Below are 57671 nucleotides of genomic sequence, written 5' to 3'. Positions count from 1 at the left end.
GTTACGTACCGGGCACCCTGTACGGCATAGATGCCTACGTCCATAAGCGGGCCACCGCCGGCCATGCTTTTCTTCAGACGCCACTGATTTGGATCACCACTGTGAAAACCGTCGCTACTCTCAACGAATTTGACGGCGCCAAACACCTTTTCCTGCCCAAGTCGCATCACTTCCTTGGTGAATGGTTCGTAATGCAGCCGGTAGCCAATGGCCAACTGCTTGTTCGCTTTTTTGCATGCATCGATCATATTCTGACACGCTTTAGCCGTAATAGCCATCGGCTTCTCGCAGATGACATGCTTACCTGCCTGAGCTGCCCGGACTACGTACTCCTCGTGCATGGAGTTGGGCAATACGACGTATACTACATCGATATCTTTGTTGTCAGCTATTCGATCGAAGGTTTTATAATCGTAAACGTTCGCTTTCGGAATGTTGTATTTTTTCATCCATTCGTCGGCTTTCGACGGCGTTCCCGTCACGATACCCGCTAACCGGCAATTTTGCGTTTGCTGAAGTGCCGGTGCCAGTAAGTTTGTACTATAGTACCCCAGGCCAACTAAGGCAATTCCCAGCTTACGACCCGGCTGAGTCGAGCTCAACGAATAGAGGCCGCTGGCAGCACTCTGTACAAACTGATCATCGGCATAACCGAGGAGGGGGAGCGACAGAGCCGATGCGCCTGCGCCCAGATTCCGAAGAAAATTTCGTCGGGAATTGAACTGCTGTTTTTTCATAGATTGCCGATAGTTGAACTCAGTTGAGCCTGAACCATAAAAAAAGTACCGAAGCTGGTTTTTCTACCAACTCCGATACCTTGTTTCTTAGCCAAATAAGCCTTTTATACAAGGGCTATCTGAATCTCCGTCACACAAGCCGCCGGATTCGAAAAATTAATAACAGAATAGACCTCACGAACGGAGCCGTTGTTCTGATAACCGTTCTGATAAAGTTGACCAAATAGCGCGTCGTATAAATCGCCAAAGTCGCTCCAGGGACCTGTGTAGGTGTACGATGCGCACCGAAAACCGGGAAATACTTTATACGAAAATTCATCGGATGGAGCGCCGGGCTGGCTGATGGGAAGGATAATCTCCAGCCGAAACTCCGCCGTTTCGTTTCCACTAACCCCAGTATAGACCCACTGAATGGGGCCGGCCACGGTTAGGTTGAGCCGGGCGGCTTCACGATACAGGTTCTCGGCTACACCAGGTGCGTGTTGTCTTACGGTCGAAAGCGTAGCCGTCGTCGTAAAGCAAAGGGCTGAGAGTGGTTGGATTTCTTTTACGGATAAGGCTTTTTCAGGGATCGACAGTTGCGTTGTCATGGGATGTACTGGGTTTGGTGAATGACCACAGCAAAGGTCGGTAGAGGTACTGACAGCGGTATGTCAGCAGGGTTACGTATAAAAAACGAGCCAGCTTTTGGGCTGGCTCGTGAAGTTTAGCTGGATATCGCGCTTAGAAAATGTATTTGTTCTCGGCAATCATGGCGTCGGCAATCTGGCGACGGGCATCTTTCAGGTTCATCGGTTCAATTTTCGTGAATCGTTTCAGCCCCATCAGCATACCCCGTAATTCGTCGCCCTCGGCAAAGGACGTGATCGCAGCGCGACCGGCGTTATTTATTTTCTCGACGGCCTCGTGTAGATAAACCAAGGCCATTTGCTTCTGTAAGGCAACGGCTTCTTCGCCTTTTATGCCAATAAGTTTTTCGACCCGAAGCAGGACCGATTCAGCCGCGTAGATTTCGATGGCCATATCGGCAATATTCATCAGGATTTCCTGTTCGTTCGAAAGAGTCATCATAAACTTTTGAACAGCAGCACCGGATACCATCAATGCAGCTTTCTTCAAGTTTTTCACTACTTTCTTTTCAGCAATGAATATGCCTTCTTCCTCTTCGGAATTGAAATCGGGAATTGACATGATCTCTTTGGCAACGGCCATAGCCGGTGTCATCAGATCCAGTTCACCTTTCATAGCCCGCTTGAGCAGCATATCGACAATGAGCATCCGGTTGATCTCGTTCGTACCTTCGAATATGCGGTTGATGCGTGCATCGCGGTAAGCCCGGTCCATAGGTGCATCGGCCGAATACCCCATACCACCGTATACCTGCACGCCTTCATCGACCACATAGTCCAGCACTTCGGAGCCATGTACCTTCATAATTGCACATTCGATGGCAAACTGTTCGAGTGCTTTCAGCTTCGCTGCCCCGTCTTCCGAACCCTGACTTTTCAGGTCTTCGATCAGGTCGTCGATGTTTTGACCCGCGCGATACGAAGCCGTTTCGGACGTGTACACCTTCAGTGCCATTTCGGCAAGTTTGTGTTTGATCGCTCCGAATTGTGAAATAGCAGTTTTGAACTGTTTTCTCTCGTTGGCGTACCGGATGGCGTTGTTGATCACTTCTTTCGAGCCACCAATGGCGGCAATCCCTAGTTTGATCCGGCCGATGTTGAGGATGTTTACAGCGATTTTAAAGCCATTTCCCCGCTCGGACAGTAGATTTTCAACGGGTATCTTTACGTCGTTGAAGAAAATCTGGCGTGTGTCGGAGCCTTTGATCCCCATTTTATGCTCGGGCTCATTCATCGTGATGCCTGCATAGTCACGCTCCACGATGAAAGCAGAGAGATTTTTATCTGTCTGGCCGTTCTCATCGATTTTTGCGAAAACGATATAAACATCCGCAAAGCCCCCGTTGGTGATCCACATTTTTTGTCCGTTCAGGACATAGTGTTTACCGTCTTCGCTCAGAACGGCTTTGGTTTTGCCCGAATTGGCGTCGGACCCCGAATCTGGCTCTGTCAGACAGTAAGCGGCTTTCCACTCGCCGGTAGCCAGTTTAGGAAGATAGGTTGCTTTCTGAGCCTCATTGCCGTAATAAAGAATTGGCAAGGTGCCGATACCCGTGTGGGCCGATAACGCTACGGAAAACGAATGGCCAGCTCCCGTGGTTTCCGCCACCAGCATGGAAGTGTTGAAGTTAGTGCCGAATCCGCCATACTCTTCTGGTATGGATGTGCCTAGCAGGCCTAACTCGCCCGCTTTATCCATAAGCGACGAAATCAACTCCGGTGATTTTGCATTATCGATTTCGCTGAGCCTGGGCCATATTTCACGCTCCAGAAACTCACGGCAGGTAGCCGCAATCATCTGCTGCTCTTCGGTAAATTCTTCAGGGATAAAGACTTGGGAGGCAGCGGTCTCTTTAATCAGAAATTCGCCACCCTTAATCGAAGCTTTGGGTTCTGTCGCAATCATCTCTCGGAATGTTTGTTATGCTTGCATACTAATTCTATAACAAAGAAACTCATTTCAAAAGTAGTATGCAAGCATACTAATAATTTTTTGCCTACCCGTCGGTATGTGGAAAAGTATAAAGCAAAAACCTCCCGAAAAGTCAGGCCTTTCGGGAGGTTTTGTTCCGGTAGCGTATTACACTGGCTAATTCAGCCGCTCGAAAATACCAGCTACTCCCTGGCCACCACCGACACAGGCAGAAACCATACCGTATTGCTGATCCCGGCGACGCATTTCGCTGAGTAGTTGAACCGACAACCGGGCACCGGTTGAGCCCAGCGCGTGGCCCAGCGCAATGGCGCCACCGTTCGGATTGATCTTAGTCCGGTCGAGGTTAAGTTCCTGCATAACTGCCAGGGCCTGTGCGGCAAACGCTTCGTTAAGTTCGATCTGCTCAATGTCGTCCTGCCTGAGACCTGCCTTTTTCAGCGCTATAGGAATGGCCGCTACCGGACCGATCCCCATGATTTTTGGTTCAACACCCGCCGTTGCGTATGACATCATCCGGGCAACAGGCTGTAGATTCAACTCATTGACCAGTCGTTCCGACATAACTATCACAAAAGCGGCCCCGTCTGAAGTCTGCGACGAATTACCGGCCGTTACCGAACCACCGGCCGCAAAGACAGGTTTCAGTTTAGCCAATCCCTCTGCGTTGGTATCCTTGCGGGGGCCTTCATCCTGAGCAACGGTCCACTCGCGGGTTTTCTTTTTACCGCTCTCGGCATCGAAGTACGTTTCATTGACTTTGATCGGGACGATCTGGTCGGAGAATTTTCCTTCTTTCTGAGCAGCCAATGCTTTCATGTGCGATTCATACGCAAATTCGTCCTGTGCGTCGCGGCTAATCTTAAACTGTTGCGCTACCTGTTCGGCAGTCAGGCCCATGCCGATATAGTAATCCGGGTGCGTTTTTGCGATTTCATAATTAAGCGCTGTTTTCCAGCCCATTACCGGTACCAGCGACATCGATTCCGTACCGCCGGCGATGATGCAGTCGGCCAAGCCTGCGTGGATTTTTGCCGAAGCAATGGCAATAGCTTCCAGCCCCGACCCGCAATACCGGTTGATGGTCATACCAGGCACACTTTGGGGAAGCGATAGCAGAGCGATATAGCGGGCAATCTGCATACCCTGCTCGGCCTCGGGTACAGCGTTTCCAACGATAAGGTCTTCAACCCGGGCTGGGTCGAGGTTGGGTACCTGAGTCAATAAGTGTTTGATTACTTCGGCCGCCATATCGTCCGGGCGGGTAAAGCGGAGCCCCCCGCGTGGTGCTTTACCCACGGCAGTACGATATCCGGCTACAATGTATGCATCCATAAGTAAGTTACTGATTACTGGTTAAGCAGGATTTACCTTATAAACTCTTAAGGGATAAAAATAATCACAAATCGGTATAAATTATTATGCAAGCATACTATTTTGTGAGATAGTCACCTTAGGGAATCGACTGCCGTTTGAAAAAACTCAACGCTTCGAGATAAACATTGATGTCGTTGGGGTAGTCGTGGTGACCACCGATGACCTTCAGGAGCGTAACCTCCGGTTTCCCTTTTTCTTTATAGGTATAGCGTTCGATTGTCTTTTGATCACTTGGGTCTACATCGGGCAGGAGTTGCTTTACCGGCTGTTGGGTGTAACCTGCCAACTCCGCCCAGTAATGAAATGTCCGCTCGGTAGATCGGACCAGCCCTAAACTGATTCCATTCGTTTTTACCTCTCCTCCGCCATATGGGTTGACGGTGTCGCTGGTGCCATTGACAATCAGGACTGGAACGGCAACCCGTTTCTCCAGACAATCCAGGTTATTCGTATCGGGCAAGCTGGCAATAAGGGCCGTGATGGCACGGACTTTCTCTGGCATTGTCAGGGCTAGCTTGTAGGCCATGTGCCCACCTCCCGATGTACCGATGGCAAATAGTTTTCGGGTATTGACCAGGTACTTTCGGTCGAAATAACCGATCATCTCCTCAAAGAAAGCATTCTCATTGATGTTTTCCAGATTCGCGGCTGAATTCGCTGTTTTGCGGCATTCGTTCCAGTACCGTTTGTACCCGTCGGGATAAACCAGGAGCAGGTTTTCTTCGTCGACTTTTTCTTCCAGTTTTGCCGCTCCCTTTCGCATTCCTAACCCATCGCCACCGGACCCGTGCAGAATAAAAATTAACATAGCATTAGGTTTGGGCGATTTGATAAAGTGAAACGTTCGATAATGGCCTTCAATAAGGACCGAATCTGTTTGCACCTGCTTTTGAGCGTACGCCAATTGCAGAGTAAGCATAAAAAAGAATGCTGGAAGGTGAAAAGGGTAACGCATAGAATAATTAGTTAAGCTAATTTGGACTGTGTCACTGTAAAAAAAGCCGCTCAATGAGCGGCTCAAAATGGTAAACGGTAGTATGACTGGACATCTAAGCGATTAAAAGTGACGATCGCCTGCTTCGCGCTTGCCTAACATGACGGCCCCTACCATGGCGATAAGAAATAAGACGGAAGCCAGTTCGAACGGCAGGATATAGTCGCTGTAGAGTAGCCGCCCCAGATTTTCGACTAAGCCTGTTTTAGGATCGAACGGGGTTTGGCTGCTCACCGTAGGCACCTGAGCACTTTTGGCGCGAAAAATAGTGATGAGTAGCACCATCAGAATCCCGCCGACCACTACTGAGATCATCTTGGTCAGGTTTGTTTTCGACTCTTCGTCTTCTTTCCGCAGATTCAGAAACATGATCGTAAACAGAAACAGTACCATAATAGCTCCAGCGTATACGATTATATTGACAGCGGCCAGAAATTGAGCGTTCAATAGAATATAATGCCCTGACAGACAGAAGAACGTAGCAATCAGGGCCAGTACACTATAAATTGGGTTACGAGCCGTTACGACTCCAATAGCGCTAAAAAGCGTAACGACCGTTAGCCCCAGAAACAAGTATCCGGTGGGGGTCAGGGTTTTAAAGAAGTTAAGTGTCTCTGTCATGAGTGATGGTCTTTTGTGGCCACGGCCTATCATTCAATACCTGTTGAATGATAGGCCGTGGCTCTTTACTACGTAGCTGCTCTAGTCAGGCTTGGTTCGGTCGGTGTTGCTTTTACTTCTGCATTGTTGTCACGGACATACCGATCGTCCATTTTCTCGACAAGCCGATCTTTACCGTAAATTATTTCATTACGCTCCTGAAAAACAGGAACCATACGATCGTGGCGTAGGTATACTGCTTGTTTGGGGCAGGCTTCTTCGCACAGGCCACAGAAAATACAGCGCAGCATGTTAATCTCATAGACAGCAGCGTATTTTTCCTCCCGATACAGGTTTTCTTCCCCTTTTTTGCGTTCGGCTGCTACCATTGAAATCGCTTCGGCCGGGCAGGCAACTGCGCATAAACCGCAGGCGGTGCAACGTTCGCGCCCCTGCTCATCACGCTTCAGTACATGTTGCCCCCGATAAATCGGGCCCAGGTACCGCTTTACTTCCGGATATTGAATCGTCGGCTTCTTGCGGAAGAAGTGGCGGATCGTAATTGCCAAACCGCCCACTACGGCTGGCAAATACATCTTTTCCGCCAGCGTCATTTCCTTGTTGCTGACTTGTTTAGATCGGTTTGTTAATTGCATAATAGTTTATAGTTCGTAGTTCATGGGCCGCTATTCAGTAAGAATGTACGCCACAAACCGTCTTACCCTCTCTGTGGCACAATTTCCCGCTTAGGGGTACGGCTCGTCGACATAACCGCCAGAACAATCATGATCACGGCAATCAGCCAGGTTGAGTATTTGAAATTATACAGCAAACCAGCGCCCGTCACAACTACATTCAGAATAGCCAGGGGGATAAATGTTTTCCACCCCAGGTTCATCAACTGGTCGTAACGGAAACGGGGTAGCGTCCAGCGAACCCACATGAAGAAGAAAATAAAAAAGAAAATCTTACCGAAGAAGACAACGACGCCGATGGCCGTTGCCAGGTTGTGTCCTGTAACGGCACCCAACGAATTTTCAAGCGCCCGACCAACCTCATTCATGAACGGGTAGTGATACCCACCAAAATACAGGGCCGAGATAAATGCCGATGACACAAACATATTGATGTATTCGGCGAACAGATAGAAACCCAGCTTCATTGAGCTGTACTCCGTATGATAGCCGCCGACCAGCTCTGTTTCGCACTCGGGCAGATCGAATGGAGTACGGTTGCATTCGGCAAAAGCGCAGGTCAGGAAAATAACGAAGCCTAAAGGCTGAGTGAAAACATTCCACTCGAAAAAGGAGGCTTGTTCGTTGATGATCGCCTGAAGCGATAAGGAGCCAGTCATCATCAGAATGGCGATCAGCGACAGTCCCAGCGCAATTTCATAACTGATATTCTGGGAAGCCGCCCGGATGGCACCCAGCAGCGAGAACTTATTGTTCGATGCCCAGCCACCGACCATGATGCCATAAACTCCCAGTGATACGACCCCAAAAATGTACAAAACTCCGATGTTAATTTCGATCGGCTGTATTGGAATTGTGTAGCTACCAAACTTAATGGTATCTCCAAAGGGAATGACAGCACTCGACATCAGCGCCGTTAGCATAGCCAGACAAGGGCCCAGAATGAACAGCCATTTGCTGGCCTGCGACGGAATGAAATCTTCTTTGAAGAACATTTTTCCCGCATCGGCAATGGGCTGCAGCAAGCCCCAAGGGCCTGCCCGGTTTGGACCAATTCGGTCCTGTAAGAAAGCGGCTACCTTACGCTCAGCGTAGGTAGAATAAGCGGCAATTCCGAGGGTGACCGCGAAAATGACAAGGATAATGAGCCCTTTGACGAGCAATACGGTTAGATCCATGTTTTTGGAAAGCTTCTTTAGTCAGGTTGACCTATCAGTTAAGGCTCGGGTTCGAGGGCGGAAGGCAGCACTTTAGCGAAACGTTCGGGAGGAAGTTGCTTGATTGTTAACTGTGACGTGTCCCGGCCATCATCGATAGGTTTGTATTCCGCTGCTGCCAGCCGTTGGCCAAAGCTTGGTTTTATCGTATCTGCACGATACTTGTTGGCTGAAATTACTGAACTCCGTGAAATCTTCGTAGGCCCTTCGATAACCCAATCGCTGGTTTTCTTTTTGTCGAAGCGGCAGGTATTGCAAATAAATTCTGTTACCTCGCTCCATTCATTTTTACGAGCCGTTACCCGAATGACTTCCTCACCCCGGTACCACAGGGTTACTTTTCCCGAACAAGTTGGGCAATCGCGGTGGGCATCGACTGGCTTGGTAAACCACACGCGGTTTTTGAAGCGGTACGTTTTGTCAGTCAGCGCGCCAACCGGGCAAACATCAATGACATTACCTGAGAAATCATTATCGATTGCTTTTTCAATATACGTGCCGATTTCAGAGGCATCACCCCGGCCCAACACTCCATGAACACGCTTGTTGGTAATCTGATCGGCAGTGTACACACAGCGATAGCACAGAATGCAACGCGTCATGTGCAACTGAATGTAGGGGCCGATATCGTGTTTCTCGAATGTCCGGCGATCCTCTTCATATCGGGTCGTTGCCTTGCCATGGTCAAAGGCGAAATTCTGAAGATCACACTCTCCAGCCTGGTCGCAAACGGGGCAGTCGAGCGGGTGGTTTAGCAACAGAAACTCAACCACACCGTTGCGGGCATCGATAACCTGCTGGCTGGTTTCGTTTTCAACGATCATACCGTCCTGCACGGCTGTCAGACACGAAGCTACCAGCTTGGGCATGGGCCGTGGATCTTTAGCCGAGCCGGCTGCTACCCGCACCAAACAAGCCCGACACTTTCCACCGCTACCTTTCAGTGGTTGGTAATAACACATGGCTGGGGGCGCTACCGACGGCCCAATCTTACGGGCTGCCTGTAGTATAGTTGTCCCTGGCTCAACTTCGACTTCTATTCCGTCAATAGTTACTTTCAGTAATTGCGGCTTTACGTCTTCCATATCTACAATGCGGCCCGAAAGCCGCTAAATTTCATCATTGAATCGCGGCTTTCGGGCCGCGTTACATTATACAAGTGCCATTTCGCCCCGATAAACGGCGCCTGGCTGAGTCGCTTCAGAAGGGTGATCGATGTGCCACTGAAATTCGTCCCGGAAGTGGCGAATGGCACTGGCAACGGGCCAGGCAGCCGCATCACCAAGCGGGCAAATGGTATTCCCTTCGATCTTTTTGGATACGTCGACCAGTAAATCTATATCCTGCTGATGACCGTGGCCGTACTCGATCCGGTGCAGTACTTTTTCCATCCAGCCCGTTCCTTCGCGGCAGGGGCTACACTGACCGCAGGATTCGTGGTGATAGAAACGGGAGAAATTCCAGGTATTCCGCACGATGCAGGAAGTTTCGTCGAAAACGATAAATCCGCCTGATCCAAGCATGGTCCCCGTTGCGAAGCCACCGTCTGACAGTGATTCGTAACTCATCAACCGCTTGTCGCCATTAGCCAGGGTCAATGCCAGATTGGCTGGTAAAATGGGAACCGACGATCCTCCGGCTACGAGCGCCTTGAATTTATGGCCTGGACGGATGCCACCGCACCACTCATCGGCATAAATAAAGTCTTCGACCGGTACGCCAAGCTCGATTTCGTAAACGCCCGGTTTTCTGATGTGGCCCGAAGCCGAAATAAGTTTAGTACCTGTGCTGCGGCCAATCCCGATGGCGGCATATGCGTCGCCCCCGTTATTGATGATCCAGGGCGTGGTAGCAATCGACTCAACGTTGTTGACAACGGTCGGGCATTGATAAAGACCTTTTACCGCTGGGAAAGGGGGTTTATTTCGGGGATTGCCCCGCTTACCCTCCAGCGACTCAAGCAGGGCGGTCTCTTCGCCACAGATGTAAGCTCCGCCACCTGGTTGCACGACCAGTTCCAGGTCGTAGCCACTGCCTAGGATATTCTTACCCAGAAAACCTTTCGCTTTCGCTTCGGCAATCGCTTTTTCGAGGATGTTAATGACGTACATCAACTCACCCCGAACATAGATAAATGACTTGTTGGCGCCCAGCGCAAACGACGAAATAATCATTCCCTCAATCAGCAAGTGAGGAAGATTTTTCATCAGGTAATGATCTTTGAACGTACCAGGCTCCGATTCGTCGGCGTTGCAAACCAGATAGCGGGGAACGCCCTCCGGCTTCGCCAGAAAGCTCCACTTCATGCCCATCGGGAAACCAGCGCCCCCGCGCCCACGAACGCCCGCTTTCTTGACCTCTTCAACAATGGCATCCGGTGTCAGGGTCTTTAACGCCTTTTCAACGGCTGTGTATCCACCTTTTTGCCGATACACATCGAAGGTTTCGATGCCAGACGTATTGATATGTTCCGTTAATATCTTGATAGCCATGAGGGGGTTATTTCGACAATTCGTCAATAATTTCGTCCACGCGCTCGTTGGTCAGGTGCATGTAGTATTTTTCCCGAATCTGAAACACGGGTCCCATACCGCAGGCCGCCAGACATTCTACTTCCTTCAGCGTGAACTGACCATCCACCGTAGTTTGACCGGCATCGATCCCTAAGCGTTGTTTCAAATGGTCGTATACTTCTTCGCCACCCATCAGGCAGCAGGGACCTGTCCGACAGTACTCGATGACGTGCTTGCCGACTGGGTCAAGGTGATACATCGTGTAGAATGATGCTACTTCGTACACCTCGATGGGTTGAATGTCAAGCATCCGGGCTACATAATCCATGCCTTCAGGACTCGTCCATCCTTCCTGTTCCTGTAGTAAGTGTAGTAAGGGTAGTAAGGCCGATTTCTGCCTGCCTTCGGGGTAACGAGCTATAATTTCTTTTGCCTTTGCCAACCGCTCCGGCGTAAATTGTACGGCGGGGTTATTTGTCTCTGTCGTCATTATTCACAGCAGGTATTCATCCTCAAAAACTTAATTCCGCAGGCTCGAAACTTAAGCATCCAGCTCACCCGCAATCACATTCATGCTACTCATGATTACGATGGCGTCGGACAGGGTCAGCCCTTTGCACATTTCCGGATAGGCCTGATAATAAATAAAACACGGACGACGGAAGTGCAATCGATACGGGGTCCGGCCGCCATCGCTGATCAGGTAAAAGCCTAATTCGCCATTGCCACCTTCGACCGCATGGTACACTTCGCCAGCCGGGGCGTCGATCTCACCCATCACAATCTTAAAATGATAGATGAGGGCTTCCATATTTTTATACACTTCCTGTTTCGGAGGCAGGTAGTATTGGGGAGCGTCAGCATAATGCGATCCTTCGGGCAGGTTATCGATAGCCTGCTGAATAATGCGCAGACTCTGCCACATTTCTTCATTCCGGACCATAAACCGGTCATATGTATCACCGCTCTGACCAACGGGAATATCGAATTCAAAATCCTGGTAGGACGAATACGGATTCATTACCCGAACGTCGTAATCGACACCGGCAGCTCGCAGGTTCGGTCCGGTAAAGCCATAGCTCAATGCCCGTTCGGCCGAAATACCACCCACACCAATGACCCGGTCCATGAAAATCCGGTTCCGATTGAACAGGTTCTCAAACTCACGAAGTACCTTGGGGAAACGAACCAGCAACTCCTTAATCTTGCGAATGGCCGTAGGGGAGAGGTCACGCTCCATGCCGCCAATCCGACCCATATTGGTCGTTAAGCGTGCCCCGCAGACTTCTTCGTAAATTTCATAAATATTTTCCCGCTCCTGGTAGATATACAGAAAACCGGTGAAAGCACCCGTATCGACGCCCAGAATCCCGTTGCAGATCAGGTGATCGGCCAGACGAGCCAGCTCCATCATGATCACACGGATATACTGCGCCCGCTTGGGAACCTCGATGCCCAACAACTTTTCGACCGTCATATGCCAGCCCATGTTGTTGATAGGCGACGAACAGTAGTTCATCCGGTCGGTAAGGGTGGTGATCTGGTAAAAAGGGCGCCGTTCGGCAATTTTCTCGAATGCCCGGTGGATGTACCCGATCGTTTGTTCGCCCGACACGATTTTTTCGCCATCCATCTGAAGAATGTTCTGAAAAATACCGTGGGTAGCGGGGTGCGTCGGACCAAGGTTAAGCGTTGTCAATTCGTTGACGTACTGAACGGGACCTTGTTCGGCGGGCAGGTTATTCTTAGCAATATCGAGTTCTTCAGAAACCATGTTTAAAGATCTTTCGGTTTTCAGTCTACGGTTCGTCAGTTGTAGGGTAACTGAAAACTACAAACTGAAAACTCTTTTTATCGTCCAAACAATGCGTCAATCTTATCTTCACGCGTGCCGTCCTCAAGTGGGTACTCTTTACGCATGGGATAGTAATCCATTTCTTCCATATTCAGGATTCGACGTAGATCGGGGTGACCATCGAAGATGATACCGAACAGGTCGAACGTTTCCCGCTCCATCCAGTTGGCGCTTGCAAACAGCGGTGTCATGGTTGGAATGTGCACATCGTCTGCCGTTAGGTACACTTTAAGCCGCAGCCGAAAATTGTTGGTCAGACTGTGAAGATGATAAACGACGCAAAACTCCCGGCCCACCGAGTCGGGATAATGAATCGCCGTAATATCCGTCAAAAAGCCAAACTGATAGCTGGCATGGCTTTTCAGGTACGAAATAAGCGAAACGATCTGATCGGGGCTGGTCGAAAAGGTCAGCAGGTCGTACGGATCATCAAAGTCACTAACAGACTCACCAAACTGATTGATTATGGTCTGTGCAACTTCTTCGTTGGTTAGCATCGTCAATGAATCAATGGATAAATAATGAAGCTGAGCTGCCCGCTTTACGAATGAGTTGAAGATTCAGGAACGAACCTCGTGCACGGTATGCTCACTTACTGAATATTATACGAGTTCAGAAGCTTCTGGTACTCGTCTGTATTGCGCCGACGGAGCGACTCATTTTTTGCCAGTTCCTGCACCTGCATGACGCCTTCCAGAATTTGCTCCGGTCGGGGCGGACAGCCTGGTACATACACGTCTACAGGAATAATTCGGTCGATACCCTGTAAAACACTGTAGGTGTCGAAAATACCACCGCTTGAAGCACAGGCTCCGATGGCTATAACCCACCTGGGTTCGGCCATTTGCAGATAAACCTGTTTGACGATGGGCCCCATCTTTTTGGCGATGGTTCCTGCTACCAGCAACATATCTGCCTGTCGCGGAGAGAAGCTGGGACGCTCCGAACCGAAACGCGCTAAATCGTAGGTAGATGCCATGGTAGACATAAACTCGATGCCACAGCAGGAGGTTGCAAACGGAAGTGGCCAGAGCGAATTTGCCCGGGCCAGTCCAATAATTTTATCGAAAGAAGTAGCTGAAAAGCCCGGCCCATCGTAGCTTGCTGGAACCGCAGAAGCATCGGCCATCTTAATATCTGTTGCCATGAAAAACTCGGTCCGCCGTTGCGGTTGAATTGGTTATTATAACAACGAATAAATGCGCTTTAAAATTCGCGATAAAGGCCTTATTCCCACTTTAAAACGCCTTTGCGAATGATATAATAGAAACCCGCCAGCAGCAGGCCCATAAACAGAACCATTTCAACAAAACCAGTCATTCCCAGTCCTTTGAAATTGACAGCCCAGGGATACAGGAAGATGACCTCTACATCGAAGAGAACGAACAGAATCGCAATCAGAAAATACTTAATGGAAATGGGAGTACGGGCATCACCCTGAACTGGAATCCCGCACTCGAACGGATCGTCCTTTTTCTGACTATGGCGCTTAGGCCCGATAGCGTGGGTAACGAGCATCGTTGTCACAATGAACCCCAGTGCTAGACCAAGTTGAATAAGCACCGGCAGATAATCGGCCGGAACATAAGTTGCATTCATAGAATTAGGTTGAGAATACGAACGCAAAGGTAACGATAAAACCAATGACGAACGCTGGCAATACTAGTTTGCCATACATCAAATATACACTCAAAAATGCAATAGTGAAAACTATCTGGCCTAAAAGGCCACAGCCCCACCAGATGGCGGGGCTGTGGCGTAAATTAACAATCTGTTTTTATCGGTTGATGATAAAACGACGCGAAACATCGTAACCGGCCGATTTGACCCGAACCAGATAAACGCCCTGGGATAGACCCGTCAGATCGATAGCTTTCCGTTCGTTGAAAGAAGATATCTGGCTGGTAAAGAGAAGTTGACCGCTTAGCGAAAACACCGAAACTTCGGCATTACTCAGATCTTCGATCGTTTCGAGGGTTATCCGGCCATCCGACGATGGATTCGGATACACACTCAACCCTCCGTTCGACTGATCGAAGGTGAAACCCTTCGGCGTACTGTAATCCGAATAGCAAGTCAGGCTGTTATTATTCAGTGTGAAAGTCGACCTGGCGCGGGCCGAATAATTGGCCGAGACAATCACCTTTACAACAGCACTGGTTGGAGCAATAGCTTCGCCCCCCCGTCGCCAGTCAAATAGATCCGATTGGCCGCCTGTAGGAGTGGGCAGTACGGCCTGTAAAGTGTAAGCCCCGATCTGTTCGATGCTTGGCGTTGGCAGCTTGGGCCGAACGATCAGGCTGATGGGCGCCGATTGGGCGGATTTACAGCCATAAATATTTTGCGCCTGGAGCGAGTAGTCGCCTGCCTTATTTAATGTGTACGTACGGCTGGCTGTAACGGCCGTGCCGCTGGTCCAGAGCCCTATGCTGTTGGTCGCTACATTAGCGATCAGAGCCAGAGTCGAGTCGGTACATATTTGCTGCTGCCTGTCGGCCACTTTAGCCGCGTCGCGAGCCAGCGAAATGGTTGGCGTTGCGGGTTGAATTGGGCTTTGTACATCAACAGCGGGGGTCAGAAACGTATTGCCTTTCTGATCTTTAACCGTCGCCCGATAAAGACCCGGCTGGGTAACCGTGATGGTCTGCGTAGCCTGGCCAGAATTCCAGGTATAGGATTTGTAAGCAACTGGTAAGCTTAACGTCAGGGTGCTGTTCGACGAACCGCAGGCTACAGTAAGCGATGGAGGAGGCAAGGGTGGTAGCGGCCGGGAGCTGGCAAAGAACACCGCATTGAGCGATTCGTACCAGGCCTGACCCAGATCATTCAGTCCTTTATCGCCCGGATTGTTGGTTGGCCGGTTGCCAAAGTGTACTTCGTCGAAGCGCGGGATTTGGATATTGTCTGTAAAAGGACCGGCAAATACGTTGTTGTTGTATGTATTTATGACATCATTTTGTGCCTGAATGATGTCCTGACTAACTTTTCCTACGTTGTAAGACGATCGGGCCAGCACCCAGGCCGTGTACCGATCGGTGTCGGCCCGGATCTTATTGACAATATACTGCATGGCTTCGGCGTATTCTTTCCTGGTCGAGTTCAGCGGGATATTGTCTGTCTCGCCCTGCTGCCATAAAACAGCCCGCAGACCCTGTAACGAACAATAGTAGCGCAGAGCGATAGCTAAATTGGCATAAGGCATTCCGGGAGGAAAGTTTTCATTAGGCGTGCCAATGGCAAAAATATTCTTGGTGATCTGATTGTTGGAACTCTCTTGCCAGTTTTTGATCGTGGTACCCGCCCAGGCTGTATTGATGAACAGCACCGGAACATTGTATTGCTTCACCAGCAGATCGCCTAATACGCCCCAACACCAGGCGCTCTGACCACGAGGGCCAATCAGGGAGGTCGCACTCAACTGCTGAAACGTCGGCGCTGGTGGATCGTTGAGCGAATTGGCTACGCTATTGTCATACGTTACGCAGTTGACCCGGTCGTCGCCAGCTCCCATAGCCCCGTAATTCTGAAAACCCTGCGCGTTGGATTGACCCGTGATAATGAATACTTCACCGATGCCGACCTTTCGAATGACATCGGTCCCAATGACTTTGCCACCTGCAAAGCTCTGAACTTCCAGCCGGTACCAACCGCCTTTGGCCTTTAGCCCACCCTGAAAAATCCCACCTTGTGGGTTCTTCTGGATGGTGAACCAATCGGTGTTCAATCCCTGGCCATTCTCTTCTGCCTGCACCCTGGCCTGCACACTGTCGGTCGGTTGGTAAATACTGCCCGATACATAAATCGTACTGGTGTTGTCGTTCTCTCGCTGAAATATGGCCCGGCTTTCCGGGTACGTGATTTTAAGTGCCTGAGTAGTCTGAGCTGATATTGTCGAGCTGACAGCCATCAGGCCAAGCATAAACAGGGATAATAAAGAATAGCGGTTTTTCATCTGATATCAATCAATAAGTTGCACGGACCAGTAGTCACCTGGCCTAAGAATCTATCCGCAACCCCTAGCCAAATGGTGGCTTTACCGACAGATTTCGTACAAGTTAGTTTCCCGGTAAAGTGCAATATTAGGGCTAATTTTTTAGATTAAACGGTATATGTGAAATTAATATTACAATCCAAGTATAATTCGCTTGGAAACGTTGAAGTCGGCCGCCTGAACACGCAATAGATACGAACCGGAAGGTAAACCAGACAGCACCAGCCTTTTGCGCTCGTCGAAAAGTGGGACCGCCGTTGAATAAACTAGCTGGCCATAGAGCGTGAATAAAGTTACTGTAGCATTTACCAGATTCTCCTGGGTTTCCAAAACGATGATTTTGTCAGGGTTGGGGTTTGGGTAAATGCTGAGCCCCTGGTTGTTGGGGTCGATGGTAAAGGAAACAGGAGCTGATGGGTGCGAAAAACAGGTTAATACTGGCGAATAAATTACAGACGATCGAGCGGTGTAATTTCCCGTCTGGTTAGCCTTGATAATAGCTGTCTGAGCCGCCAGCGAATCAGTACCCCGGTACCAGCGAAATTCTGTACCGTTTGAAGAACTGACAGCCTCAAGTGTATAGGTACCAATGATATTGACTGTCGGTGGATCAGGCAGGGCTCTTAATTCGACGGCAATATTACCCGCTTGAGCCGAAATACAGCCATTTACGTCACGAACTTTAGCCGAGTAGGTACCAGCTGTACCGGTCGTAATCCGCTGTGTCGAATCGCCCGTACTCCAGAAAACGGTATAAGGACCATCGACCCGTAAGGTAGCCTTCGACTCCTCACAAATGATCCGGTCGGGGCTGGCCAGAATGGTCGGTGTATTAGGTAAGGGATTGACTTTTACTGAAATAACCGTTGAATATGGCGACAAACAACCAATCTGATCACGGGCCTGCGCAGCATAATTACCCGACGAGGTAACCACAATCGCTTTCGCATTCTGACCACTTGACCAGACCACGTCGAGCGGGCTGGCCGCTGTGAGCGTAACCCGATTACCGTCGCAGAAAGTCGTCGACCCGCCAGCCGTAACCGAAGGTGAAGCTGGTAATGGATTGACAGTGATCGTAATAATGTCAGACTGCTCCGACGTACAGCCGAACTGATTACTGGTTCTGACAGCGTAATTTCCTGATGTGTTCAGGGTAATGCTCTGAGTCGCCTGCCCACTGGTCCACTGATAAGCTACATTCTGCGGAGCCGTTAGGGTAATGTTGCGGTCAGCACAGAAGGTAGTAGGCCCGCTTGTGGCGATGACTGGTTTAGCAGGTACCGGATTAGCGGTTACTACAATGGTGTTCGAGCGAGCCGATGTACAGTTGAACTGATCGGTTACTGTTAGAAAATAGCTGCCCGAAGCCCCTACTGTAATCACTTTGTTTTGTTGGCCATCGCTCCAGTTGTAGCGTATATTATCCGCGCTGGTTTGTAAGATGGTATTATCACCCTGGCAGAAGGTAGTCGGTTTGGCGTTGGCGATGGTCGGCGTTTCGGGCAGCGGTTTAATACTGACGTCCACCACATTTGAGGTGAAATCGCAGCCACTTACGTCTCGATAACGAACGTAGTACGCTCCGGCTGTATTCGTTGAAAAAGTCTGATTGTTGCTGACAGTGGCGTTATTCTGCTGATTTACCCAGGTAATAGTTGAGTAATTGGTCACCAGATTCAAGCTGTTGCCTGCACAGACATAAGGAAGTCCGTTGTCGGCTACAGCGGCAACGACGTTCGGTACACTAATCTGAGTAGAAAAAGCTGTGTTGCCTAAGCCGTCTTTAACTTTTGCCCGGTATATGCCCGGGCCTTTGGTTATGGTATTGCCTGATTCGCCCGAATCCCACTGAATGCTGGAATAATTGCCGTTAAGCGTAATTCGAAGATTATTATTACCTCCACAGGCAATCGAAACCGTAGGGGCTGGCGTCGGATCGATAGGAGTGGACGACTGAAAGAATGAATCATTCAGGCTGTTATTCCAGGCGTTGGCAACATCTATAAGGCCATTATAATCAAAATGCAACCCGTCGACGTCGAAGAGGGGAGGGCGTTGGCGGGGAACCTGGATAGCATCCGTGTTGGGACCGGCAAATACATTTCCGGTAGAGCCGATAACAATGTCTTGGGCAGACGTAATAGAAGCATCGACTCCGCCAATAAAATCGCCATATGAAGCGCGGGCTACGACCCACGCCATATTTCTGTTGTAATCTCGGCGAGCCTGGTTGATTACCAACTGTAAATCACTTACGTATTGACTGGTGGGTGTGTTGATGAGATTATCGGCTTCGCCCTGATGCCACAGAACCGCCCGGACTCCCAGCATGTTCGCGTAAAATTGAAGCGCTATTTTCAGGTTGATATATGGCTGACGGGGCGGGTATGGCTGTCCATTGTATACACTGAAAGCCGTTCCTCCGTCGGGTGCGCTCTGCCGCCAGTTCTGAACTGCCGTGCCATCGAAAGCGGCATTGAAAAACATAACGGGTACGTTCAAACGTCTAACCAGTAGATCGCCCAACTGGCCCCAGCACCAACTACCTACTCCACGGGGGGAAATGGTAAAACCGGCGTAATTATCGAGTTGAGAAAAGACAGGTGTTGGTGGATCGTTTGGAAAACCAGTCGGTGGATATTGGTAATTAACGCAGTTAACCCGGTCATTTCCAGGGTTAGGGGCACTTTGATGAATCCCCTGTGCATTGGACTGGCCGGCAATAATGAAGACTTCGCCGATTCCAACACGTTCGATTACAGTTGTGCTGCCAACCTGCTGATCGCCATTCATGCCACGCACTTCGAGGTTGTACCAACCCCCTTGTCCCTGTAGATCGCCTGCGTATACGCCACCGGAGGCATTATCCTGAATCGTACGCCAGTCCGTCGATTGGCCCTGACCATCGCGAGCCTGCAACCGCGCTTCTACACGCGTCAGCGAGGATGTGTAATAGCCGGTGATGCGGATGGTGGCCTGCCCTGCATTATTTCGTTGAAAAACGGCTCGGCTTGTTGGAAAGGATACTTGAATCTGAGCGATTGCCAGGGAAGGAAATAGCAAAAAAAAAGCCATTCTGGCTATCCTATAGATATAGTTCATAGATAATTAAGACGTAGCCCGACGAATACCCTGATCATCACTTATCAATACATATAGTTAAACTGGCTCTGATGTTGTCAGATTTTGCCAGATCATATCTTTTAATTCATTCAATCCCCGTTGACTCACCGAAGAAATAAACGTTACGGGGACTTTCTTAGGTAAATACTCTTTAAGGCTTGTCAACGTGGCATCATCAACAAGATCTATTTTAGTAATCGCCAGCAGCCGGGTTTTATCCATCAGCTCTGGATTGAATTCGCGCAGCTCATTCAAAAGCGTGTTATATTCCCGCCGGATATCTTCCGAGTTAGCCGGAATCAGAAATAGTAGCACTGAGTTGCGTTCGATGTGCCGCAGAAACCGTAGCCCCAATCCTTTGCCCTGAGACGCTCCTTCGATGATACCTGGGATGTCGGCCATCACGAAGGATTTGAAATCTCTATAGGCTACGACCCCAAGATTGGGGACAAGGGTTGTAAAAGGGTAATCAGCAATTTCGGGGCGGGCGGCCGACAGGACCGACAGCAGAGTAGACTTCCCGGCGTTAGGAAATCCAACCAGTCCGACGTCGGCTAGTAATTTCAACTCCAGAACGACCCATTCTTCCAAACCTGGTTCTCCTGACTGGGCGTGATAAGGAGCCTGCTGGGTCGATGATTTGAAATGATCGTTGCCCATTCCCCCCCGCCCGCCCGGAAATAGAACAATCTCCTGTCCGTCTTCGGTTATTTCAGCCAGCTTTTCGCCTGTGTCGGGATTTCGGGCAATGGTGCCAAGTGGCACTTCGAGGATGACGTCTTCACCCTGGGCGCCCGTTCGTCGTCCACCTTCACCAGCTACACCATTACCCGCTTTAACGTGCTTACGGTATTTCAGGTGTAATAAGGTCCATAGCTGCGCATTACCCTGTAGGATAATGTGACCACCGCGCCCGCCATCGCCCCCATCGGGGCCTCCTTTAGGCGTGTGCTTTTCTCGTCGGAAGTGAACGGATCCAGCTCCACCAGCACCTGACCGGCAATTTATTTTAACGTAGTCAATGAAATTTGATGAAGCCATACTAGTTCTACCTCACAACCGATTCTTCTATTTTTTTGCAGATGGCGTCGAAAATATCGTCAATTTCGCCAATACCATCAATAGCCGCGAATTTGCCCTGTGCGCTGTAATAATCAGCGACGGGCATGGTTTCTTTATTATACACACTTACTCGTCTGCGAGCAGTCGCTTCGTCCTGATCATCGGGCCGACCTGATGTTTCCCCCCGCTTCAGTAAACGCCGAATGAGTTCCTCATCATCTACAACCAGCGCTATCATCGTTGTAATAGGCGTCTGATTCTGGCTGAGTAACTGATCCAGAGCTTGTGCCTGTAGAACGGTACGTGGAAAACCATCGAAAATAAAACCGGGTGCTGACGAGTTATCGCGCAACTTGCTTTCGATCATACCAATCACTACCTCATCGGGCACAAGTAATCCCTGATCCATCAACTGTTTAGCTCGTAAACCTAGTTCCGTCCCGGCGGCAATCTGGGATCGTAATAAGTCACCCGTCGATAAATGAACCAAATTGTATTTACGAATCAACTTCTCACTTTGGGTACCTTTTCCAGCGCCTGGTGGGCCAAACAGTACAAGGTTAAGCATACGGTTTTTAGGGAGTAATCTTGTTTAGTCAAAATTTGCGCCTGTAAAGTTAAGATACCCGTTGAAAATAATCGTGCTGACTGTCACGTGTTTTATTATTCGTAAAAACAGAAAAGCGTAGACATGGTGCCTACGCTTTTCATTAATCTGGTTTTAAAGCTATCAACTACTGGCGATTTTCTTTTTGGTAGTAGCCTTAGGAGCGGCTGGTTTGGCTGCCGGCTTTGCTGCTGCCGGGGCAGCTTTAGGGCCTTCCAGTGCTTTTTTAACGCTTTCGTCGTTTGGATCGAGGGCTAGCACCTTATCGAAGTATTCTTTCGCTTTGGTATCATCTTTCTTCAACAGACTAAATCCAGCCAGTGCTTTGTAAGACGTGATCAGATAACGCTTATAATCGGTTTTATCCGAAGAATCTGGCGCCATGGCCTGCTCAATGAATTTCTCATAGAGCGGTGCTGCCAGGCTAGCAGCCTTTTCTTTGTCGTTCGGATAAGCATAATAGTTAGCTCCTGCCCGATAATAGTAAGCCAGCGGATACTTTTTGCCATCTGCTTCAATCTTTTGCGACATGAGTGCAAAAGCTGAATCGGCACGCAGGTAGTACTGTTGTTTGACTTGTTTGATCTGAGCGGTATCCATTGGAGCAGCAGTGCTGTCCCGGCCTACCCGTGGAGCATACTGATAATTAGCCAGACCTAACCACAGGTAGTCATTATTCTGTGGTTTTTTATCGTTAGCAATAGTTTTAACGTAATAGTCGGAGGCTTTATCGTACTTTTTCAAGTCGTAGTAATTCTTGGCAATTTCACGATAGAGGTTCTCAGTCGTGTCCTGCGAAGCAGCCTTTTCTAAGTTAACGATGCTCAGTGAATCTCCCTGTGGTGTCCCTAACTGACCGTAGGCCCGGCCCAGGTATTTATAATCGTCGTAGATCACTTTCTGCGGAGCAGTCGAGATAAAGCGGTTCAACGACTCAACGGCTTCGTTATTTTTACCTAAAGCACTATACGACCAGCCGTACATCCGATCAATAATCGGGTTATTGATTTTTCCTTTCAGCTGGTCCAGATAAGTAATAGCACCCTGATAATCCTGAGCCAGGAATTTATACCGGGCTACGTCAAGCAACAGTTCCGGATCGTTCGTACCACTTTTCTGAATGTATGATTCATAATTCTGAGCGGCACTCTTATAAGCCCGTGAGTTTGCCAGGGCATCGGCGTAAGCCCGATACGTGGGTGCGAATTCTGGATCCGTCTGGATGGCCTGCTTGAAGTAATCCTGCGCTTTCGTGTAGTTTTTACCGCGCAGATACAGTCGTCCAATTTTGTAGTTGGCCTCCGCCAGCTTAGGATCGATCGTCAGGGCGTTTTCGTATTTCGTAATGGCATTACCACCATCATTTTTGAGGAAATACGCATCTCCCATCAGCATTTCAATCTCGGCGTTCTCGTTCTTTTTGTCTTTCTCATCGGCAATTGCCAGAAGACGGAGCGCTTCAGCCGGGTCATTCGTCTGATCCGACAGCGTGTACATTTCGCCAGCGCGAATCAGAACATCCTGGTTTTTGCTTTTTGTTTGCGCTACTGCGTTGTCGATCAATGATTTTGCGGTAGCACGGTCTTTCTTAGCTAAAGCAACACCGGCCAATCCCACGTTATTCAACTGGTTTTTAGCGTCGGCGGCAGCTCCTTTATCGAAAGCTGCTTTTGCTTTATCAAGCTGGCCGCTTCTAAGATAAAGATAGCCCAGGTAAAACTGATTTTCAGCATTGGGCGAACTGGATGCCAGTTGCGTTAGGGTTTTTTCTGCTTTAGGATAACGCTCAGCTTCTATATCTTTTAAAGCTGTCGGCAGATCCTGCGCCAGAACGGGAGCGGCCATAGTCGTTCCGATAAACAGGAGACTCAACAGCGATTTTTTCTGGTTGTTCATCATGTAAATCAAGTTGGAAATGAAACGGGTTAGTTCTATTTAAACAATCTACAAAATTAAAAAATTACGTTTAAACCGAAAAAACTTAGTTATTTAGTCAAGTTTATAACTCGATCATATGGCATTCTCGGCCAAAGGCCCAACTTACGAATGATCAGTGACCCGGCATCCCGGGCTATGTAATTTATAAGCCCACCGCCCAGACCCGGGTGGGTCTCACGGCTTAAGATATAAACCGGCCGTCGCAGAGGATATCGTTGCATGCCTAAATCTTCCTGAAATGGCTGGAAGTAATCATCCCGCGTCGTTGGGTTTGCTTTGTCCGACACGCCCATTACGCGAAGATCGCGGGCTAATTCGACCGACAGGGGTTCGTCGCTATCGCTGATCCAGTTAACGCCGATAAACCCAAGTGCCGACGGATTCTTACGAACAAAATCAATTACCTCCCGATTCGAGTGCGTCGTGAAGATGCGTAGTTTGCTTACGTCCTTCACATTAAATTTATTTAATACAAACTCTAAATTACTCGAATTGTTATTGTCGAATACTAAAGTTATGGGGGCTGATTGATTGCCTCCGGTCAACTGCGACCATTGCTTTGTTTGCCCGGTAAATACCCGACGTAGTTCCTGCATAGTAATCAGGCTATCGGTATTTGCTTTGTTGATAATAAGCGCTACCCCGTCGGTCGCAATCTTCTCCGTGGCTCCTTTTATTTTTCGCTGGTTCAACACCGCCCGCTCATTCGGTTTCAACGCACGAGTCGTGAAAACCAGGCGAGCGCTGTCGTGCAGCATCATATTAATGGCTTCCTGCTCAGGTTTGTACACAATCTTAAAGTGAGCATTCGGATAAATGCCGGAATAAGCTGACGTCAATTGCATAACCAGCGGAGTGAATGACTCATCGGCAGCAATAACGATGTCGCCACGGGACGGATTGTCCAGAGGTTTATCGCCACTACATCCTACTATGCAGGTCAATAACGCTGAAGCTGTTAATAATCGATTAATCATTTTCCTGGAAACGTTGGTAGGCGCGATAGGCCCGGAAAAGTCCGTAGATCAGCAGCAAAGCACCCATGCTGTAGCGCAGTGGCCCAGGCTCGGGTAACATGCCAAAAGACTGAGAGGAGGCAATCAGTGCGATGCCTCCTCCCATGTATGCCAGCGAAGCCAGTACTGAAATATACAGTGTTAGCTGCGCCGGACCTTGATTTTGTCTGCGCATTGAAAAAAATTACTCCAGCGTAAAGTTAATCGGCAGGTTGTATTTGACACGAACCGGACGACCAGATTGCTTACCAGGACGCCATTTTGGCATGCTTTTTACAACGCGCTGCGCTTCTTCATCGGTGCCAAATCCAAGTCCTTTCAAAACAGAAACATCTTGAATACTGCCATCCGTATTGACAACGAAACTAACGAACACCCGTCCTGACACGTTAGCGCGCTGAGCAGCTGCCGGATACCGTAAGTTTTTCTGCAGAAACTGTCCAAGTGCTGCCATACCACCCGGAAATTCGGGTTGCTGTTCAACAACTGTGAAGACTTCTTCTTCTTTCGGAGCCGCTTCGACGGCCACCTCTACTTTGGTTGGAGCAGCCGTTGCTTCAGGAGCGGCAATCACTTCTTCGGCGTTCGGGTCACCTTCCTGCGTTTTTTCAGCAGCAACGGCTTCTTTCAGCTCTTCAACGGCTGGCGGTGGCGTTTCTTCCGGAACTTCCTCATCCGGTTTTACTTCCGGCGGCAGGAATTTTACGGTATTCACTTTCGGCACTTCCACCGGTGGCGGTGGTGGTGGCGGTGGTTCATTTGGGTCGATAGGGGGAGGTGGAAGCTTCATCAAGTCTACCTCTACCATCGCCTGTTCTTCTTGCTCCGGAGTTAAAGCTGTAATGATGGTCGGCGCAAGTACTCCTAATGTAAACAGAATACCCCCGATAATCAGCGCGCGGGTTACTGTTTTAGGGTACGTTTTTCGCAGATCATACGCACCATACGCTTGGTTCCGGTTGGCAAACACGATATCATCGAGTGTTGCCTTGGAGTCTAATTCTGCCATGGTGTTATGCGTCAAATTTGGCTTTATCTTTTAGAAGCTTCTTTTCGTCCGGGGTCAACTGATCCACCAGGGCGTACCGTTTGGTTTTGGTTATGGCCATCTCATCCAGTACATCGACCATATTTTTGTAGGTCGACTGTTTTGTGGGCTTGATAACGACCACAAACTTATCAGCAGCTACTTTACGAGCGTTTTGCTGAATGGCCTGACGGAATTCGTATCCATATCCAACGCTCTTTACTTCGGGGTCTTCATTGGCGGCTTTACCAAAAATATAGTAGGCCTTGTTATCTTTTCCCAGAAAGATCGTCATTACGTTGGAAGCCTTGATTGGTTCCGTTTCTTCTTTTTGTGTTTTATCTGGCACGTTGAGCGTCATCGAAGATGGCTTGCTCAGGGTGGTGGCCAAAATGAAAAAGGTAATCAGGAGAAATCCCAGGTCGACCATCGGTGTCATATCCACACGGGTCGACGCTTTCTTGGACCGTACCTTACCACCATCATGTTTACCACCACCACCGCCAGTGTTAATTTCTGCCATGTTTTTCTTAACAGATTAGCTAGGTGAAAATCAAACGTTATACGATCGCCCAGGCATTAATCAGCTTTCCAACCAGCCGGCGGGGCTTCGGTGCCCGTAATCAGGTTGAATTTGTTGATGTTTTGTGCCTGCAGCGTAGCTAATACATTTTTGAATTCGGGGAATTTGGCGAGGTTATCACCTTTCAGCGCAATCCGAAGTTTGTTATTAGCCTTACGAGAATTGAATACCCAGTCTTTCAGCTCGTTCGTTGGACCGGCACCGGTTGTGTCGGTTGGAATCCCCGGTTGTTTTATCTTTGCCTGTTGTTCTTTAGGCAGACTCAAAAACGACTTCAACTGAGCGATTGGCAGACCGAAGTTCGACATCAGAGCGAATTCTTTCTTCTCTTTGTCGGTAAACGTAATGCCTTTCGCGGCTGCGATGTTGTCCAGCGTAGCAATACGTGTCTGCTGGTTATCAGTACCAAAATAGACCTTCCCATCGCGGCCAAGACCAATGGTCATGATGTCGCTATCAGGAACCTTAATGCCAGATATAGATGACGGGGTTTCGATGGCGGCAGCATCCTGAGACCGGAACTGAGCGGTCAGGATGAAGAACGTCAGCAAAAGGAATGCTACGTCGCACATCGCCGTCATATCCACCGTCGAACTGGCGCGTTTTATTTTAACTGCTGGCATGAGTTAGTTTGTTTCGTCCTGCCCGGCTTAGCCGGGCAGGGGAGTTAATTACATCAACTAGCACCGAACGGCTTAGTAGTGAGCCGCAAAGTTTTGCTGAATGCTCAGACCGATTTCGTCGATGTTGTACGTCAGTACGTCGATACGGCTGGTGAAGTAGCTATACATGATCGTTGCGATAGCGGCCGTACCGATGCCAAGCGCCGTGTTTACAAGGGCCTCCGAGATACCCGTCGACAGAGCGCCTGTGTCAGGCTGACCCGTAGCACCCATAGCTGCGAACGCGCGGATCATACCAAGTACTGTTCCGAGCAGGGCGATCAGCGTCGAAACCGAAGCCAGCGTAGCGATGATCGTCAGGTTCTTTTCGAGCATCGGCAGTTCGAGCGTGGTTGCTTCTTCAACTTCTTTCTGCAAGGCTACCAGTTTTTGTTCTTTGTCTAACTGCGTATCCGTTGCCAGTTGCTGATATTTAAGCAGGGCAGTTTTTACGACGTTACCGATCGAACCTTTCTGCCGATCGCACTCCTGAATAGCAGCAGCTACTTCATTCCGATCGAGCTGGCTTTTGATTTTCCGAACGAAGTCGTCGATCGAACCCGAACCGTTTGCGCGGCCGATGGTGATAAACCGCTCAATGGAGAATACCAATACGGTCAGGAAACAGGTAAACAGAATGGGTACGATAAATCCTCCCTTGTAAACGGTACCGAAGTAGTCGCCGGGCAGTGGTTCTTTTGTGTTATCGCCTTCCTGAAAGTGGCTGCCATCACCGAAAACGAACATATAAGTCAGGATACCGATAACCAGCAGTACGGGTATAACTAATGCTGGGTTCAGACCGCCTGACTTCTTCTTTGGCGCTGGTGCTTTGGCAGGTGCTGGAGAGGGAGTTTGTGTTTTCATTGTAACTGGACTGTAGGGTTAAAATTTAAAAGTTGGTTTGCCCGGTAAAAAAAGTGAAAAATTTAGACTCTTTCGGTTTGTGCACCCAAAAATTTAACGGAAATGCATTCAAGCCTCCACAAAAATATGGTTTTCTGATTAAAACCATACAATTCTACTTGTCAAATGTTTCACCTTTATTGCAATCCAGTAATAAATAGTTGGATATATCTACTTTCACCCAAAAGAAAATCTGCAAATGGAATCCTAGCTAAGCTGAGTCTATCTTGTCTAAAACAAAAGTCAATAGAAACTTCGGCAGAACAAATCAGATACCTTTTTGCAGTGATGTTCGATAAACCCCTATTTCTCAATACAACACTGGTAAGCTCTCCGAATCGCTTCAATCGGTAACTACGCTACGTGAAAACGGGAGGTGCGTTGATCATAAAATAATTGTTAAGATTACTGAGAACACCTTTTTGAAGGCCCTTTTATCTGTAGATGCCGAATGGAATGGGATTCCATAAGAGGCTGTAAAAAATTCCTGGCAGACGACCGAAAAAAGCGGAGCGGGGTTCTTTGGAGAAATGAAAATAGGTTGAAATAAAAAGAGATGCAGAATATGTTCTGCATCTCTTTTTATTTCAACTGTCGGGAAGGCGGGATTCGAACCCACGACCTCTTGCACCCCATGCAAGCACGCTACCGGACTGCGCTACATCCCGAATGGGAATGCAAAAGTAATGGATTATGACCAATGTACAATGAACAAGAGCATAATTTCTGCCTTACTGTTCATTGTACATTAGTCGATCCCGTTTAATTCTTACTGCTTCCCTGAGCGGCTGGGGGCTGATTTGCCCGTCGTTGCTGTTGCATAGGGTTTGGTCCCTGCGGGCCAAACCGTTGCTGTTGCTTAAACAACTGGAAACGCGTAGGCTGAGCTACTCGTGGGAAAGAGTTGTTCTCCGCATCGATGTCGGCAATCTCCTGATAAGGGTCGAGAGTCCACTGCTTCACTTTTTTGGGCGTAGCAATTACTTTCTTGATCGATACATCGTTGAACCGCCATATTTCGGCGGGGAATCGGGCAACCGAATCGGTGCCGTCTTCAAACTCCATCCGAACGATGACCGGCATGGGTATACCCCCTTTATTTTTCAGCGACAGGGTGTAAAAATTAGTACCACCGTAGGTTTCGAGCGTTTTCCGTTCGTCGGCGCTTAGAGTTGCCAGGTAATCCTGGTATTTCTTTTTGTCGGCTTCTGTTACCGCATACGGGTCATAACTGTTGTAAAAATCTTTCATGGTCGAGTCTTTCGCAACCACCGTCTCGGCCTGCGTTGCTGCATCGCGTTGCTTGCTGATGGTACCCGCCCGTCGTTTGGCGTCGGCACGAGCGGCTGCTTTGCTAACCTCAGGGTTGCCCGAATCGACCTGATACCAGTCGACTTCTACTAAGTCCTGATCGACAGGTTCGACGCCATAGAACCAGCCTTTCCAGAACCAGTCCAGGTCTACCCCCGAGGCATCTTCCAGCGTGTGGAAGAAATCAGCCGGCTCGGGGCTTTTGAAGGCCCACCGGCGGGCATATTCCTTGAAGGCATAGTCGAACAGATCCCGGCCCATGACCGTCTCGCGCAGGATGTTGAGCGCCGTGGCCGGTTTGGCGTAGGCGTTCGGGCCAAGACTAATGACATTGTCGGAAGACGTCATGATGGGTGACAGAACCGACTTATCTGACTTCATGTAATCCACGATGTATTGAGGCTCACCGCGACGGCTGGGGAAATTGTAGTCCCATTCTTTCTCAGCCAGATATTGGCAGAATGTATTCAGGCCTTCGTCCATCCAGGTCCACTGCCGTTCGTCGGAATTGACGATCATGGGGAAGAAATTATGGCCTACCTCGTGGATAATGACCCCGATCATGCCTGCTTTGGTCTGATCAGAATATGTACCATCTGGCTCCGGCCGACCACCGTTGAAGCTGATCATGGGGTATTCCATACCGCCCCCCGCCGTAGCATGACACGAAATAGCAACCGGATAAGGGTACTTGATCGTCCGATTGCCGTAAGAGCGAAGGGTATGTTCGACAACGCGGGTCGAATACTGGCCCCACAGGGGGTTGCCCTCTTTCGAGTAGAACGACATACTCCAGATTTTATGCCCATCACCGTACACATCGGTTTGCATAGCATCCCAGATAAATTTACGGCTGCTGGTGAACGCAAAGTCACGTACATTCTGCGCGTTGAAAATCCAGGTTTTTTTCCCAGCGGCTGCACCGGGCTTGGCCTTCTCAGCCGCTTCGGCTTCGGCTTGCGTAACAATAACAACAGGCGTTTTTGACGTAGCCGCCTGGGCCAGCCGTTTCTGCTGCGTAGCGCTCAATACCTGCTTATAGTTCTGACACTCGCCCGTTGCACCGACTACGTGATCGCTCGGAGCCGTGATCGCAACCTTGTAATTGCCGAAAATGAGCGTAAACTCGCCCTGGCCCAAAAACTGCTTGTTTTGCCAGCCATTTACGTCGTTATAGGCACACAACCGCGGAAACCAGTGCGCAATGAAGTAATTATAATTCCCATCTTTCGCAAAGAACTCCATGCCACTCCGGCCGTAATATTCGGTGATGAAGTAATTCCAGTCTACATGGAAAGAATAACTGGCGCCGGGTTTCAGCGGGGCAGGCAGGTCAATCCGCATCATGGTCTGGTTGATCGCGTACTTGAGCGGATTGCCCGACTTAGCGTCTTTAACCGCGGTGATTTTATACCCGTATTTATCCGTCGCCTGCTGGCTGCTCCGTTCGCGCACCGATGTCAGGTTCTGCAACTGCGCGAAACTCATGCCGCTTTCGTTGACACCACCCGTTCGGGTAACGCTGCCTATCGATCCTTTGGCGAACAGGTTCTGATCGAGCTGAAGCCAGATAAAGGGCAGTTCGTCGGTTGAATTATTATGGTACGTTACCGTCTCGGAACCGATAATTTTCTGATTCGCATCGTCCAATTCTACCTTGATGTCGTAGTCGGCGCGGTTCTGGAAATAATCCTTTCCGGGCGCACCGGCGGCCGTTCGAAAGGTGTTGGGCGTGGGCAGCATCGGACCCAGCTGTTCAAAGCGCGTATTGGCGTTCTGCGTCGGAGCCGTTGGTGCCTGAGCCTGTAAAGCGGCTGACCACAGGGTTAGACTGGCCAGTAATACTACTTTTCTCATAGTCTGTTGTAAGTTAATAAAGCTTGTTAATTACGACCGGTACCCTGTCTGGCCGGTGATAGCTGGCGTTGTTGCTGCATAGGGTTTGGTGCCTGATATCCGGATCGCTGCTGTTTGAACAGCTGGAACCGGGTCGGTTTAGCCACCGGCGGAAATGAATTGTCTTCCGTATTGATATCCGCAATCTCCTGATAAGGGTCGAGAGTCCACTGCTTCACTTTTTTGGGCGTAGCAATTACTTTCTTGATCGATACATCGTTGAACCGCCATATTTCGGCGGGGAATCGGGCAACCGAATCGGTGCCGTCTTCAAACTCCATCCGAACGATGACCGGCATGGGTATACCCCCTTTATTTTTCAGCGACAGGGTGTAAAAATTAGTGCCTGCCTCAGCCAGCAGCCGTTCTTCAGCCGTTAGGGAAGCCAGATAATCCTGGTATTTTTTGCGGTCTTCGGCTGTAACAGCGTAAGGGTCGTATCGATTATAAAAATCGCGCATAGTGCTATCCTGAGCCACTACGGTTTCATCTTTACTCAGGGCATCGCGCTGTTTACTGATCGTATTCAGTTTGCGCTGGGCAGCCGCCCGGGCTTCCGCTTTACTGGCCTCCGGGTTCTGAGAGCTGGCCTGAAACCAGTCTACCTTAACCAGTGATTGATCCACGGGTTGAACGCCATAGAACCAGCCTTTCCAGAACCAGTCCAGGTCTACCCCCGAGGCATCTTCCAGCGTGCGGAAGAAATCAGCCGGCTCGGGGCTTTTGAAAGCCCACCGGCGGGCATATTCCTTGAAGGCATAGTCGAACAGATCCCGACCCATGACCGTCTCGCGCAGGATGTTGAGCGCCGTGGCCGGTTTGGTATAGGCGTTCGGACCGAAAGTATTGCCGGGAATATTATCCGAGCTGCTCATGATTGGCACCTGCTGGGTCGAATCGAGCTGCATGTAGGGTACGATGTATTGCGGATCGATGCCGTGCGCCGGAAAATCGGCATCCCATTCCAGACAGGCCAACCCTTCGAGGAAGCTGTTCAGACCCTCGTCCATCCACGACCACTGACGCTCATCGGAATTGACGATCATGGGGAAGAAATTATGGCCTACCTCGTGGATGACCACTGAAATCAGGAAGTTCTTGGTGCCAACTGAGTAAGTGCCGTCTGCTTCAGGGCGAGCCCCGTTGAAGCTGATCATCGGATACTCCATACCGCCTACTGGTCCGTGAACCGAGTAAGCCACCGGATATGGATAGCCAAACGTCCGGCGGGAATAAGAGCGAAGCGTATGCGCCACGAGCCGGGTCGAATACTGGCCCCACAGCGGATTGGCTTCTTTCGGGTAAAGCGACATGGCCCAGACCCGCTTGCCTTCTACGCTCGGCTGGAGCGCATCCCAGATAAATTTGCGGCTGCTGGCAAAAGAAAAGTCGCGTACATTATCAGCCTTGTAGATCCAGGTTTTTGTACCCGTCGGTTTGCCTTTCTCCGCAGCTTCGGCTTCCGCCTGAGTAACAATCACGACAGGGTTTTCGCCCGGTTTGTCGCCTTTGTTTTTGGCTTCGTTCCAGCGCTTCTGCTGCGCTGCGGATAAGACCTGGGTCGGGTTTTGTAATTCGCCGGTTGCACCAACGATGTGATCGTTCGGTACGGTCAGGGCCACGTTATAATTGCCGAAAATAAGCGTAAACTCGCCCCGGCCCATAAACTGCTTATTCTGCCAGCCCGTTACGTCATTGTAGGAGCATAAACGCGGAAACCACTGGGCGATCTCATAAATATAGTTGCCGTCTTTCGGGAAAAATTCATAACCACCTCTGGCTCCGACGCTTTTTACGTCGACAATATTGAAATTCCAGTCGATAGAAAACGTAACCGACTTCCCAGGCGCAACGGGCTGTGGCAAATCGATCCGCATCATGGTCTGGTTGATGGTATACTTGATTGGCTTGCCCGCCTGATCGCGCACAGACGTTATTTTATGCCCGTAATCTTTGCTGGCCAACGCTGTGCCCGCATCGAGTTGCCGGAAGGAAACGTTTTCTGGGTTAATACTGCCCGTTTGAGAGGTTCGGCCATTGACATCGGGTCGGAACAGATTCTGATCCAGCTGGAGCCATAGGTAAGGCAGTACGTCCGACGAACGATTATGGTACGTAATGGTTTCGGAGCCGGTTATTTTTTGCTTCGTGTCGTCGAGCGTGGCTTTGATGGTATAGTCGGCGCGGTTCTGGAAATAATCCTTTCCGGGCGCACCGGCGGCTGTGCGGAAGGTTGTCGGAGCCGGCAGCATGGGCCCTAACTGCTCAAAACGGGTGTTTGCCCGCTGCGTCGAAGGAGCCGGCGCTTGAGCGACCACTAACTCTGCCGAGATTGCTAAACTTACGCCCAGCAAAATTATCTTTTGCATGTGTTCGGTTATAGTTGTTGATAAGCGGGGTAAAATTACAAAAAAGGCCTTGTAAGTTTTCTATCGAAAAGCGAATAAAGGTTTTCCGGCCTACAGGTTACCTAATTTAGTAGCTCACTCAGATACTCGTTACTGATGATGAGCGATAAAGCCATACCTGCAACGATGCCCGATACGATAAGCGTCCAGCGAAGACGGCTGCTGCGCACCAGATCCAAAGCGACGTACGTTAATCCGAGTACCAGGCTGACAATAACCAGCTGACCCAGTTCCAGTCCGAGATTAAACGCCAGTAGTGGCTTCAGAATAGAAGCTTCGCGACCCAGCAGACTCCGTAAATAATTGGAAAATCCCATTCCGTGGATCAGACCAAACGACAATGCCAGGCCATAGCGCGCGGTCTGGTTAGTGAACCGGGTCTGTTGAATACGGCGTGAGCCAGGTTCCTGAAAGAAGAAATTGACAACTGCCGTGATCAGAATGGTGACCGGAATCAGGAGTTCGATTAAGGCTGTTTTGTAATGAATTAACTGCAGGGTTGCTAGCGCCAGAGTAATAGAGTGGCCAATGGTAAAGGCAGTTACCAGAATCAGCACCTGCCGCCATTGATGAAGGGTGTATACCGCACAAAGCGCTATAACGAACAGGATATGGTCGTAACCGCCGGGATCAGTAATATGGTCGAAGCCCAGCCGCAGGTAAATCAAAAATTCTTCCATACGCTATTCTTTGAACCAGTCGGCATACATCACATAATTAGCCGCCGTTCGCCTGAAGGTTTCAGCTTGCTCGGGCGAAACAGCTTTCAGGAAGCGGGCCGGATTACCTGCGTATATGGAACCGGCTGGCACAAGAGTATGCTGGGTCACGATGGCTCCAGCGGCAATGACACTACCCTCGCCGATAACCGCTCCGTCCATAACGATGGCGCCCATGCCAATCAGCACATTATCTTCCAGCGTGCAGCCATGCACGATGGCGTTGTGCGCAATGGAAACGTAATTACCGATGGTAGTTTTATATCGTTGATAAGTACAATGAATGATGGCACCATCCTGAATGTTAGTACCGTCGCCGACACTAATCGAGTTGACGTCGCCCCGGACCACGGCGTTGAACCAGACCGTACAGTCACGTCCCATCGTTACGTCGCCAATTATCGTCGCTGTATCCGCAAACCAGCAGTTTGCGCCGAATTGGGGATGAATACCCCGAACAGGTTTAAGTAGTGCCATAGCACAAATATAGGCTGATCGTCCCGTCTATAGCTATAAATAGAAAACAGAAGGACCGATTCGGCGAATCGGTCCTTCTGTTTTATGATAGAGTACTCCGTACCTTATTTCTTATCGATTTTATCGGCCGCTTTGTCAAGCGCATCACCGATATCATCGACGACTTTATTTGCCTGCTTTTTCACTTTATCGAAGTCGTCTTCGGAAGTGCGCTGAACCTTGATGTACGAATCCGATAACTGATTCCGCTTGTCTTCCAGATCCTTGATTCGATCTTCGCGTTTTTTGCGGTCCCTCCGGCTTTCGTTTTTTACTTCGGCCTTGGCATCATCGAGTTGTTTATCGATTTTGTCCATCTGGTCTCCCAAACGGTCTGTCAGGTCGCGCCGGTCTCGATCGAAAGAGCTTTTATTGTCCCGGTCGTTATCCCGGTTGCTCCGCCGGTCATCCCGATTGTCGGAGTTGTTATTCCGGCTGTCGGAGTTGTCGTTCCGGTTATCGCGGTAATCATCGTTTCGCCGATTGTCGCGGTTATCCGAAGAATTATTGTTGCGGTCGCGGTCGTCAGAGCGGCTGTTATCCCGGTCGTTGTTGTTTCGGTTGAACAGGGAATTGCCCCGGTCCCGATCGTCATTCTGCCGGTCGTTCCGGTTATCGTAGCTGTCCCGGCTATTCCGGTTGTCGTACCGGTCGTTGTACGAATTCCGGTTATCGCGGTTATCGTTTCCCCGATCGTTGTACGAGTTCCGGTTATTCGAGGATCGGTCGTCGGAGCGGTCGTTGTATGAATTCCGATTATTCGAATAGCGGTCATCGTTTCGATCCCGATCATTATCGCGGTTGTCGTACCGATCGTTGTATGAATTCCGGTTGTTATACCGATCATTATCCGACCGATTGTTGTAGGAGTCGCGATTATTGTTCCGATCGTCGTTGCGGTCGTTATAAGAATCACGCCGGTCGTTATAGCGGTCATTAGTCGAGTAGCGGCCGTCGTTATCCCGATCGCTGTTGCGCCGGTCGTTATAACCCTGATTGTCGTCGTACCGATCATTATACCGGCTGCCATACGAATCGCTGCCCGACATGCGACCAGGCCGGTCGTTGTTATCCCGATCGGTTGAAGATCGGTAAGCACTACTATATGGATTCCGATAGGTACTGTATGAGTTGTTATACGAATCGTCGTCCCGTGAACTGTTCCGGCTCATTCGCCGGTCGTCGCGGTCTCTCCGACTGAAAATAGTAGTTCCTCTATCGTTATTGTAATCCCGATCGCGTGAATTCCGATCATCGCGATCATCGCGCCCGGAGCCCGACCGATCGTCGCGCTGTACCATGTCCTGCCGGCTGTTCTGCGAATCACCGTACAGCCATTTTTCAGTAGCTGCGCAGGATGATAAACCAACGGTAGCTGCTAGAAAAGCCCCAACTACCCAAATTTTCCTTTTCATAGCGTTGCGTCATTTTATACTAGTGAGATTGATACGTCAAAAAGCATACCACCGTATGTTTTAGCTAGTATAACCAATGGGCAAAGCAAATGTTGGAATTGTTTTCTACAAATAGCGTAGAATGGTATACACGTCGTAAGTAAACGCCATCTTATTTTACTGTCACAAACGTAGCTCCATGATAGCTGCGATAATCACCGTTATACATGGCATCGGCCGATACTGGCCCCACCGCAAACCGTCCCTTCGACACCGCCCTGGCCAGGTAATAAAATGTTTGTTCGGTGCCCGTAACCGTTGTGTAAAAATTCAGCCGATCGTCGCGCAGATCAAACTGATCGGGAATAGACGCATTTTTTATCCAGGGCATGTCACGTGGTTCGGTTAAGCGTGGATTTTCTACTTCGAGCCCGGCGGGCAGCAAATCGGTTAGAACGACGTTCTCGACACGAAGGCCATTGGTGCTGGAAAGCGTCAGTTTTACTACGACCAGATCGTTCTGCCGAATTTCGTTCATCGGCCGACCGTCGCGGTTTAGATAGACTCGACGGACGCGCAACCCCTGATCTTCCTGCATAATTTTCCCGGAAGCCGGTACGCCCTCACTCTGAGCAAAATAATACACATTGCCGGTTCCCTGGGTCTGTATAGTCAGCGGTAGCCCGGTCGGAACTCGTTTCAGAGTCAGCAGCGCATTGGTTAGGGTTCCCAGGGGTTTGTTACCAGCCGACAGGGTTGCCGTAGCGGTACTGTTGACTGCCTGACGAGCTAGTTTGCCAAGTGCCAGAAAGGCAAAGGCGGCTTCCTGAGTATTTAAGTAGCTGGTTTGTTTCAGGGCCCCTGATAACTGTCGGGCCAGGGTCGGGATCTGAAGATTATTACGGTCAGTCTCTACCAGCGCATCGAGAACAAGGGCCAGATTGCGGATGGGCGAAGCGTAGCTACCGCCCGTCTGTCGTCCGGTTATCGTGTCGGTAAAGCGCTTAGGTAACAGGGCCGTCGAGCTGCGAGTGTCGCCGACCCGGAAGAAAGCCGACGCCAGCAGATACCGGCTATCGGGTGTCAGCAGGCCGACATTCTGTTTGTAATAATTCATGGCCGATCGATTTGGTTTACCGGCTACCGCCAGAACATAAAGACTGTAGAGAGCGGTTCGGCTGGCTAGTTTATGAACCGTCTGGCCACCTGCTTCATCGACCATAACGGTATTTTCCAGCGCCGGATTATTTGTCGATGTAGTCAGAAAATCAATGGCTGAACTTAGTACCGACGGACGTACTTCGTAACCTGCTTCCTGTGCTTCGGTTAGAAAATGAACGGCATATGCACTGGCCCATTCATCGACGGGTATAGCACCTGTACGCGCCGTTACGATCCCCGGCCACATGGTAAAACCGCCGTTGGGCGTCTGCTGGCCTTCCACCTTTTGAATGGCCTGTCTGACATTCGTGGTTGGGTTGAGGTCGCTGTCGCCCGCCCGAACGAAATACGTATTGGTGGCCAATTGTTTAGTCAGATCGGCAAAATAGAGTTGCGGGAAGGCTTTGGAAATCGTCTGTTCGATACAACCGTGCGGATAACCCAGCAAAAAAGACAGCTCACGTCCGTATTGAGCAACTGGCGACCGGCTCAGAGTAATGCTCGCCCGGGCGGTTCCTGGCAGGAAATTGCCGACTAGCTGTAACCGCTGCGACTGCCCACTCGCAACGACGCCCGAAAGCGTGGTTTTTTGTAGTGAAACCGCCGGACGGACCGTCACATCCGTTTTTTCGGTAAAGGTTTCGTTCAGTCCTTTCACCGTTACCATGATCGTGCCTGCACCAATGGCCTGTTTAGCCGTAAGATGAAAAACGGCGCGACTTTCCCGGCCGGGAAGTAGAGTAAGCTTCTGGCTACTTACACTATCGGCAGTCAGGGGGCCACTCAGCGTCAATTGAGCCGTAACCGCTGCCGTTTGTTTGGTGGTATTGCTCAGATTGACGGGTAGATCGAGCTGATCGCCGGGGCTTAAAAACCGGGGGACGCCGGTGCTGATAACAATTGGATCGGCTACCTTCATGTTGCTGTTGGCCGACCCAAACGCATTGTCCTTATAAGCAACAGCCATGACGCGCAGATTGCCCGAGAACTGGGGGATATCTACCGAAAACTCCGCTTCACCGTCTGAGTCTGTGTTGAGAATACCGCTCCAGAGCGCCACCAGTCGGACACGGCCATTACTTAGCGGATTGACCCGCCGTTCCAGATCATATCCGTCTCCGCCTGTGCTCGACCCTGACTTGAGCGATAATTCCGGATAGAGGAGGGCATACAGATCGTGGCTACCTACTTCGAGCGCCCGTTTCTGGTAGAAAAAACCATGTGGGTCGGGAGTTTTGAAGTTTTTGAGTTGCAGAATACCTTCGTCTACCACCGCTACGGTCACCTGAACGTTGCCTGCGGTTTTTACCCGGATCGTCTGCCGTGTTTTCGAGCGCGACTGTGTAACCGCCCTTATGGCAACCGGGAGTTTTGTATCGACATCCTGCACGGTTATCGGCGCAAAACCGTGCGCAACCGTTAAGGGAAGATTGGAGGGCCCCGAGCCCTGTTCCTTGACGGGCCGAATAAGCGTTGCGGTTATGTACACATTCGGCAGATGCGATTTGCCGACCGAAAAGCTCCATTCTGCCGACTTATTGTTGGTTGTCAGCCAGTGATGTTCGAGAACCCGGTTTCGCTCGACGGTCACCAGCAGTTTACCGTCGAACGGTGCCTTGATGAGTACGCTGGCTTTATCGCCAGTCTGATACGAAGGTTTGTCGAAGGTCATCAGGACCTGCCCTTCCTGACTAACCTCGAACGATGATGCCGATGTGCTGCCATACCCATACGCATAAAAGCCGGTAGCCAAATAGCCACCTGCGCCCGGTCGGCGAACCCGGATTTCGTACTCGCCCGAAACCGCCGGAACGTATCGAAAGCCTGCCTTCCCGCCCTTGAACAATAAAGTGTTCGTATAAACGGGTTTTTCTTGTCGGCGGGTCATATATTTTATCTGGCCGGGGCCGCTGCCTTCATGCTGCTTTTCGATAACGGTCTGATAATCGTAACGAACAACCTCAATCTGTGCGGAAGCCGACGGGCGTAAGGTGCCTGCAACATCCAGCGCCACCAGATCGGCAGCTACCGGTGCGTTCGTGGCCACATAGCGGTCGGGAAGCCGTATGCCGAAGAAAGTATCCTGAGTCAGGATATCGAAACGCCGGAGCCGATTGACCGGACGACCATTTTCGTCGAAGACGGTTACGAAAAGTTTGCCTTCCAGCAGTCCAATATCCTGATAAAGAGCCGGAATCAGGAAACGTTCTGTAGCTTGTCCGTTGGCGTTGGTGCGGCCCTGGCGAAGTTCTTTCGGGAAAACGTCGGTCCGGTTGCCGGGTTCAGTGGTTGGCGAACCGGCTCTTGCTGATTCGCTGGGAATGGAGAAATCATATTCGCCAAAACCTGCCGGAGCGAAAACTTTTCGTTTTAGCTGAAACTCCATTTCGTAGGCTCGGTCGGAAGCGGGCGGTCCGAACAGATTCGTAGCGGTTGCTGAAAGCGTAATCGTCTGGCCGGCTCTGTAGCTTGTCCTGTCCGTCAGCACATCCACCTTGATTCGGTCGGGAATAAATTCTTCGACGCTAATGGTCTGTGAGGTCAGCAGCACATTGTTGGCATTGAGCACTTCGACAGTATAGCTGCCAGTTACGGAAGCTGGATTCAAGGGCACATCGGTCGTCACGGCGCCCTGCGTATTAGTCGTTTTACGAAAGGATTGTAACTCGCGGCCATTAGGCATGAGTACCCGGATCAGGATAGGAATTTCGCCCACGCTCTGCCAGGTCTGCGAGCGAACAATAGTATTGAAATGAATCGTCTCGCCAGGTCGGTAAATATCACGGTCGCCGTATACGAAGGCATCGAAACCCGATTCGTTGTCGCGTTTGCCCTCGACGGCATAGCGTGAGGTTTCGACCTGAGTGTCGGGCAAAAACAGAAAGTTAAAATCATCGTCGGTCCGGGCTGTCAGTAAAGCGATCCGGAAGCCGGGGGCCTTTTGGCTTACTTTGTCGAATTTTGCAAAACCGCTCCCGTCGGTTTGCAGCGTGAAGACTGTCTGGTTATTGCTGCTGACGAGCGATATCTCGACGCCCTGCAGTGGTTCGGCCGTGTGTATCGAATTGGCCCAAATCAGTACTTCGTCGTTTGTCTGACGAGCTATCAAGCCAATATCGGACAGGGAAACCAGTTGATTGGCCTGAAGATAGGCTTCGTCTTTTGAGTCGACCGAGATCAGATACACCCCCCGGAGCGGGTGTTCCCGAAACGCACTCTGCTGATCGGGTAGGGCCAGATTCAGAGCCGATACGCCCCGTACTTTTGGCAGGTCAGCTGTTTCCACCGTTTTGTCGACCAGCACATCGCTTAGATTCCCCGCTTCATCCTGATCGTAGTTGAACAAACCTGATGGCCCCCACTCACCGGTCGCGTTTTCTTTATATTCTTCGTACCGGTTAGATCGTAGGTAATTCAGAATATTGTTCTCATACACGCGGGCAATTTTGACCTGCACCCTGGGAATGTTAACGATCGAAAGTCCAATATTTCGTTCGCCTTTCGAAGATAGGTAAAGTGCTTTTTTAGTGGCAAACTGAATGCTGGCGGGCATTTTTCCGAAGAATAGATCTCGCCTTACGGGCTCTTCCAGATGCGCCCCCAATACGCCTTTGAGCTGATCGGTCAGTGTCAGCACGTAGGTGTCCGTTTCGGTAAAATTGCCCCGGATGATGAAGCCGTTTTCGGTTAGCTCTGCCGTAGTTTCGAGCTGGGGCTGGATCGTATAATACTGACTCAGCGTACCGGGCTGCAACTCCTGGGTGGTAATGATCCGTACGATGCCCTGCGGTCCGTTAGTCGCGCTGTTCTCGAAGCGCGTTTGTACATCGGCCACGTTGACGGTGAAGCGGGAGGGTAAAGCACTGGTTGTTTCGATAACCTCCTTACTGGTGTACGGGGTACTAGGTACTTTGATGCCTTTGTCGACCTTAACGAGCAGAGGTTGCTCATTTCGGGCACCCGGTGCATCAGGAAGCGTCAGAGTAACCGCAGTCTGACCATCGCCCTGCGTGGCTTGTGCCGTCAGGGGTTTATCTTCGGTCGAGACGGTCAGTTTGGCGGCTACCTCTGCCGATGAAACCGGATAGTTGAAATGGAGCCTGGTTTTCGCGACGGCCTGTCCGGTTTCGCGCGAGCGGGTCCACCAGTTTTCGGTGCTGGTCAGTTGCAGATAAGGCGTATGGAAAGCGATCTCGTCGCCCGAAATGCGCAGGTCTTTCTGGTCTGACCGTTTTAATAAATCGCCGGTCAATTCAGCCCTATAGTCAGTAGCAGGTTCGAACGCACGGCTGGGTGAAAAAACCAGTTCGTTGGGAGCCGTCCATCTGAATTTTCCCCGGACAGCTGGTTTAAACCGGATATACTGCGTTGAATCCCAGTTATTCAACTGATTGGTTGGCCCCAGGTTTTTGTTGAACGTAAATGTCAGGTTCTGCGTCTGCTGCACTTCATCGTCGAAATTGCGGCCTACAACCGATACTTCATTGAACGTCAGGCGGGAACATTGAAACAGCAATAAAGCGAGTAAGGACGAGAGTAGAAGCGCGCGTGTTCGCATAGTGAGAGAAGGTAGGAAACCGAACGAATACGGAAAACCCACTCAAAGTTGTTGAGTGGGTCTGGATTTAAAATGCACGAGTTACTGAACGGTTGTCATTGCACCGGAGTGAGCTGAACATTGACAATTTTCCACGAGCCCGACTGTTTGGCACAGACGACCGAAAACGTGACGGTGGCGTCGAACGCCTGCCCCTGAACCTGGCCTTTGGTTTTCAGATTGCCGGTCATGACTGCTGCATCGGCATTGTACTGCCGGGTTTCCGTATTCGAAACAGTCGACGCATCGACCACGACATACCCACCGCTGATGCCCTGCACGAGCATATCGCCACCAACGGAATGCCCATCGTAGTTCGTCATGGTAAAGTCGCTGGCCAGCAGCTTGCTCATGGTGTTGCTGTCTTCATCGAGCAATGATTTAAAGAACGCGTTGCCCAGGCTGGTAGGGTTTTGCGCTGGCTCAGCAGCCTGTTGCGCAAATGAAGTGGTTGCGCATAAACAGGCGATAAAGAATACTAGGATTTTCATGGAAAATACTGGATTTTATTCGGGAAAAATATAAACAATAAATGAATAAACAAATGTACAGGCGTTTATTCGGATCTGATAATGACATATATATCCCGGCTTCGTCCTTTGTCGTCGGCACAGGAAATTTTCAATCTACCCAATTGAGGTTTAAAAAATAAGGCTTCGTTTGGCTTCGCCCGGCGATATAGTTTGTCGTTCAGATACCAGAATACAGTCTGTACATCATTCGGGGCCTGACAGGCTAACTGCAGTTCAGCGGGTTTTTGGGAGTTGATGAAATAGTCACTCCCGTTGTTCAGGCTGGTAATCAACGGGCCACTTTGACCTGAACCTAACTCGCCGAACACACGTTCGCAGGCCGGATTATGAGGAGGTACGACTTCAAACGGAATGTGTCGGCTTTGGTAAAACGAGACGAGTTCGGGCGACAGATTCGGGTAAGTTTGTCGAACGGCTCCTGAATCGGGGAGACAGTAGGTACAATAGGAAAGGGTTCTGGCGGCATTCGTAAAAACTGTTTTTCGATGCTGGCACCGGTGGTAGCGCGAAACGCCCATGATGCAATAGTCCGTCACCGGATTTGTGCAAAATTCACCCGGAACATCCCCCGTTTCGGGACAGATCAGCCGCATCGACAGCCTGGTAGCCGCTCTGGGCGGTTTGAACCAGGCCGTAGGCGAATTGTAATCCAGCACGTTGAAAAGCTGAAAAAGCAAGGGGGTGGCAGTGTTGGCTCCGCTTAGTTCGGCCACTCCGACACCCGAAAAGTTACCGACCCACACTCCGATCGTGTACCGTTGATTATAACCGATGCTCCAGGCGTCGCGTCGGCCATACGAAGTGCCGGTTTTCCAGGCAATACGGGGCAAGTGATAGCTGTTGTCGAAATTAGTTGGAAGATCGGGGCGGGTAATCTGCGTGAGGGTATGCGTAACCAGATAAGCCGCTTCGGGCGAGAGTAGACCGACACTGGTTCGTTGGACTGGCTGATTCGCTGGACGAACAAAACGAAGCGGCTCAAATTGGCCGGCGTTTGCCAGACCAGTATACAGCCGGGTCATTTCTTCCAGGGTAACCCCGCAGCCACCCAGAATCATCGAAAGGCCAAGCTCTTTGGCCTGCTTTTTAATGGCCAAAAATCCCGCTTTCTGTAGCGTAGAGACAAGCGAGGACGTACCCAGCTCGTTCAGTAAAGCCACCGCTGGAATATTCAGCGAGTTTGCCAAGGCGAATTCGGTCGTGACAGGGCCATTGAACCGGCGGTCGTAGTTCTCCGGCTCGTAACCACTGAAATTAGTGGGCACATCGTTAAGCTTGCTTTTGGGAGTGACAAGTCCGGCGTCGAAAGCCAGTCCATACAGGATAGGTTTGAGCGCGCTGCCCGGCGACCGGACCGCACGAACACCGTCGACCTGTCCGCCATCGAGCGTATTAGCAAAATCAGCCGAACCAACGTAAGCTACTACCTCGTGCGACCGATTATCGACTACCAGAATCGCTGTGTTCTGAATGTTAAAAGCCCGGATGCGGTTGGCATAGCGTTGCACCAGCTGCTCGGCCGTTGCCTGCAAAACTGAATTGATCGTTGAATGTACAATCGGCTGAGTCGGCTGTTCGGTCCGCAGCCGAAGCGACACATGCGGAGCTTGCCGTGGGGCTGCGCGTCGGTAAGCAATCAGGGGTTCGTTCAGGGCATCTGCAATGACGGCGTCATCAAATAAGCGACGCGCACGGAAGCGGTTGAGCCAGCGGTTCCGCTCCTGCACGATATGAGCGTTAGTTACTCCCAACCGTAAACTCGACGGTCGGTTTGGAATAATGGCGAGGGTAGTCAGTTCGGCCAGGCTCAATAGAGCAGGTGGCTTTCCAAAATACAGCAATGAGGCCGATTTCAAGCCTTCGACGTTGCCGCCGTATGGAATCAGATTCAGGTACAGTTGCAGAATCTCGTCTTTGGAATAATGAAGTTCCAGCTGAACTGCCCGGACCAGCTCGATCAGTTTATTGCCGTAAGTGCGCCGGCGGGGTTCGAGCAGGCGAATCGTCTGCATGGTGATCGTCGAAGCGCCTGATGTCCGCCGACCCGTCAGCAGGTTCCGGCCAACCGCCCGCAACATGGCTACGGGATTGAAACCAGGGTGATACCGAAAGTATTTGTCTTCTTTGAAAAGGATGGCATCGCGCAGCGTAGGCGTAATTTCGGATAGCTCGGCATACATGCGCCACTTGTCATCGCGACTCAGAAAGGCGTGCAGTATAGAGCCGTCGCGGGCGGTAATCAGGGTCGAATAAGGAACATACGTGTTAACGGGAAAGAAAAAATCGACGCAAAAAAAAATCAATACCGTCGCCACCAGCGTTTTCATCAGACGCCGTTGCCAGATTCGTTTGGCAATGCCGCGGGCATTTATCAATATTGACCTAAACATCGCTGTTCGTTTTGTGACTTCTGCCGCTGACAAGCGGTCAGAAAACCAGCAAAGCCCCTTAATCAACTAAACCAGACCGACCGGATTCCCGGTGCAAGTTAAGCAATGACCATTCAATTTTTCGGTGCAGCCCGCACGGTAACGGGCAGTAAACACCTGCTTACGACAGCCAAAGGCACACAAATTCTGCTCGACTGCGGCTTATTTCAGGGAATCAATACTGACGAGCTGAACGAGCAGTTTGGATTTGATCCGGCTCAGGTCGATTACATGGTTCTTTCTCACGCGCACATCGACCATACTGGCTTAATTCCCAAGTTGGTACGGCAGGGTTTTGCCGGTCCGATCTACACAACCTCGGCTACGATCGACCTGTGCGAAATTATGCTGATGGATAGTGCCCGGATTCAGGAGCGTGACCTGGAACGGGTCAACGAACGGCGTAAGCGCCGGAACCAGCCTGAGCTGGAAGCGCTCTACGACGAAGACGATGTCCGGCAGGCACTATCGCAGATGCATCCCGTTGACTACAACCGCCCCTTTGTGATTTGCGACGAGGTGACGGGTCTATTGACCGATGCGGGGCACCTGCTTGGCAGCGCGTCCGTCAGCCTGACCATCCGTGAGAACGATCAGGAAAAGCACCTGTTTTTCAGTGGCGATATTGGTCGGCCGGACGACAAGATTCTGCGTTCGCCCGAGCCGTTTCCCCAGGCCGATTATATCATCTGCGAATCGACCTACGGCGACCGGCTGCATGAGGCTGAACCCGATATGAAGGCTCACTTATTGCGGATCGTTCAGCGAACCTGCATCGAACAGCAGGGCAAGCTCATCATTCCCGCTTTTGCCGTCGACCGCACGCAGGAGTTGATTTACGCCCTCGATCAGCTCTCGAGTGAAGGTCGCCTGCCCCGCCTGTCAGTGTATATCGACAGTCCAATGTCGGTCAAAGCTACCGACGTGATGCGCAAACACGAGGAAGATTTCAATCCGGATATTCTGGCGTACGTCAAAAAAGACGGCGATGCCTTCGATTTCCCGAATCTGCATTATGTGTCGGACGTCGAGGAATCGAAAGCGATTAACAGCCTCAAAGAGCCCTGTATCATTATTGCGCCATCGGGTATGGCCGAAGCGGGGCGGATCAAGCACCATATCAAAAATAATATTACCAAAGACAACACCACTATTTTGCTGGTTGGATATGCCTCGCCGAACAGTCTGGGTGGGGCTTTGAAGCGGGGGGATAGAGAGGTGACCATTTTTGGCGAACGATACCCTGTACTGGCAAAAGTAGAGATCATGGATTCTTTCTCGGCCCACGGCGATTACCGAGAGATGCTACAATTTTTAAGTTGCCAGAATGCCGCTCAGGTTAAAACGATATTTCTGGTTCATGGCGAATACGATAAGCAACTGATTTGGAAAACGCATTTGCAAAATGCTGGTTTTCAGCATATCGAGATACCGGAAATGCGCCAGCAAGTAACCTTGCCCTGAGTTCTGTTAGGCCACTCCAGAAAAGACGAGCCATAAAAAAAGCCCCGGTCTGTCGACTGGGGCTTTCCATAAATGAGTATCTTTAGGTAAACCGTAACCTGGGTACCCGTGTAAAACAGCGGTTTAACACAACACGATATACTTTGCCAAATTGAGCATAACACCAGCGCTTAAGCTGTTTAATTTCTTTCGGGATGAGTATTTTGATGGCCTTCGCCAGTTCTTTTTCGAACAAAGCCTTATCAAAACTCACCTTCTGAAGGATGGTCTTGATATACTCGAGCATAGAGAGCATAGTACGTCATTTTTTTGGTTAAAGAAGCTTATGGATATCGAAAGAGGTTGACTGGTTCGTTCTATACCCGTAACGTCATTAACCTGATTTTTGTTGTCCAAAATTAGTAATGTTTCTTGAAGTATTCCGCAAATTTCTTGTATTATATTTTTATTACGCAATTGCTGGCCTTGCGCAAGGAGTTGATAATGTGCCTACTATTGAATTAGGCCAAACTGATTTTCCGATTGAACGGCCTTTTACCATTTCGGTTATCATTCCGAACACCGAAACCAGGCCGGTTATAAGTTTTCCGGATATCGCCGGGTTCACAAAAAAAGGTATAACGACTAGTGTGACCCCGGCCGAAATAGGCGAAAAAACCGTCGTCAATCAGGTTACAACGCAAAGCTATCAGGCCCTGAGCGCAGGTCGTTTTCGATTACCGCCGTTTAGCCTGACCATCAATGGCGAAGCTGTCCGCTCCGAAGGGGCTATCCTGATTGTCCGGGCGGCCAATGCGCCTGGTTCTACCGAATCGGCTGGCGCTACTCAGTATAAAGTCGACATTGCTCCCGAAGGCGCTGCTTTTCTATCGCTCCGGGCATCGAAAACGAGTATTTATGCGGGCGAAAGCGTAGCTCTGACACTGTCGTTTTTTGTAGCCGACAATTATCCTTACGAGCTTAGTTTCACGGCGCTCGATAAGCAGTTACAGACTATACTGAAAAAAATACGTCCGGTCAATTCTTGGGAAGAAAGCCTGAACATCAATGAATTGAAGCCCATTCCTGTACTGGTCCGCAACAAAAAATTTCGGGAATTTCGCCTGTATCAGTCTGTTTTCTTTCCGTTGTCGAACCAACCCCTGCGGTTGCCGGCCGTAAGCCTGCAACTGACCCGTCCGAGGCCTAAAATTGGTCCGCCATTGGCGCAGGCCGAAACGGTTTTATTTACAAGCAAGCCCGTTGTGGTGGCTGTCAGGGCTTTGCCCGCTCATCCATTGCGGGGGCGCGTACCGGTCGGGGTCTTTCGGTTGGAGGAGAATTTGGATCGACAGCGGGTCAACGCCGGACAGAGCGTACGGTACACCCTGACGTTTGCGGGAGAGGGCAACATTGCCACCCTGCCAGCGCCCGCCGTGCTCAACGAACGGACCGATATGGATATATTCCCGCCTGAAGAGCGCCATCTGCTGACTCATGCTGGTAATCAGGTGGTTGGGCGTAAATCCTTTACTTATTTTATCGTTCCGCATCAGAACGGGTTGGTACCGATGACCGACCGGTTTCTCTGGATATACTTTAATCCGCAGACTGTACGATACGATACCTTACGGCCTCGACTGGCTCTTCAGGTGGGTGGCCGGAAGCTAATGACCGTCAACAATGCGTCGGCTGTGGCTGGTATCAATAATGCCACTGAAGATGTCGCTTCGGCGGCTTCGGTGGGTAAGTCACTTTATACTGGTATCGAAGCGATGGACAGCACACGGCAATCGATCAGTTTCTCAACGCTTATTCGATCCATTGCCAATGTGTTGATCGTGATCATGCTGCTGGGTATGCTTTTCGTATTCCTCAAACGATGAACGCTGATTTAATGCGTACGGCGTAATCAATAAAACACGAAATTTGCCCTCATGAGCAGTACCTACGGAACAATATTTAAAATCTCTACTTTCGGCGAATCACACGGACCCGCCATTGGGGTAGTCATTGATGGTTGCCCGGCCGGGCTTTCGTTCGATACCAGTTTTATCCAGCATGAACTGGATCGGCGCAAACCCGGTCAGTCCCGGATTACGACCCAACGGCGCGAAGCCGATGAGTTCGAAGTGCTGTCGGGCGTGTTTGAAGGCTACACCCAGGGTACACCCATTGCCTTACTGATCCGCAATACCGATCAGCGCAGCAAAGATTACGGCCACATTGCCGAGCAGTTCCGGCCGTCTCATGCCGATTACACTTACCAGGCCAAATACGGCTCCCGCGATTACCGGGGTGGTGGTCGGTCGTCGGCTCGCGAAACAGCAGCTCGCGTCGCAGCAGGTGCCGTTGCCAAGCTCCTGTTGAGCCAGCAGGGCGTAACTATTCAGGCGTACGTCTCGCAGGTCGGTAAGCTCCGGCTCGACAAGCCATACCAGGAACTAAATCTGGCGCTGGCCGAAGAGAATGCCGTTCGGTGCCCCGATCCGGAAACGGCGGAGCGGATGTTTCAGTACATCGATGACACCCGCAAACGGGGCGATTCGATTGGTGGTATTGTCGACTGCGTCGTATCGGGTGTGCCGGCCGGATGGGGCGAACCTGTTTTCGATAAACTGCACGCCGAAATCGGCAAAGCGATGCTGAGTATCAACGCCGTAAAAGGGTTTGAATACGGTAGTGGCTTTGCCGGTGCGGAGTTATACGGCTCGCAGCACAACGACGAATTTTATACCGACGCCGAAGGACGAGTGCGGACAAAAACAAATCAGTCCGGAGGAATTCAGGGTGGAATCAGCAATGGCGAGGATATTTATTTTCGTACGGCATTCAAACCTGTAGCGACCATTATGCAGGATCAGGACAGCGTCGATATCCACGGTCAATCCGTGACGGTTTCGGGCAAAGGTCGCCATGATCCATGTGTCGTACCGCGGGCTGTTCCCATTGTCGAAGCGATGGCCGCCCTGGTACTGGCGGATATGTATTTACGAAATAAAGTGGCGCAGGTAGAAAAGAAGGCAGTGGGCGTGCTGTGAAAAACTAGTGTACGGCGCTATTCGCCAGCTGATTTTCAATTTGTTATTATAAAATTCTTTAGCGAAACTGTTTTACTTTTATTACCAGCGACTTTGTCATGCTCAGGAACGAAGCATGACAAAGACATTCATTTTGACGTTGCGTCTGACTGATTAAAACAGCTTCAATCTTTAAGTTGACTATACAAATTGTTTATGGCCGTTTGTGGACTCGCAAACGGCTTTTTTTCGCGCTGATTGGCTTGCTGCTCAGTGTAGGCACCCAGGCACAGAGTCGCTTCAGCTTTCAGCGGGGGTTGATGGGAACCCAATTCAATGTTATTCTCTATGCATCGGATAGTCTGATTGCCCAGCAGGCCTATCGGGCAGTTTCTGCCCGGATGGACACCCTGAATCAGGTTATGAGCGATTACCTGGATGGCTCGGAAATCAACCGTTTGTCGGCAACAGCCGGGTCAGGTCGGTGGGTATCGGTATCTGCTGACTTATTCAACGTGTTACGAAAAGCCCGGCGCATTGCCCAACTCTCAAACGGCCGCTTCGACCCGACCCTTGGCGCCTTATCGCTTTTATGGCGGAGGGCGGTTCGGCGGCAGCAGTTTCCAACGGCCAGCGAGCGCCATAAAGCCCGGCAAACGGTCGGCTATCGCTGGATGGAACTGGACAGCACCAACCGCTCGGTGCGACTGCTTCGGACTGGTACTCGGCTTGATGTCGGCGGAATTGGCCAGGGATTTGCCATCGACGAAGCGCGTCAGGTACTGACTCGTTTGGGTATCCGCTCGGCCCTGGTCGACATTGGTGGCGATATACTCGTCAGCGGAGCACCCCCCGGTAGAGCCGGTTGGCGAGTACAGGTAGGTACCGAAAAACAGGGCGATACGACAACGGTACTACTGGCTAATGCGGCCATCACAACTTCAGGCGATACCTACCGGTTTCTGGTACATAACGGTCGACGTTATTCGCACATTATGAATCCACGCTCCGGACTGGGATTACGGCATTTCGTTCAGACGACGGTGCTGGCACCCGAGGGTTATCATGCCGATGCATTGACGAAAGTTTTCAGTATAGCCGGTATTCGTAAAAGCCGTAGGTTACTGCGTCGTTGGCCTGCCGTGAAGGTACGGATCGTTGAACAAAAAAAAGGCCGACTGCGTACATGGCAGTCGGCTCCTTTTTAATAGCGGTATGAATTTCCAGATTGTGTAGCGAGTTATACCGCAATGGTTTTACCCGGTACGGCAATCTGATACCAGCCGTCTTTGTCGGGAAGGCTTTTCGGCATCGCGTCCCAGGCCAGCGTAGTCGGGAAAAGATCGATCTGCGAATTCAGCGCTTCATCCCATTTCACCACTTTACCCGAGTAGGTCGCCATACGGCCCATAAGGGCTGTCATGGTGCTTTTCGCTACTCGTTCGGCATCGGCAAATTTGTATTGTCCTTTGGCGATGGCGTCGAACAATTCGTCGTGTTCGATCTGGTAAGGATTCCCATCGGCTTTGGCGTCGTACGTAAAAATAGGCTGGCCTTTGTAGGATTGCAGGGCGCTGGTTCGCTTTTCCATACCTTCGACCTTACCCTTCGTACCGAGGAACATCTCATCGACCCGGCTGTACGTCCCCTCATAATGGCGGCACTGACTGTTGATGGTTGTGCCATCGGCATAGACGAAATCGACGATGTGGTGATCGAAAATTTCGCCGTAATCCTTACCCGTCCGAACCTGCCGACCACCGGTTCCCTGGCAGGAGACCGGATAACTATCTTTTACCCAGTTCGCTACGTCGATGTTGTGAACGTGCTGCTCATTGATATGATCGCCACAGAGCCAGTTGAAGTAATACCAGTTTCGCATCTGGTAATCCATTTCGGACTGGTTCGGTTGCCGTGGTTTCTGCCAGACACCTCCACTCACCCAATACACCTGGCCACCGATTATATCGCCGAGCGCACCGTCATGAATCCGCTTAATCATCTCCCGGTAGCTGGGCTGATACCGACGCTGCAAACCAACGACTACATTCAGTTTTTTCCGCTTGGCTTCTTCGGCCGCTGCCAGTACCCGACGTACACCCGGTGCATCGGTAGCTACGGGTTTTTCCATAAATACCTGCTTCCCCTGCCGCACGGCTTCTTCGAAATGACTGGGTCGGAAGCCAGGAGGAGTTGCCAAAATCACTACGTCGGCCAGCGCCATGGCCTGTTTGTAAGCATCGAAGCCCACAAATTTATGATCTTCGGGGACATCTACTTTAGGGGTGCCATCAGCCGCTTTGAGACCACGTTCGGTCAGGGCTTTGTAGGCGTTGTCCAGTCGGTCACGGAAGGCATCGGCCATCGCTACGATTTTAACGTTCTGCTTGGTATTGAGCGCCTGTTGGGCTGCTCCTGTACCCCGCCCACCGCAACCGATTAGCGCTACCTTGATGGTATCGTTTACCGAGAAGTGATACCCCTTGGAGGCCTGTGCCGCAAACGGCAGGCTACTGAGTATGGCTCCCCCAGTGAGCAGGCCGGATGTTTTCAGAAAATCCCGGCGATCCTGAGTCGATTCGTTCGTCATATATCCAAATAATTTCGGTTGAGAAAGTTGTCTGATACAGAAGTATGTACACGAGCAAATTTACTATAAGCCGACGGGAAATGTGTGCGTGTAGGAAGATCGCCGTCGGAACGCTAGTTTGTTGATTAGAAGAAAATATTGACTAAAAATAAGATTTCTCCGTATGTTTAGCCCATTAGCCAGTAAGCGATTTCTTCATAGTATCAAACCCATCCGTTTATGAGAAAACTATACCTGTACTCAGCATTCCTACTGAGTCTTTTCTGTTTATTAACCAGCGCCGTATCCGCGCAGACGCGCGTAGCCGGGAGAGTGACCGACGAAGCAAAAAAAGAAAACCTGGCCGGGATCAGTATAGCTGTAAAGGGAAAAGTGATTGGCACCATCACTGACCAACGCGGTAACTTCGCTTTAACGACCACGACCCCTACGCCCTTTACCATTGCCGTATCGGGTGTCGGTTTTCAAACGCAGTCGTTCGTTATCGACGGCAACCGGACAGATTTGAACGTGAGTTTGAAAGAACAGCCGATACTCGGTCAGGAGGTCGTCGTAGCGGCATCGCGGGTAGAGGAAAGCGTCATGCAATCCCCCGTATCCATTGAAAAAATGGATATTCGTGCGATTCAGAATACGCCGGCACCGAGTTTTTATGATGCGCTCCGGAACCTGAAAGGTGTGGAAATGTCGACGCAGAGTGTCACGTTCAGCAACTTCAATACCAGAGGGTTTTCCGGGAATGGCAATACGCGGGTCGTACAAATGATGGATGGGATGGACAATCAGGCACCTGGCCTGAATTTCTCCGTAGCGAATATTGTCGGAATGTCGGAACTGGATGTCGAAAGCGTTGAACTCCTACCCGGAGCCGCTTCGGCCCTATATGGTCCCAACGCGATCAACGGCCTGTTACTGACTACCAGTAAAAGTCCATTTTTGTACCAGGGGTTAAGCGCGAATGTAAAAGTTGGGCTGATGAATGCCAGCAACCGGACCAAACGATACAGCGAGGAAAAGCTTGGTGCTACCCCTTATACGGACGTATCCATACGCTACGCGAAAGCGTTCAACAACAAAGTTGCGTTCAAGGTCAATGTCGGTTATTTGGCCGCTCAGGACTGGCAGGCTACCGACTACCGGGATCAGAGCCTAGTCAATGGGGCTGGCTTATCGGGAACACGAGCTACTAACCGGGGATATGACGGCATCAATATTTACGGTGATACGGATCCGGGATTCACCCAATACCAGATACTTCGAAGCGCGCTCGCACAAGCTACCCCTGGTTCGGGGTCACCGCTGCTGCCCCTCAACCAGGGAATCATGCAGCTAGCCAACCAGTTCGGACCCGTGGCAGGCCTGACCCCTGCACAGGCCTATGATCGGGTATTGACAGATCTGTATTCGGGGCCGCTGAACTTCAATTATACCCGCACGGGCTACCGCGAACGGGATTTGGTCGATTATTCTGCCAAAAGCCTGAAACTTAACGGGTCATTGCACTACCGGATCGGCGAAAAGGCCGAAGCTATCTTGCAGGCTAACTGGGGTACGGGTACCACCGTTTATACAGGAGCAGATCGTTACTACCTGAATCGGTTCAACGTCGGGCAGTATAAAGCGGAAGTGCGTGGGTCTAACTTCTTCGTGCGGGCGTATACCACCCAGGAGCGGTCGGGAGATGCCTATGCGGTCGGGATTGCTGGTCTGGGTATGAATAATACGTGGGTCGTGAATCAGACCGCCAATGGTCCCGTCGTCAATACAGCACCCACGGCGGCCTATTTCGGAGGTGTAGCGGGTAACTATGCGGGGATAAGCTTTCCGGCATTTGCTGCGGACTTACAGACTCGGCTGGCTACGGGGATCAACCCACTGCTTGCTTACCAGGGTGCCGTGCTGGCCAGTCAGGCCAATGCGAACACATACTTCAATCAGGTCCTGCAACTGCCTGGCGTTGGCAATGGACAGGTTTATAAGCCCGGCACACCGGAGTTTGAAGCAAAGCTGAAAGAGGTTACCAGCAAAGCAATTCCAGGAGATGCCAATGGGGTAGGGGCTAAATTCCAGGACCGAACGAATCTGTACCACCTCGAGGCTATGTATAATTTCAACAAGCTTGTCGATCCTAAGACAGTTGAGCTGATCGTCGGTGGGAACTACCGGATTTATGAATTAAACTCGGACGGAACTATCTTTTACAATAACAACGGAAAAGAACCGACGATTAAAGAATATGGCGTTTATGCCCAGCTGCAAAAAAGCATTGCGGACAAACTTCGGTTGACCGGCGCTTTACGGTACGACAAAAACGAGAATTTTAAGGGACAATTCAACCCCCGTCTGTCGGCTGTTTACAGCGTAAATCGGAACAACAACATCCGGGCTTCCTTCCAGACAGGGTTTAGAATCCCAACCACACAGGATCAGTACATCGACCTGTTGACTCCGCAGGCTCGGCTGATCGGGGCTCTGCCACCTTTGCTGCAAAAATATAATCTAACCTCAGCCAACACATATACATACGAGTCCATTCTGGCAGGGCAGCCCAAACCGTATGATTTTCCTACCTTCAAGCCTGAACGCGTTTCGACGATCGAGTTTGGTTACAAAGGCCTGATCAACAGCCGGCTACTGATAGACGCTTACTATTACAATAGTACGTACCACGATTTTATTGGATCGGTTACCCTGATTCAGCCGACGGGAGCAACCACACGTAACGTTTATTCTATCTCTAAAAATTATACCAGCCCAATCAAAACGCAGGGATTTGGTATAGGCGTTGATTACTCCTTACCCGGTAATTTTCAGGTAGGAGGTAATGTATCCAACAACACCTTGAACACGGGTGGAGTGGGTCTGTTTAGTGGCGAAATGAACAAGAACACGCTGGAGGACGGCTTCCAGGTTAAATACAACACGCCTAAATACCGGTATAACATCAGCCTCGGTAATCGAAATATTCGGGGTAGTGGGTTCGGCTTCAATATCGTTTACCGCTATCAGGACGCTTTCGAGTGGCAGTCGTCCTTAGGAAACCCCAACATCAACATTAGTTCCGATATAAATAACCGGCCTATCATTCCGGCTTTCGGCACCCTTGATGCCCAGGTCAACAAGCGTATCTCTTCGATTCACTCGATCATCAAGATTGGGGGGAATAATATTCTGCAAAAAGAGTACACAACAGGTTGGGGAAATCCGACCGTCGGGTCTATGTACTACGTCAGTCTTACCTTCGACCAGTTGATGAATTAACGATCGGTGCCTATCCGTAAAAAGCCCGGCCTTCGTAGCTGAAAGCCGGGCTTTTTGTTATGATACGCCTTTTACTGATCGAACTTTTACCACGTTTCTAAGCTTTCAGGAATAATTAGTTTCTGCTTTGCCCGGTTTCTGTTATCCTCTACTGTATTGAGTAACGCTACACCTTCCGATCAACTTCCTGAAACCTCATCAACTGCCCTGCCCCGGCAGTTGACGCTGCTGCAAGGCACGGCGCTAAACATGATCGACATGGTCGGGATCGGTCCGTTTGTTGTGTTGCCATTAGTCATCAAAACCCTTGGCGGACCGCAGTTTCTGTGGGCGTGGGTGCTGGGAGCGGTTGTTTCGCTGGTCGACGCGTTTGTGTGGGCTGAGTTGGGGGCCGCTTTTCCGCGGGCCGGCGGCAGTTATAACTTCCTCAAAATTTCCTACGGGGAGCAGCGATGGGGCAAACTGTTGTCTTTTCTCTATGTCTGGCAAACGCTGATTCAGGCACCTCTGGTTATGGCGTCGGGCGCCATCGGCTTCGCTCAATATGCTTCGTACCTGATGCCGCTGGAAGAGTGGCAACGCAAGATCGTTTCGGGAGTTGTGGTGCTGATTATCATTGCGTTACTGTACCGAAAAATTGATTCGGTCGGTAAAATAGGTCTGGTCATGTGGGGAGCGGTGCTGCTTACACTCGGCTGGATTATTGTCGGCGGCTTAAGCAACGCCCGGATTCCGTTGTCGGACACGCTACAATCGGTTGGGTCGGTGAGTGGCGGACTGATCGCTGCGGGCCTGGGGCAGGCTTCTGTCAAAACCATTTACTGCTACCTGGGCTACTACAACGTTTGCCATTTAGGCAGCGAAATTCAGCAGCCTACGCGGAATATTCCCCTGAGTATGTTTATCTCGATTGTGGGTATTGCCCTCCTGTATCTATTGATGAACATTAGCGTGGTGAGTGTAGTACCCTGGCAAATTGCCCAGAATAGTGATTTCATCGTCAGCACCTTTGTCGAAATCCTTTATGGGCCCCAGGCTGCCCGTCTGGCAACGGTACTTGTATTGTTGGTGGCTTTTTCGTCATTATTTGCCGTACTGCTGGGGTACTCACGGGTACCCTATGCTGCTGCCGTCGACGGACAGTTTTTTCAAATCTTCGCCCGATTGCATCCGACGCGGCAGTTTCCGTACGTTTCGCTGTTGTTTTTAGGCGGACTCGGTTTTGTCTTTAGCCTGCTGTTCCGGCTGGGCGACGTCATTACAGCTATTCTGGCAATGCGAATTATGATCCAGTTCGTTGGCCAGGCCGTGGGTTTGCTGTTGTTACACCGTCGGCGGGCCGCGGCTGAGTTTCCGTTCCGAATGCCTCTGTATCCGTTACCCGTAGTGCTGGCCATCGGGGTCTGGGTATTTATTTTTTTCTCGACCGGTTTAGGGTTCATGCTGTCCGGGCTGGCCGTAACGGTTCTGGGCGTTATTGCTTTCCTGACGTCGGCCGGGGTTCGAAAGCAATGGCCCTTCGCCAAAGCGGAACCTGCAACCGACTATCGGTAAGGTACTTCCGACGGGTTCACTATCTTATCCGAAAATCAATCCAGGCGATATCGTCTTCACCGTTGAAATTATTGGCCATTGGCGTTAGGCTTCCCGGTACAGAATCCGCGTCTGGTGTGTCCGTTGCCCATATCTGAGCCGAATTATTCACCGCAGTCGACGACCCAATAGTTGCCGTAAAAACCCACTGCGTAACGGTATTGACGGCCAAAGCGGCAATCGTTCCTTCGATGAGTGTATAAGCACTGTTATTGCTGATGACATTCAGGCCAAGTGGTAAGGACTGTAGTGCCATACCGCGCAGCGTATCCCGAACGATGACATTAGTGGCTGGCACACCTCCCATATTGCTAACGCTGAGCGTAAACGTTACGGGCTGTCCCATCGTTGGTACGCGCTGATTGGCCATGATTGCCACCGACAAATCGGCTTTAGTGGGATCAGGCAGTGGCTGGTTGGAGATAACGGCTGGCATTGGCATCTGGTTAGGATTAGGCGAAGCATAAATGGCATTGCTTCCGGCCATTGTTCGCATGGATACCGCTGCTGCATCGTCCTGCCCATCGCCGGTACCCGAGCCGGGTTGCGAGTCAGGATCGGTCTGATCGCTACTACTAATCTGAGCAGCATTGACATACATACCGGCTAAAGAAGGCTGAAGCTGATACGTAAAAGTCCTGCTCTGACCGACCGCTAACGAAAAGCTGCTACCCCCCGTAACTAGTGCGCCAGCGGCCGATACATCCGTTCCGCCACTGACAAACAGCAAGCCTTCCGGTAACCGATTCTGCCATTGAATACCCGTAGCATTATCTGGTCCGTCATTCCGTACTATCAGTGAATAGCTTACCGGCTGATTGACACCCAATATGATCCTGTTTTGCCGCAGATCTAAGTTCAGATCGGCCATCGGCTGAGCAGTGCTACCCTGCTGTACGACAGTCAGCACATAATCTTCCGTCTCGCCGTAGTTGTAGGTGCCGCATGGGTCGGTAGGAATCGTAGCGTAGGCGATTGTAACCCGAATCGGTAACGCTCCGACAGACAGACTGGCAGGCAGACTGATCGTTCCTGAAAACTGGCCGGTAACCGTTGTTGGCGTCTGGAACAGCTGTTCGCCCTGGCCGGAGTCGAATATACCGTTTCGATCCAGATCGGCCCATACCGTTACCCCTTCCGGAAAAGTTGGATTAAGTAGCGTACCCGATATCGAATAGGACATACCGGCTCGTACCGATGTTGTTGTGGTCGTAAAGCTGCTATAACTGCCTGGCATACACATCGTATTCTGACTTAGCATCACTCCGTTCACTGCTACACTCGATATGCCGTCTGTTTCGGAGCATTGGGTCAAATACGTTGGGTGGCATG

Annotated in this window: 43 protein-coding genes and 1 tRNA gene (2 of these 44 running past the window's edge); 6 read left to right on the top strand and 38 right to left on the bottom strand. The window is 50.5% G+C overall.

Going from position 1 to position 57671, the window contains the following annotated elements; all coding sequences use genetic code 11:
• The 35 genes from ACYVC2_RS02745 to pbpC all read right to left on the bottom strand — a co-directional run.
• Positions 1-737, bottom strand: partial view of a Gfo/Idh/MocA family protein gene (locus ACYVC2_RS02745; protein ID WP_461100745.1) — the 5' portion only. The gene continues 421 nt to the left of window position 1, outside the view; 737 of the gene's 1158 nt are visible here — the first part of the coding sequence; it begins with the start codon at positions 735-737; its stop codon lies off the left edge, out of view.
• A gap of 104 nt (positions 738-841) precedes the next feature.
• On the bottom strand, positions 842-1327 hold the full coding sequence (locus ACYVC2_RS02740) for a GyrI-like domain-containing protein (RefSeq protein ID WP_461100744.1): 486 nt from the start codon (positions 1325-1327) through the stop codon (positions 842-844).
• Positions 1328-1460: 133 nt separating this feature from the next.
• The gene (locus ACYVC2_RS02735) at positions 1461-3272 is read right to left on the bottom strand and encodes an acyl-CoA dehydrogenase family protein (RefSeq protein ID WP_461100743.1); all 1812 of its coding nucleotides are present in this window, start codon (positions 3270-3272) and stop codon (positions 1461-1463) included.
• Positions 3273-3455: 183 nt separating this feature from the next.
• Positions 3456-4634, bottom strand: a complete 1179-nt coding sequence (locus tag ACYVC2_RS02730; RefSeq protein WP_461100742.1) for an acetyl-CoA C-acyltransferase — start codon at positions 4632-4634, stop codon at positions 3456-3458.
• Positions 4635-4752: 118 nt separating this feature from the next.
• Entirely contained in the window at positions 4753-5595 is an 843-nt protein-coding gene (locus ACYVC2_RS02725; protein ID WP_461100741.1) for a CE1 family esterase, read from the bottom strand.
• Positions 5596-5733: 138 nt separating this feature from the next.
• The gene (locus tag ACYVC2_RS02720) at positions 5734-6291 is read right to left on the bottom strand and encodes an NADH-quinone oxidoreductase subunit J family protein (RefSeq protein ID WP_461100740.1); all 558 of its coding nucleotides are present in this window, start codon (positions 6289-6291) and stop codon (positions 5734-5736) included.
• Positions 6292-6359: 68 nt separating this feature from the next.
• Entirely contained in the window at positions 6360-6926 is a 567-nt protein-coding gene (locus ACYVC2_RS02715; protein ID WP_461100739.1) for a NuoI/complex I 23 kDa subunit family protein, read from the bottom strand.
• Between the two features lie 62 nt (positions 6927-6988).
• Positions 6989-8143 (bottom strand): NADH-quinone oxidoreductase subunit NuoH, encoded by a 1155-nt coding sequence (gene nuoH, locus ACYVC2_RS02710; RefSeq protein ID WP_461100738.1) that lies wholly within the window; start codon positions 8141-8143, stop codon positions 6989-6991.
• Positions 8144-8181: 38 nt separating this feature from the next.
• The gene (locus ACYVC2_RS02705; RefSeq protein WP_461100737.1) at positions 8182-9267 is read right to left on the bottom strand and encodes an NADH-quinone oxidoreductase subunit G; all 1086 of its coding nucleotides are present in this window, start codon (positions 9265-9267) and stop codon (positions 8182-8184) included.
• Between the two features lie 66 nt (positions 9268-9333).
• A complete protein-coding gene (gene nuoF, locus ACYVC2_RS02700; protein WP_461100736.1) occupies positions 9334-10674 on the bottom strand; it encodes an NADH-quinone oxidoreductase subunit NuoF in 1341 nt (446 codons plus the stop codon).
• A gap of 7 nt (positions 10675-10681) precedes the next feature.
• Complete coding sequence (locus tag ACYVC2_RS02695) at positions 10682-11185, bottom strand: NADH-quinone oxidoreductase subunit NuoE family protein (RefSeq protein ID WP_461100735.1); 504 nt, start codon at positions 11183-11185, stop codon at positions 10682-10684.
• Between the two features lie 51 nt (positions 11186-11236).
• Positions 11237-12469, bottom strand: coding sequence for an NADH dehydrogenase (quinone) subunit D (gene nuoD / locus ACYVC2_RS02690; RefSeq protein WP_461100734.1), 1233 nt, complete (start codon positions 12467-12469; stop codon positions 11237-11239).
• A gap of 77 nt (positions 12470-12546) precedes the next feature.
• A complete protein-coding gene (locus ACYVC2_RS02685) occupies positions 12547-13047 on the bottom strand; it encodes an NADH-quinone oxidoreductase subunit C (protein ID WP_461100733.1) in 501 nt (166 codons plus the stop codon).
• A 95-nt stretch (positions 13048-13142) separates the two neighbouring features.
• Entirely contained in the window at positions 13143-13697 is a 555-nt protein-coding gene (locus ACYVC2_RS02680; RefSeq protein WP_461100732.1) for an NADH-quinone oxidoreductase subunit B, read from the bottom strand.
• Positions 13698-13777: 80 nt separating this feature from the next.
• Positions 13778-14149 carry an NADH-quinone oxidoreductase subunit A gene (locus ACYVC2_RS02675; RefSeq protein WP_461100731.1) on the bottom strand — a complete coding sequence of 124 codons (372 nt, stop codon included), beginning with the start codon at positions 14147-14149 and terminating at the stop codon, positions 13778-13780.
• 178 nt (positions 14150-14327) lie between these two features.
• Positions 14328-16502 carry a T9SS type A sorting domain-containing protein gene (locus ACYVC2_RS02670; protein ID WP_461100730.1) on the bottom strand — a complete coding sequence of 725 codons (2175 nt, stop codon included), beginning with the start codon at positions 16500-16502 and terminating at the stop codon, positions 14328-14330.
• Between the two features lie 171 nt (positions 16503-16673).
• Complete coding sequence (locus tag ACYVC2_RS02665; protein ID WP_461100729.1) at positions 16674-19619, bottom strand: T9SS type A sorting domain-containing protein; 2946 nt, start codon at positions 19617-19619, stop codon at positions 16674-16676.
• 84 nt (positions 19620-19703) lie between these two features.
• On the bottom strand, positions 19704-20708 hold the full coding sequence (gene obgE / locus ACYVC2_RS02660) for a GTPase ObgE (protein ID WP_461100728.1): 1005 nt from the start codon (positions 20706-20708) through the stop codon (positions 19704-19706).
• A gap of 7 nt (positions 20709-20715) precedes the next feature.
• Positions 20716-21297, bottom strand: a complete 582-nt coding sequence (locus ACYVC2_RS02655; protein ID WP_461100727.1) for an adenylate kinase — start codon at positions 21295-21297, stop codon at positions 20716-20718.
• A gap of 162 nt (positions 21298-21459) precedes the next feature.
• A complete protein-coding gene (locus ACYVC2_RS02650; protein WP_461100726.1) occupies positions 21460-23235 on the bottom strand; it encodes a tetratricopeptide repeat protein in 1776 nt (591 codons plus the stop codon).
• Between the two features lie 86 nt (positions 23236-23321).
• On the bottom strand, positions 23322-24251 hold the full coding sequence (locus ACYVC2_RS02645) for a PstS family phosphate ABC transporter substrate-binding protein (RefSeq protein ID WP_461100725.1): 930 nt from the start codon (positions 24249-24251) through the stop codon (positions 23322-23324).
• Positions 24244-24465, bottom strand: coding sequence for a hypothetical protein (locus ACYVC2_RS02640; protein WP_461100724.1), 222 nt, complete (start codon positions 24463-24465; stop codon positions 24244-24246). The genes ACYVC2_RS02645 and ACYVC2_RS02640 overlap by 8 nt, the downstream gene beginning before the upstream one ends.
• Positions 24466-24474: 9 nt before the next feature.
• Positions 24475-25299 carry an energy transducer TonB gene (locus ACYVC2_RS02635; protein ID WP_461100723.1) on the bottom strand — a complete coding sequence of 275 codons (825 nt, stop codon included), beginning with the start codon at positions 25297-25299 and terminating at the stop codon, positions 24475-24477.
• Positions 25300-25303: 4 nt separating this feature from the next.
• Entirely contained in the window at positions 25304-25840 is a 537-nt protein-coding gene (locus ACYVC2_RS02630; protein WP_461100722.1) for an ExbD/TolR family protein, read from the bottom strand.
• Positions 25841-25896: 56 nt separating this feature from the next.
• Positions 25897-26523 (bottom strand): ExbD/TolR family protein, encoded by a 627-nt coding sequence (locus ACYVC2_RS02625; protein WP_461100721.1) that lies wholly within the window; start codon positions 26521-26523, stop codon positions 25897-25899.
• A gap of 72 nt (positions 26524-26595) precedes the next feature.
• The gene (locus ACYVC2_RS02620; protein WP_461100720.1) at positions 26596-27429 is read right to left on the bottom strand and encodes a MotA/TolQ/ExbB proton channel family protein; all 834 of its coding nucleotides are present in this window, start codon (positions 27427-27429) and stop codon (positions 26596-26598) included.
• A gap of 633 nt (positions 27430-28062) precedes the next feature.
• Positions 28063-28136: transfer RNA gene (locus tag ACYVC2_RS02615), tRNA-Pro, on the bottom strand.
• A gap of 94 nt (positions 28137-28230) precedes the next feature.
• On the bottom strand, positions 28231-30636 hold the full coding sequence (locus ACYVC2_RS02610; protein ID WP_461100719.1) for a M1 family metallopeptidase: 2406 nt from the start codon (positions 30634-30636) through the stop codon (positions 28231-28233).
• Between the two features lie 26 nt (positions 30637-30662).
• Positions 30663-33044: a M1 family metallopeptidase gene (locus tag ACYVC2_RS02605; protein WP_461100718.1), complete on the bottom strand. Its 2382-nt coding sequence runs from the start codon at positions 33042-33044 to the stop codon at positions 30663-30665.
• 101 nt (positions 33045-33145) lie between these two features.
• A complete protein-coding gene (locus ACYVC2_RS02600; RefSeq protein ID WP_461100717.1) occupies positions 33146-33763 on the bottom strand; it encodes a HupE/UreJ family protein in 618 nt (205 codons plus the stop codon).
• Between the two features lie 3 nt (positions 33764-33766).
• A complete protein-coding gene (locus tag ACYVC2_RS02595; RefSeq protein WP_461100716.1) occupies positions 33767-34279 on the bottom strand; it encodes a gamma carbonic anhydrase family protein in 513 nt (170 codons plus the stop codon).
• 104 nt (positions 34280-34383) lie between these two features.
• A complete protein-coding gene (locus tag ACYVC2_RS02590) occupies positions 34384-35733 on the bottom strand; it encodes a sll1863 family stress response protein (RefSeq protein WP_461100715.1) in 1350 nt (449 codons plus the stop codon).
• A gap of 151 nt (positions 35734-35884) precedes the next feature.
• Entirely contained in the window at positions 35885-41431 is a 5547-nt protein-coding gene (locus tag ACYVC2_RS02585; RefSeq protein WP_461100714.1) for an alpha-2-macroglobulin family protein, read from the bottom strand.
• A gap of 95 nt (positions 41432-41526) precedes the next feature.
• Entirely contained in the window at positions 41527-41961 is a 435-nt protein-coding gene (locus ACYVC2_RS02580) for a nuclear transport factor 2 family protein (protein ID WP_461100713.1), read from the bottom strand.
• A 65-nt stretch (positions 41962-42026) separates the two neighbouring features.
• Positions 42027-44330: a penicillin-binding protein 1C gene (gene pbpC / locus ACYVC2_RS02575; protein ID WP_461100887.1), complete on the bottom strand. Its 2304-nt coding sequence runs from the start codon at positions 44328-44330 to the stop codon at positions 42027-42029.
• A 168-nt stretch (positions 44331-44498) separates the two neighbouring features.
• Here pbpC and ACYVC2_RS02570 point away from each other — a divergent pair, with 168 nt between their 5' ends.
• Complete coding sequence (locus ACYVC2_RS02570; RefSeq protein ID WP_461100712.1) at positions 44499-45896, top strand: MBL fold metallo-hydrolase RNA specificity domain-containing protein; 1398 nt, start codon at positions 44499-44501, stop codon at positions 45894-45896.
• 82 nt (positions 45897-45978) lie between these two features.
• On the opposite strand, the gene ACYVC2_RS02565 is transcribed toward ACYVC2_RS02570, so the two are convergent.
• Complete coding sequence (locus ACYVC2_RS02565) at positions 45979-46191, bottom strand: hypothetical protein (RefSeq protein ID WP_461100711.1); 213 nt, start codon at positions 46189-46191, stop codon at positions 45979-45981.
• 334 nt (positions 46192-46525) lie between these two features.
• Between ACYVC2_RS02565 and ACYVC2_RS02560 the strand changes: the two genes are divergently transcribed.
• The 3 genes from ACYVC2_RS02560 (at position 46526) to ACYVC2_RS02550 (ending at position 50103) form a co-directional block, all read left to right on the top strand.
• Positions 46526-47761, top strand: coding sequence for a BatD family protein (locus ACYVC2_RS02560; protein ID WP_461100710.1), 1236 nt, complete (start codon positions 46526-46528; stop codon positions 47759-47761).
• A gap of 51 nt (positions 47762-47812) precedes the next feature.
• A complete protein-coding gene (gene aroC, locus ACYVC2_RS02555; protein ID WP_461100709.1) occupies positions 47813-48916 on the top strand; it encodes a chorismate synthase in 1104 nt (367 codons plus the stop codon).
• A gap of 176 nt (positions 48917-49092) precedes the next feature.
• A complete protein-coding gene (locus tag ACYVC2_RS02550) occupies positions 49093-50103 on the top strand; it encodes an FAD:protein FMN transferase (protein ID WP_461100708.1) in 1011 nt (336 codons plus the stop codon).
• Between the two features lie 32 nt (positions 50104-50135).
• Here ACYVC2_RS02550 and ACYVC2_RS02545 read toward each other — a convergent pair whose 3' ends face one another.
• Complete coding sequence (locus tag ACYVC2_RS02545; RefSeq protein WP_461100707.1) at positions 50136-51485, bottom strand: Gfo/Idh/MocA family protein; 1350 nt, start codon at positions 51483-51485, stop codon at positions 50136-50138.
• A gap of 219 nt (positions 51486-51704) precedes the next feature.
• On the opposite strand from ACYVC2_RS02545, the gene ACYVC2_RS02540 reads away from it, so the two are divergent.
• Together ACYVC2_RS02540 and ACYVC2_RS02535 are read left to right on the top strand one after the other, a co-directional pair.
• On the top strand, positions 51705-54746 hold the full coding sequence (locus tag ACYVC2_RS02540; protein ID WP_461100706.1) for a TonB-dependent receptor: 3042 nt from the start codon (positions 51705-51707) through the stop codon (positions 54744-54746).
• Positions 54747-54902: 156 nt separating this feature from the next.
• Complete coding sequence (locus ACYVC2_RS02535; protein ID WP_461100705.1) at positions 54903-56300, top strand: APC family permease; 1398 nt, start codon at positions 54903-54905, stop codon at positions 56298-56300.
• A gap of 19 nt (positions 56301-56319) precedes the next feature.
• Here ACYVC2_RS02535 and ACYVC2_RS02530 read toward each other — a convergent pair whose 3' ends face one another.
• Positions 56320-57671, bottom strand: partial view of a GEVED domain-containing protein gene (locus ACYVC2_RS02530; protein WP_461100704.1) — the 3' portion only. 1231 nt of this gene lie beyond the right edge of the window; only the last 1352 of its 2583 coding nucleotides appear in the window; the start codon falls outside the window, past its right edge; it ends in the stop codon at positions 56320-56322.

It is taken from the genome of Spirosoma koreense (genome assembly GCF_054777875.1).
Note: the sequence above shows the minus strand (reverse complement) of the source record. Positions and strands in the feature narration are given on the sequence as shown.

What these genes read in the sequence shown, in the direction of transcription:
- ACYVC2_RS02740 (WP_461100744.1), bottom strand. Translation starts at nt 1,327, where the DNA reads ATGACAACGCAACTGTCGATCCCTGAAAAAGCCTTATCCGTAAAAGAA.
- ACYVC2_RS02735 (WP_461100743.1), bottom strand. Translation starts at nt 3,272, where the DNA reads ATGATTGCGACAGAACCCAAAGCTTCGATTAAGGGTGGCGAATTTCTG.
- ACYVC2_RS02730 (WP_461100742.1), bottom strand. Translation starts at nt 4,634, where the DNA reads ATGGATGCATACATTGTAGCCGGATATCGTACTGCCGTGGGTAAAGCA.
- ACYVC2_RS02725 (WP_461100741.1), bottom strand. Translation starts at nt 5,595, where the DNA reads ATGCTTACTCTGCAATTGGCGTACGCTCAAAAGCAGGTGCAAACAGAT.
- ACYVC2_RS02720 (WP_461100740.1), bottom strand. Translation starts at nt 6,291, where the DNA reads ATGACAGAGACACTTAACTTCTTTAAAACCCTGACCCCCACCGGATAC.
- ACYVC2_RS02715 (WP_461100739.1), bottom strand. Translation starts at nt 6,926, where the DNA reads ATGCAATTAACAAACCGATCTAAACAAGTCAGCAACAAGGAAATGACG.
- nuoH (WP_461100738.1), bottom strand. Translation starts at nt 8,143, where the DNA reads ATGGATCTAACCGTATTGCTCGTCAAAGGGCTCATTATCCTTGTCATT.
- ACYVC2_RS02705 (WP_461100737.1), bottom strand. Translation starts at nt 9,267, where the DNA reads ATGGAAGACGTAAAGCCGCAATTACTGAAAGTAACTATTGACGGAATA.
- nuoF (WP_461100736.1), bottom strand. Translation starts at nt 10,674, where the DNA reads ATGGCTATCAAGATATTAACGGAACATATCAATACGTCTGGCATCGAA.
- ACYVC2_RS02695 (WP_461100735.1), bottom strand. Translation starts at nt 11,185, where the DNA reads ATGACGACAGAGACAAATAACCCCGCCGTACAATTTACGCCGGAGCGG.
- nuoD (WP_461100734.1), bottom strand. Translation starts at nt 12,469, where the DNA reads ATGGTTTCTGAAGAACTCGATATTGCTAAGAATAACCTGCCCGCCGAA.
- ACYVC2_RS02685 (WP_461100733.1), bottom strand. Translation starts at nt 13,047, where the DNA reads ATGCTAACCAACGAAGAAGTTGCACAGACCATAATCAATCAGTTTGGT.
- ACYVC2_RS02680 (WP_461100732.1), bottom strand. Translation starts at nt 13,697, where the DNA reads ATGGCAACAGATATTAAGATGGCCGATGCTTCTGCGGTTCCAGCAAGC.
- ACYVC2_RS02675 (WP_461100731.1), bottom strand. Translation starts at nt 14,149, where the DNA reads ATGAATGCAACTTATGTTCCGGCCGATTATCTGCCGGTGCTTATTCAA.
- ACYVC2_RS02670 (WP_461100730.1), bottom strand. Translation starts at nt 16,502, where the DNA reads ATGAAAAACCGCTATTCTTTATTATCCCTGTTTATGCTTGGCCTGATG.
- ACYVC2_RS02665 (WP_461100729.1), bottom strand. Translation starts at nt 19,619, where the DNA reads ATGGCTTTTTTTTTGCTATTTCCTTCCCTGGCAATCGCTCAGATTCAA.
- obgE (WP_461100728.1), bottom strand. Translation starts at nt 20,708, where the DNA reads ATGGCTTCATCAAATTTCATTGACTACGTTAAAATAAATTGCCGGTCA.
- ACYVC2_RS02655 (WP_461100727.1), bottom strand. Translation starts at nt 21,297, where the DNA reads ATGCTTAACCTTGTACTGTTTGGCCCACCAGGCGCTGGAAAAGGTACC.
- ACYVC2_RS02650 (WP_461100726.1), bottom strand. Translation starts at nt 23,235, where the DNA reads ATGATGAACAACCAGAAAAAATCGCTGTTGAGTCTCCTGTTTATCGGA.
- ACYVC2_RS02645 (WP_461100725.1), bottom strand. Translation starts at nt 24,251, where the DNA reads ATGATTAATCGATTATTAACAGCTTCAGCGTTATTGACCTGCATAGTA.
- ACYVC2_RS02640 (WP_461100724.1), bottom strand. Translation starts at nt 24,465, where the DNA reads ATGCGCAGACAAAATCAAGGTCCGGCGCAGCTAACACTGTATATTTCA.
- ACYVC2_RS02635 (WP_461100723.1), bottom strand. Translation starts at nt 25,299, where the DNA reads ATGGCAGAATTAGACTCCAAGGCAACACTCGATGATATCGTGTTTGCC.
- ACYVC2_RS02630 (WP_461100722.1), bottom strand. Translation starts at nt 25,840, where the DNA reads ATGGCAGAAATTAACACTGGCGGTGGTGGTGGTAAACATGATGGTGGT.
- ACYVC2_RS02625 (WP_461100721.1), bottom strand. Translation starts at nt 26,523, where the DNA reads ATGCCAGCAGTTAAAATAAAACGCGCCAGTTCGACGGTGGATATGACG.
- ACYVC2_RS02620 (WP_461100720.1), bottom strand. Translation starts at nt 27,429, where the DNA reads ATGAAAACACAAACTCCCTCTCCAGCACCTGCCAAAGCACCAGCGCCA.
- ACYVC2_RS02610 (WP_461100719.1), bottom strand. Translation starts at nt 30,636, where the DNA reads ATGAGAAAAGTAGTATTACTGGCCAGTCTAACCCTGTGGTCAGCCGCT.
- ACYVC2_RS02605 (WP_461100718.1), bottom strand. Translation starts at nt 33,044, where the DNA reads ATGCAAAAGATAATTTTGCTGGGCGTAAGTTTAGCAATCTCGGCAGAG.
- ACYVC2_RS02600 (WP_461100717.1), bottom strand. Translation starts at nt 33,763, where the DNA reads ATGGAAGAATTTTTGATTTACCTGCGGCTGGGCTTCGACCATATTACT.
- ACYVC2_RS02595 (WP_461100716.1), bottom strand. Translation starts at nt 34,279, where the DNA reads ATGGCACTACTTAAACCTGTTCGGGGTATTCATCCCCAATTCGGCGCA.
- ACYVC2_RS02590 (WP_461100715.1), bottom strand. Translation starts at nt 35,733, where the DNA reads ATGAAAAGGAAAATTTGGGTAGTTGGGGCTTTTCTAGCAGCTACCGTT.
- ACYVC2_RS02585 (WP_461100714.1), bottom strand. Translation starts at nt 41,431, where the DNA reads ATGCGAACACGCGCGCTTCTACTCTCGTCCTTACTCGCTTTATTGCTG.
- ACYVC2_RS02580 (WP_461100713.1), bottom strand. Translation starts at nt 41,961, where the DNA reads ATGAAAATCCTAGTATTCTTTATCGCCTGTTTATGCGCAACCACTTCA.
- pbpC (WP_461100887.1), bottom strand. Translation starts at nt 44,330, where the DNA reads ATGAAAACGCTGGTGGCGACGGTATTGATTTTTTTTTGCGTCGATTTT.
- ACYVC2_RS02570 (WP_461100712.1), top strand. Translation starts at nt 44,499, where the DNA reads ATGACCATTCAATTTTTCGGTGCAGCCCGCACGGTAACGGGCAGTAAA.
- ACYVC2_RS02565 (WP_461100711.1), bottom strand. Translation starts at nt 46,191, where the DNA reads ATGCTCTCTATGCTCGAGTATATCAAGACCATCCTTCAGAAGGTGAGT.
- aroC (WP_461100709.1), top strand. Translation starts at nt 47,813, where the DNA reads ATGAGCAGTACCTACGGAACAATATTTAAAATCTCTACTTTCGGCGAA.
- ACYVC2_RS02545 (WP_461100707.1), bottom strand. Translation starts at nt 51,485, where the DNA reads ATGACGAACGAATCGACTCAGGATCGCCGGGATTTTCTGAAAACATCC.
- ACYVC2_RS02540 (WP_461100706.1), top strand. Translation starts at nt 51,705, where the DNA reads ATGAGAAAACTATACCTGTACTCAGCATTCCTACTGAGTCTTTTCTGT.